General features: G+C 70.7%; 66 protein-coding genes and 1 pseudogene (2 of these 67 cut by a window edge). 51 read left to right on the top strand and 16 right to left on the bottom strand.

The features are described from left to right. Both RLT58_RS14400 and RLT58_RS14395 read right to left on the bottom strand, forming a co-directional pair. Positions 1-946 carry the start of a poly(A) polymerase gene (locus tag RLT58_RS14400; RefSeq protein WP_311310777.1) on the bottom strand. 1,328 nt of this gene lie to the left of the window's left edge, so 946 of the gene's 2,274 nt are visible here — the first part of the coding sequence; it begins with the start codon at positions 944-946; its stop codon lies off the left edge, out of view. Beyond that, the gene (locus RLT58_RS14395) at positions 946-2,616 is read right to left on the bottom strand and encodes an RNA ligase family protein (RefSeq protein WP_311310776.1); all 1,671 of its coding nucleotides are present in this window, start codon (positions 2,614-2,616) and stop codon (positions 946-948) included. The genes RLT58_RS14400 and RLT58_RS14395 overlap by 1 nt, the downstream gene beginning before the upstream one ends. Positions 2,617-3,125: 509 nt before the next feature. On the opposite strand from RLT58_RS14395, the gene rpsJ reads away from it, so the two are divergent. From rpsJ to truA, 31 genes are all read left to right on the top strand, one after another. Beyond that, on the top strand, positions 3,126-3,434 hold the full coding sequence (gene rpsJ, locus RLT58_RS14390; protein WP_003948644.1) for a 30S ribosomal protein S10: 309 nt from the start codon (positions 3,126-3,128) through the stop codon (positions 3,432-3,434). A gap of 14 nt (positions 3,435-3,448) precedes the next feature. Beyond that, entirely contained in the window at positions 3,449-4,093 is a 645-nt protein-coding gene (gene rplC, locus RLT58_RS14385) for a 50S ribosomal protein L3 (RefSeq protein ID WP_136328436.1), read from the top strand. A 4-nt stretch (positions 4,094-4,097) separates the two neighbouring features. Continuing rightward, positions 4,098-4,748, top strand: a complete 651-nt coding sequence (gene rplD / locus RLT58_RS14380; protein WP_018550621.1) for a 50S ribosomal protein L4 — start codon at positions 4,098-4,100, stop codon at positions 4,746-4,748. Beyond that, positions 4,748-5,071, top strand: coding sequence for a 50S ribosomal protein L23 (gene rplW, locus RLT58_RS14375; protein WP_014154589.1), 324 nt, complete (start codon positions 4,748-4,750; stop codon positions 5,069-5,071). Before rplD ends, rplW begins: the two co-directional genes overlap by 1 nt. Before the next feature lie 51 nt (positions 5,072-5,122). Continuing rightward, positions 5,123-5,959, top strand: a complete 837-nt coding sequence (rplB, locus tag RLT58_RS14370) for a 50S ribosomal protein L2 (protein WP_145765090.1) — start codon at positions 5,123-5,125, stop codon at positions 5,957-5,959. Positions 5,960-5,971: 12 nt separating this feature from the next. Then, on the top strand, positions 5,972-6,253 hold the full coding sequence (gene rpsS, locus RLT58_RS14365; protein ID WP_003966956.1) for a 30S ribosomal protein S19: 282 nt from the start codon (positions 5,972-5,974) through the stop codon (positions 6,251-6,253). A gap of 43 nt (positions 6,254-6,296) precedes the next feature. Continuing rightward, on the top strand, positions 6,297-6,644 hold the full coding sequence (gene rplV / locus RLT58_RS14360; protein WP_004571827.1) for a 50S ribosomal protein L22: 348 nt from the start codon (positions 6,297-6,299) through the stop codon (positions 6,642-6,644). Beyond that, positions 6,644-7,480 carry a 30S ribosomal protein S3 gene (gene rpsC / locus RLT58_RS14355; protein ID WP_266781663.1) on the top strand — a complete coding sequence of 279 codons (837 nt, stop codon included), beginning with the start codon at positions 6,644-6,646 and terminating at the stop codon, positions 7,478-7,480. The genes rplV and rpsC overlap by 1 nt, the downstream gene beginning before the upstream one ends. A 5-nt stretch (positions 7,481-7,485) precedes the next feature. After that, on the top strand, positions 7,486-7,905 hold the full coding sequence (rplP, locus tag RLT58_RS14350) for a 50S ribosomal protein L16 (protein WP_003966953.1): 420 nt from the start codon (positions 7,486-7,488) through the stop codon (positions 7,903-7,905). Continuing rightward, positions 7,905-8,129 carry a 50S ribosomal protein L29 gene (gene rpmC, locus RLT58_RS14345; RefSeq protein WP_015035581.1) on the top strand — a complete coding sequence of 75 codons (225 nt, stop codon included), beginning with the start codon at positions 7,905-7,907 and terminating at the stop codon, positions 8,127-8,129. Before rplP ends, rpmC begins: the two co-directional genes overlap by 1 nt. Continuing rightward, positions 8,129-8,413, top strand: a complete 285-nt coding sequence (gene rpsQ, locus RLT58_RS14340; protein WP_073786784.1) for a 30S ribosomal protein S17 — start codon at positions 8,129-8,131, stop codon at positions 8,411-8,413. Before rpmC ends, rpsQ begins: the two co-directional genes overlap by 1 nt. Positions 8,414-8,519: 106 nt before the next feature. Then, on the top strand, positions 8,520-8,888 hold the full coding sequence (rplN, locus tag RLT58_RS14335) for a 50S ribosomal protein L14 (protein ID WP_003966950.1): 369 nt from the start codon (positions 8,520-8,522) through the stop codon (positions 8,886-8,888). A gap of 2 nt (positions 8,889-8,890) precedes the next feature. Next, a complete protein-coding gene (rplX, locus tag RLT58_RS14330) occupies positions 8,891-9,214 on the top strand; it encodes a 50S ribosomal protein L24 (RefSeq protein ID WP_111337423.1) in 324 nt (107 codons plus the stop codon). Then, a complete protein-coding gene (gene rplE, locus RLT58_RS14325) occupies positions 9,214-9,771 on the top strand; it encodes a 50S ribosomal protein L5 (protein WP_018550615.1) in 558 nt (185 codons plus the stop codon). The genes rplX and rplE overlap by 1 nt, the downstream gene beginning before the upstream one ends. A gap of 2 nt (positions 9,772-9,773) precedes the next feature. Then, positions 9,774-9,959: a type Z 30S ribosomal protein S14 gene (locus RLT58_RS14320; protein ID WP_003948630.1), complete on the top strand. Its 186-nt coding sequence runs from the start codon at positions 9,774-9,776 to the stop codon at positions 9,957-9,959. Between the two features lie 224 nt (positions 9,960-10,183). Next, entirely contained in the window at positions 10,184-10,582 is a 399-nt protein-coding gene (rpsH, locus tag RLT58_RS14315) for a 30S ribosomal protein S8 (RefSeq protein WP_018519291.1), read from the top strand. A 21-nt stretch (positions 10,583-10,603) separates the two neighbouring features. Next, the gene (gene rplF / locus RLT58_RS14310; RefSeq protein WP_311310775.1) at positions 10,604-11,143 is read left to right on the top strand and encodes a 50S ribosomal protein L6; all 540 of its coding nucleotides are present in this window, start codon (positions 10,604-10,606) and stop codon (positions 11,141-11,143) included. Between the two features lie 2 nt (positions 11,144-11,145). After that, positions 11,146-11,529, top strand: coding sequence for a 50S ribosomal protein L18 (gene rplR / locus RLT58_RS14305; protein WP_018550612.1), 384 nt, complete (start codon positions 11,146-11,148; stop codon positions 11,527-11,529). 47 nt (positions 11,530-11,576) lie between these two features. Continuing rightward, the gene (gene rpsE / locus RLT58_RS14300) at positions 11,577-12,182 is read left to right on the top strand and encodes a 30S ribosomal protein S5 (protein ID WP_018101216.1); all 606 of its coding nucleotides are present in this window, start codon (positions 11,577-11,579) and stop codon (positions 12,180-12,182) included. Further along, positions 12,182-12,364, top strand: a complete 183-nt coding sequence (rpmD, locus tag RLT58_RS14295; protein ID WP_018550611.1) for a 50S ribosomal protein L30 — start codon at positions 12,182-12,184, stop codon at positions 12,362-12,364. Before rpsE ends, rpmD begins: the two co-directional genes overlap by 1 nt. A gap of 1 nt (position 12,365) precedes the next feature. Beyond that, positions 12,366-12,821 (top strand): 50S ribosomal protein L15, encoded by a 456-nt coding sequence (gene rplO, locus RLT58_RS14290; protein WP_018550610.1) that lies wholly within the window; start codon positions 12,366-12,368, stop codon positions 12,819-12,821. A gap of 224 nt (positions 12,822-13,045) precedes the next feature. Further along, positions 13,046-14,365 carry a preprotein translocase subunit SecY gene (gene secY, locus RLT58_RS14285; protein WP_311310774.1) on the top strand — a complete coding sequence of 440 codons (1,320 nt, stop codon included), beginning with the start codon at positions 13,046-13,048 and terminating at the stop codon, positions 14,363-14,365. Then, positions 14,365-15,021 (top strand): adenylate kinase, encoded by a 657-nt coding sequence (locus RLT58_RS14280; RefSeq protein ID WP_311310773.1) that lies wholly within the window; start codon positions 14,365-14,367, stop codon positions 15,019-15,021. The genes secY and RLT58_RS14280 overlap by 1 nt, the downstream gene beginning before the upstream one ends. A gap of 124 nt (positions 15,022-15,145) precedes the next feature. After that, positions 15,146-15,982, top strand: coding sequence for a type I methionyl aminopeptidase (gene map, locus RLT58_RS14275; RefSeq protein WP_311310772.1), 837 nt, complete (start codon positions 15,146-15,148; stop codon positions 15,980-15,982). A 164-nt stretch (positions 15,983-16,146) separates the two neighbouring features. Beyond that, a complete protein-coding gene (infA, locus tag RLT58_RS14270) occupies positions 16,147-16,368 on the top strand; it encodes a translation initiation factor IF-1 (RefSeq protein ID WP_003956442.1) in 222 nt (73 codons plus the stop codon). Positions 16,369-16,428: 60 nt separating this feature from the next. Then, entirely contained in the window at positions 16,429-16,542 is a 114-nt protein-coding gene (gene rpmJ / locus RLT58_RS14265) for a 50S ribosomal protein L36 (protein WP_003956441.1), read from the top strand. Positions 16,543-16,735: 193 nt separating this feature from the next. After that, positions 16,736-17,116: a 30S ribosomal protein S13 gene (gene rpsM, locus RLT58_RS14260; protein WP_018490826.1), complete on the top strand. Its 381-nt coding sequence runs from the start codon at positions 16,736-16,738 to the stop codon at positions 17,114-17,116. A 104-nt stretch (positions 17,117-17,220) separates the two neighbouring features. Beyond that, the gene (gene rpsK / locus RLT58_RS14255; protein ID WP_003956432.1) at positions 17,221-17,625 is read left to right on the top strand and encodes a 30S ribosomal protein S11; all 405 of its coding nucleotides are present in this window, start codon (positions 17,221-17,223) and stop codon (positions 17,623-17,625) included. A 137-nt stretch (positions 17,626-17,762) separates the two neighbouring features. After that, entirely contained in the window at positions 17,763-18,785 is a 1,023-nt protein-coding gene (locus RLT58_RS14250) for a DNA-directed RNA polymerase subunit alpha (protein WP_003966937.1), read from the top strand. A 201-nt stretch (positions 18,786-18,986) separates the two neighbouring features. Then, positions 18,987-19,490 (top strand): 50S ribosomal protein L17, encoded by a 504-nt coding sequence (gene rplQ / locus RLT58_RS14245; RefSeq protein WP_136328425.1) that lies wholly within the window; start codon positions 18,987-18,989, stop codon positions 19,488-19,490. Between the two features lie 89 nt (positions 19,491-19,579). Further along, on the top strand, positions 19,580-20,434 hold the full coding sequence (gene truA / locus RLT58_RS14240) for a tRNA pseudouridine(38-40) synthase TruA (RefSeq protein WP_311310771.1): 855 nt from the start codon (positions 19,580-19,582) through the stop codon (positions 20,432-20,434). Positions 20,435-20,441: 7 nt separating this feature from the next. Here truA and RLT58_RS14235 read toward each other — a convergent pair whose 3' ends face one another. Then, entirely contained in the window at positions 20,442-22,310 is a 1,869-nt protein-coding gene (locus tag RLT58_RS14235) for a hypothetical protein (RefSeq protein WP_311310770.1), read from the bottom strand. Between the two features lie 69 nt (positions 22,311-22,379). Beyond that, complete coding sequence (locus RLT58_RS14230) at positions 22,380-23,243, bottom strand: hypothetical protein (RefSeq protein ID WP_311310769.1); 864 nt, start codon at positions 23,241-23,243, stop codon at positions 22,380-22,382. 58 nt (positions 23,244-23,301) lie between these two features. On the opposite strand from RLT58_RS14230, the gene RLT58_RS14225 reads away from it, so the two are divergent. The 4 genes from RLT58_RS14225 (at position 23,302) to glmM (ending at position 27,696) form a co-directional block, all read left to right on the top strand. Further along, on the top strand, positions 23,302-24,930 hold the full coding sequence (locus tag RLT58_RS14225) for an ABC-F family ATP-binding cassette domain-containing protein (protein ID WP_311314520.1): 1,629 nt from the start codon (positions 23,302-23,304) through the stop codon (positions 24,928-24,930). 225 nt (positions 24,931-25,155) lie between these two features. Beyond that, the gene (rplM, locus tag RLT58_RS14220; RefSeq protein ID WP_018550601.1) at positions 25,156-25,599 is read left to right on the top strand and encodes a 50S ribosomal protein L13; all 444 of its coding nucleotides are present in this window, start codon (positions 25,156-25,158) and stop codon (positions 25,597-25,599) included. A gap of 45 nt (positions 25,600-25,644) precedes the next feature. Beyond that, complete coding sequence (gene rpsI / locus RLT58_RS14215; protein ID WP_311310768.1) at positions 25,645-26,172, top strand: 30S ribosomal protein S9; 528 nt, start codon at positions 25,645-25,647, stop codon at positions 26,170-26,172. Positions 26,173-26,337: 165 nt separating this feature from the next. After that, entirely contained in the window at positions 26,338-27,696 is a 1,359-nt protein-coding gene (glmM, locus tag RLT58_RS14210) for a phosphoglucosamine mutase (RefSeq protein WP_311310767.1), read from the top strand. Between the two features lie 74 nt (positions 27,697-27,770). On the opposite strand, the gene RLT58_RS14205 is transcribed toward glmM, so the two are convergent. From RLT58_RS14205 to RLT58_RS14195, 3 genes are all read right to left on the bottom strand, one after another. Continuing rightward, positions 27,771-28,736, bottom strand: a complete 966-nt coding sequence (locus RLT58_RS14205; RefSeq protein WP_311310766.1) for a DUF389 domain-containing protein — start codon at positions 28,734-28,736, stop codon at positions 27,771-27,773. Positions 28,737-28,763: 27 nt separating this feature from the next. Further along, positions 28,764-29,759 (bottom strand): type I pantothenate kinase, encoded by a 996-nt coding sequence (gene coaA, locus RLT58_RS14200; protein ID WP_311310765.1) that lies wholly within the window; start codon positions 29,757-29,759, stop codon positions 28,764-28,766. 102 nt (positions 29,760-29,861) lie between these two features. Then, a complete protein-coding gene (locus RLT58_RS14195; RefSeq protein WP_311310764.1) occupies positions 29,862-31,319 on the bottom strand; it encodes an MFS transporter in 1,458 nt (485 codons plus the stop codon). A gap of 176 nt (positions 31,320-31,495) precedes the next feature. Here RLT58_RS14195 and RLT58_RS14190 point away from each other — a divergent pair, with 176 nt between their 5' ends. Next, positions 31,496-32,143, top strand: coding sequence for a TetR/AcrR family transcriptional regulator (locus RLT58_RS14190; RefSeq protein WP_311314519.1), 648 nt, complete (start codon positions 31,496-31,498; stop codon positions 32,141-32,143). Positions 32,144-32,308: 165 nt separating this feature from the next. Here RLT58_RS14190 and argG read toward each other — a convergent pair whose 3' ends face one another. From argG to RLT58_RS14170, 4 genes are all read right to left on the bottom strand, one after another. After that, positions 32,309-33,754, bottom strand: a complete 1,446-nt coding sequence (gene argG, locus RLT58_RS14185; RefSeq protein ID WP_311310763.1) for an argininosuccinate synthase — start codon at positions 33,752-33,754, stop codon at positions 32,309-32,311. Between the two features lie 63 nt (positions 33,755-33,817). Further along, positions 33,818-34,462 (bottom strand): dihydrofolate reductase family protein, encoded by a 645-nt coding sequence (locus RLT58_RS14180; RefSeq protein ID WP_311310762.1) that lies wholly within the window; start codon positions 34,460-34,462, stop codon positions 33,818-33,820. 77 nt (positions 34,463-34,539) lie between these two features. Beyond that, on the bottom strand, positions 34,540-35,463 hold the full coding sequence (locus RLT58_RS14175; RefSeq protein WP_311310761.1) for a zinc-binding dehydrogenase: 924 nt from the start codon (positions 35,461-35,463) through the stop codon (positions 34,540-34,542). Between the two features lie 20 nt (positions 35,464-35,483). After that, positions 35,484-35,891, bottom strand: a complete 408-nt coding sequence (locus RLT58_RS14170; RefSeq protein WP_311310760.1) for a nuclear transport factor 2 family protein — start codon at positions 35,889-35,891, stop codon at positions 35,484-35,486. A 124-nt stretch (positions 35,892-36,015) separates the two neighbouring features. On the opposite strand from RLT58_RS14170, the pseudogene RLT58_RS14165 reads away from it, so the two are divergent. Further along, a pseudogene (locus RLT58_RS14165) lies at positions 36,016-36,747 on the top strand (LysR family transcriptional regulator); the annotation flags it as partial. Between the two features lie 137 nt (positions 36,748-36,884). Here the strand turns inward: RLT58_RS14165 and RLT58_RS14160 are convergent. Together RLT58_RS14160 and RLT58_RS14155 are read right to left on the bottom strand one after the other, a co-directional pair. Next, positions 36,885-37,697, bottom strand: a complete 813-nt coding sequence (locus tag RLT58_RS14160) for a helix-turn-helix domain-containing protein (RefSeq protein ID WP_311314518.1) — start codon at positions 37,695-37,697, stop codon at positions 36,885-36,887. 234 nt (positions 37,698-37,931) lie between these two features. After that, on the bottom strand, positions 37,932-38,408 hold the full coding sequence (locus RLT58_RS14155; protein WP_311310759.1) for an ATP-binding protein: 477 nt from the start codon (positions 38,406-38,408) through the stop codon (positions 37,932-37,934). Positions 38,409-38,544: 136 nt separating this feature from the next. Here RLT58_RS14155 and RLT58_RS14150 point away from each other — a divergent pair, with 136 nt between their 5' ends. Together RLT58_RS14150 and RLT58_RS14145 are read left to right on the top strand one after the other, a co-directional pair. Further along, positions 38,545-39,396, top strand: a complete 852-nt coding sequence (locus tag RLT58_RS14150) for a helix-turn-helix domain-containing protein (RefSeq protein WP_311310758.1) — start codon at positions 38,545-38,547, stop codon at positions 39,394-39,396. Next, positions 39,393-39,599, top strand: a complete 207-nt coding sequence (locus RLT58_RS14145) for a DUF397 domain-containing protein (protein WP_311310757.1) — start codon at positions 39,393-39,395, stop codon at positions 39,597-39,599. Before RLT58_RS14150 ends, RLT58_RS14145 begins: the two co-directional genes overlap by 4 nt. 14 nt (positions 39,600-39,613) lie before the next feature. Here RLT58_RS14145 and RLT58_RS14140 read toward each other — a convergent pair whose 3' ends face one another. Next, positions 39,614-40,603 (bottom strand): Lrp/AsnC family transcriptional regulator, encoded by a 990-nt coding sequence (locus RLT58_RS14140; protein WP_311310756.1) that lies wholly within the window; start codon positions 40,601-40,603, stop codon positions 39,614-39,616. A 132-nt stretch (positions 40,604-40,735) separates the two neighbouring features. Here RLT58_RS14140 and RLT58_RS14135 point away from each other — a divergent pair, with 132 nt between their 5' ends. The 8 genes from RLT58_RS14135 (at position 40,736) to tsaE (ending at position 49,766) form a co-directional block, all read left to right on the top strand. Next, positions 40,736-42,226 (top strand): MFS transporter, encoded by a 1,491-nt coding sequence (locus RLT58_RS14135; RefSeq protein WP_311310755.1) that lies wholly within the window; start codon positions 40,736-40,738, stop codon positions 42,224-42,226. Between the two features lie 242 nt (positions 42,227-42,468). Next, positions 42,469-44,316 carry a glutamine--fructose-6-phosphate transaminase (isomerizing) gene (gene glmS / locus RLT58_RS14130; protein ID WP_311310754.1) on the top strand — a complete coding sequence of 616 codons (1,848 nt, stop codon included), beginning with the start codon at positions 42,469-42,471 and terminating at the stop codon, positions 44,314-44,316. A gap of 28 nt (positions 44,317-44,344) precedes the next feature. After that, positions 44,345-44,713, top strand: a complete 369-nt coding sequence (locus RLT58_RS14125; RefSeq protein ID WP_311310753.1) for a holo-ACP synthase — start codon at positions 44,345-44,347, stop codon at positions 44,711-44,713. An 83-nt stretch (positions 44,714-44,796) separates the two neighbouring features. After that, a complete protein-coding gene (locus tag RLT58_RS14120; RefSeq protein WP_311310752.1) occupies positions 44,797-46,269 on the top strand; it encodes an NAD(P)H-hydrate dehydratase in 1,473 nt (490 codons plus the stop codon). A 32-nt stretch (positions 46,270-46,301) separates the two neighbouring features. Next, positions 46,302-46,688: a DUF488 domain-containing protein gene (locus RLT58_RS14115; protein WP_311310751.1), complete on the top strand. Its 387-nt coding sequence runs from the start codon at positions 46,302-46,304 to the stop codon at positions 46,686-46,688. Between the two features lie 50 nt (positions 46,689-46,738). After that, positions 46,739-47,908, top strand: a complete 1,170-nt coding sequence (gene alr / locus RLT58_RS14110; RefSeq protein ID WP_311310750.1) for an alanine racemase — start codon at positions 46,739-46,741, stop codon at positions 47,906-47,908. Positions 47,909-47,974: 66 nt separating this feature from the next. Beyond that, entirely contained in the window at positions 47,975-49,234 is a 1,260-nt protein-coding gene (locus RLT58_RS14105; protein WP_311310749.1) for an alpha/beta fold hydrolase, read from the top strand. After that, complete coding sequence (tsaE, locus tag RLT58_RS14100) at positions 49,203-49,766, top strand: tRNA (adenosine(37)-N6)-threonylcarbamoyltransferase complex ATPase subunit type 1 TsaE (RefSeq protein WP_311310748.1); 564 nt, start codon at positions 49,203-49,205, stop codon at positions 49,764-49,766. The genes RLT58_RS14105 and tsaE overlap by 32 nt, the downstream gene beginning before the upstream one ends. 392 nt (positions 49,767-50,158) lie before the next feature. On the opposite strand, the gene RLT58_RS14095 is transcribed toward tsaE, so the two are convergent. Next, positions 50,159-50,695 (bottom strand): hypothetical protein, encoded by a 537-nt coding sequence (locus RLT58_RS14095; protein WP_311314517.1) that lies wholly within the window; start codon positions 50,693-50,695, stop codon positions 50,159-50,161. A 219-nt stretch (positions 50,696-50,914) separates the two neighbouring features. Here RLT58_RS14095 and tsaB point away from each other — a divergent pair, with 219 nt between their 5' ends. Genes tsaB through RLT58_RS14075 form a run of 4 tightly spaced genes read left to right on the top strand, consistent with a single transcriptional unit; the run spans position 50,915 to position 53,455 of the window. After that, complete coding sequence (gene tsaB / locus RLT58_RS14090) at positions 50,915-51,562, top strand: tRNA (adenosine(37)-N6)-threonylcarbamoyltransferase complex dimerization subunit type 1 TsaB (RefSeq protein ID WP_311314516.1); 648 nt, start codon at positions 50,915-50,917, stop codon at positions 51,560-51,562. Next, the gene (gene rimI, locus RLT58_RS14085) at positions 51,559-52,086 is read left to right on the top strand and encodes a ribosomal protein S18-alanine N-acetyltransferase (RefSeq protein ID WP_311310747.1); all 528 of its coding nucleotides are present in this window, start codon (positions 51,559-51,561) and stop codon (positions 52,084-52,086) included. The genes tsaB and rimI overlap by 4 nt, the downstream gene beginning before the upstream one ends. Continuing rightward, the gene (gene tsaD / locus RLT58_RS14080; protein WP_311310746.1) at positions 52,086-53,180 is read left to right on the top strand and encodes a tRNA (adenosine(37)-N6)-threonylcarbamoyltransferase complex transferase subunit TsaD; all 1,095 of its coding nucleotides are present in this window, start codon (positions 52,086-52,088) and stop codon (positions 53,178-53,180) included. Before rimI ends, tsaD begins: the two co-directional genes overlap by 1 nt. Further along, positions 53,177-53,455, top strand: coding sequence for a hypothetical protein (locus RLT58_RS14075; RefSeq protein ID WP_311310745.1), 279 nt, complete (start codon positions 53,177-53,179; stop codon positions 53,453-53,455). Before tsaD ends, RLT58_RS14075 begins: the two co-directional genes overlap by 4 nt. Here RLT58_RS14075 and RLT58_RS14070 read toward each other — a convergent pair. Beyond that, a protein-coding gene (locus RLT58_RS14070; RefSeq protein WP_311310744.1) for a TetR/AcrR family transcriptional regulator crosses the window boundary here: on the bottom strand, positions 53,400-53,842 show its 3' portion. It continues 265 nt past the right edge of the window; only the last 443 of its 708 coding nucleotides appear in the window; its start codon lies off the right edge, out of view; its stop codon occupies positions 53,400-53,402. The genes RLT58_RS14075 and RLT58_RS14070 overlap by 56 nt on opposite strands.

The following is a 53,842-nucleotide window of genomic DNA, read 5'->3' as shown; positions in this document are numbered from 1 at the left end:
AGGAGACGGCGGCCAGGGGGTTCACGGACGGGTCGAAGGTGGGGGTGCGGTCGGCGGGGCCGTGCACCTCGCTCCAGGCGTCGGTCATCGCGAGCCGGGCCCCGGGCAGGCCGCCGCCGTCGTTGAAGTCGCCGACGAGCAGCAGTTCGCCCTCGACGGCCGCCAACCCCGCGGCCAGATCGGCGAGTTCGGTGTCGCGGCGGGTGGCGCCCTCGGGGGAGTGGTCGCTGCTGAGATGGGTCACGGCCACCGTGACGGGGCCCTCGGCGCTCTCCAGGACGGCCGCGGCCACCGCTTTGTGCGGGCCGAAGGCGTGCAGCCCCGCCTCCCGTACGGGCAGCCGGCTGAGCAGCAGCAGTCCGTGGTCCGGGATGTCGTGGCCGGAGGGCTCGGTGGCCAGGACGTATCCGTCGCGCACCCAGGCGCAGCCCAGCAGCAGGTCGAGCAGCGCGGGCTCGGCCTCCTGGAGCGCGATGACGTCCGCGTCGGCCGCGCGCAGGGCGTCGAGCAGCAGGGGCCTGCGCCGGGGGGTGTCGATGCGGTCGCTGTCGTACCGGTCCCAGAGGGTGTTCCAGGTGAGCACGGTCAGCGCGGCGGACGGGCCGGGCGGCCCGGCGGGCGCGGGTTCCCAGGCGCCGGTGGCCGGGGAGAAGGCGTGCGGGGCGCGGGAGGTGAAGTAGGGGGCGGGCAGATGCCGCGGGGTGCGGATGCGGCCCGCGTCCGTCGCGTCGATGCGGTCGGTGCCGGTGGCGCGGTCCCACACCACCTCGCCGTCCGCCTCGAAGAACAGCACGCGGTGCCAGGGGATGTCCCCGCCGGGGGTGAACCGGTCCAGCGGCACCCGCTTGGGGTCGCGGCCGCGCTGGGCGACGCCCAGCACGAAGCGCGCCGGGTCGAAGCGGGCGTCCCAGCGGACCCGGTGGTAGATCTCCTCGCTCGTCCGCATCAGGCCCGGTCCTCCACGGTTCCACTGGTGCCGATGTACCAGGTGCGGTGCGCCTGGCCGGGGTACGGCGGTACGAACCGGTGCAGCTGGGAGGCCAGCACCGGCGGGGGCACGGGGTGCTCGCGCCGGCCGTTGCGGGCGGTCAGCTCGTCCTCGCCGATCCACGCCACGGCGTGGGTGACCAGGGCGTCCCTGCGCCGGGCGACGGCGTGGACCAGGGAGCGCTGGTGCGGGTTGAGCGAGGTGGCGTCCCAGACGACGGTGGCGCCGGGCACGAGCGCGGCGTCCAGCCGGTCGAGCCCCTCGCGCAGGACGTCCCCGTTGGCGTGCTGGTCGGCGCGCGAGCCGCGGGCCAGCCGCAGTTCGTCGAGGGAGACGTACGTGGCGACGCCGGGCAGCCCGCGGGCGAAGGTGCTCTTCCCGCTGCCCGAGGGGCCGACCAGATGGACGAGGCGCGGGAAGGCGCCGGAGCGCCACCGCCAGGTCGCGGCGACGGCCTCCTCCGCCGTGCTGATGCCGCCTCGCGCGTACGCCTCGCGGGCCTGGGCCAGACAGCGGTCGGCGGCGTCCGGCTCCAGCCCGGCGAAGGCCGCGCACAGCCCGGCCGGCTCGCGCACCTCCTGGGCGTGCAGCGCCGACCACTCCACCTGTTCGCGGGCCTCGGGGGTGGCGGCCAGGGCGCCGGCCAGCGCGTGCAGAACGGTCAGATCGGCGGCGGGTGCCATGCCCGCGAGCCCGCTGTGCCGCTGCTCGTCCGGGTAGGGGCGGTGCAGCGCGGGGTACAGCCCGACGAGGTCCGCGATCCGCCGGGCGAGCGGCATGCCGAGCGGTCCGGCGAGCGCGGGGGCCAGGGCGGTCCGCCGGGTGCGGTGCAGCAGGGCGGCGAGCACTCCGGCCAGCCGGTCGTCGCCCGTACGGCCCAGTGCGTCCAGGGCGTCGCCGGCCGCGCGGGCGGCGGACGCGTCGCCCGGTCCGGCCGAGGCGGCGGCGGCGAGGGCCCCGGGGTCGACGGGGGCGCCGGAGCGCACGGCCCAGAGCGCGGCGGCCGGTCCGAGCCCGTTCTCCACCACGTCGGCGTGCATCCAGTGCGTGTCCGTCGTCACGTGTCCGGGCCGCACCCACTTCGCGACCCGCCGTCCGAACGCGGCGGCCGGGAAGCCCTCGACGGGCCGTACGACGTATCCCTCCTGCCGTCCCGTGTCCGGCCTCAGCGCGCGCAGGGCCTTCTCGGCGCGGGCGTCGAACACCCCGCGCCACAGCACGGGCGGGGTGGGGATGCCCAGGTCCCGCAGGAACGCCACGGTGCTGTCCCAGTCCAGGCAGTGGTCGCCGTCCCAGACGGAGAAGCCGTAGAAGTGGCTCGCGAGGTCCTCGTACGCGAGGGAGTGGCGGGCGAACATGTTCTCGCCGCAGATGCGCCGGCCCACCGGGATGCGGGGGCCGATGCGTGCCTGGAGGGCCTTGACCCAGGTGCGGGAGGGGTGGTGGGCGGAGTCCAGGGAGCGGGCGTGCAGCCCGTCGGCGTACAGCGTGGTGTTCTCGCCGTCCAGCTTCTCGGTGACGACGACCTGCGCGCCGGTCAGCCCGGCGAGGTCCGTCAGCCGTACGTCGTCCGAGGTGGCCCCGGGTGACCAGGGCAGATGCGGGGTCCGCGGATAGTGCGTACGCATGATCTGTGCCCCCGTGACGATGCCGTGCCCGGCCGGTCACTGTAGGGGTGGGAACACCTGTCCCTCGACCGAATATCGCGGTGGGAGCGGCCGCGGGGAGGGGGCCGGCGCGTGCCCGCGTTTGACCATCCACCCGCGGGGGGTAAGATCCTCCGCCCGATTGGCCAGGCTCGTGCCCCGTATGGCACACTGACCAGGTTGCTCGGTTGAGTGTCAATGCTGCGCGCCTCCCGCCGGGAGGACCGGAAGCGAGTCCCACAGTACTCGTCGGCCCCATGTGGGCCGGACGTACGGGAATCTTTCGGGAAGCGTAAGTGGGGCACCGGCCAGGCACCCGGTGGGGTTTCACCCCCGGCATCGCGGACCTCGGGCCCGCACCCCCTTGGTTGGGAAATCCTTCGGGAGATCTTCGTAGAGGGGATGCGACACGCCCGACCGCGTGGGTCGGAGGTGGAGTTACCGAACCCCCGGGTTCCAGAGCGTTACGAGAGACAGGACTACTAGTAGCCATGGCGGGACAGAAGATCCGCATCCGGCTCAAGGCCTACGACCACGAGGTCATCGACTCCTCGGCGAAGAAGATCGTCGAGACGGTGACCCGCACTGGTGCGTCGGTCGCGGGCCCGGTGCCGCTGCCCACTGAGAAGAACGTGTACTGCGTCATCAAGTCGCCGCACAAGTACAAGGACTCTCGCGAGCACTTCGAGATGCGCACGCACAAGCGCCTCATCGACATCCTCGACCCCACGCCGAAGACGGTTGACTCGCTGATGCGCCTCGACCTGCCGGCGGGCGTCGACATCGAGATCAAGCTCTGAGGGGACGGGCCGAGATGAGCAAGAACATCAAGGGCGTCCTGGGCGAGAAGCTCGGCATGACCCAGGTCTGGGACGAGAACAACCGGGTCGTCCCGGTGACCGTCGTCAAGGCCGGGCCGTGCGTCGTGACGCAGGTTCGTACGAACGACAGCGACGGCTACGAGTCGGTCCAGATCGCCTTCGGCGAGATCGACCCGCGCAAGGTGAACAAGCCTCTCAAGGGCCACTTCGCCAAGGCCGACGTGACCCCGCGCCGCCACCTGGTGGAGCTGCGCACCCCTGACGCCAGCGAGTACACGCTGGGCCAGGAGATCACCGCCCAGGTGTTCGAGTCCGGCGTCAAGGTTGACGTCACGGGCAAGAGCAAGGGCAAGGGCTTCGCCGGTGTCATGAAGCGTCACAACTTCAAGGGCCTCGGCGCCGGCCACGGCGTCCAGCGCAAGCACCGTTCCCCCGGTTCGATCGGTGGCTGCGCCACCCCTGGGCGTGTCTTCAAGGGCATGCGCATGGCCGGCCGGATGGGTAACGAGCGCGTCACCACCCAGAACCTGACCATCCACGCGGTTGACGCGGAGAAGGGTCTGCTCCTCATCAAGGGCGCAGTCCCCGGTCCGAATGGCGGCCTCGTCCTGGTCCGTACCGCGGCCAAGGGGGCTTGAGGTAATGAGCACCATTGACATCCTTTCGCCGGCAGGCGACAAGGCCGGTACCGTCGAGCTCCCCGCGGAGATCTTCGACGCGAAGACCAGCGTTCCGCTGATCCACCAGGTCGTTGTCGCACAGCTGGCAGCTGCCCGTCAGGGCACGCACAAGACCAAGACCCGCGGCGAGGTCCGTGGTGGTGGGCGCAAGCCGTACCGCCAGAAGGGCACCGGCCGCGCGCGCCAGGGTTCGACCCGCGCGCCGCAGTTCGTCGGCGGTGGCGTCGTCCACGGCCCGCAGCCGCGTGACTACTCGCAGCGCACCCCCAAGAAGATGAAGGCCGCCGCCCTGCGTGGTGCCCTCTCCGACCGGGCGCGTCACTCCCGCATCCACGTCGTCACCGGCGTGGTCGAGGGTGGAGTCTCCACGAAGGCCGCCAAGTCGCTGTTCGGCAAGATCTCGGAGCGCAAGAACGTGCTCCTGGTCGTCGACCGCAACGACGAGGCCGCGTGGCTCTCCGCACGCAACCTGCCCCAGGTGCACATCCTGGAGCCGGGCCAGCTGAACACGTACGACGTGATCGTCTCTGACGACGTGGTCTTCACCCAGGCCGCCTTCGAGTCCTTCGTGTCTGGCCCCCAGACCGCTGAGACCGAAGGGAGCGACGCCTGATGAGCGAGGCGACCGTTACCAGCAAGACCTACTCCGACCCGCGTGACGTTCTCGTCAAGCCGGTTGTTTCGGAGAAGAGCTACGCGCTGCTCGACGAGAACAAGTACACGTTCATCGTCGCGCCCGGCTCCAACAAGACCCAGATCAAGCAGGCCGTGGAAGCGGTCTTCTCGGTCAAGGTCACCGGGGTCAACACGATCAACCGTCAGGGTAAGCGCAAGCGCACCAAGACCGGTTTCGGCAAGCGCGCTGACACCAAGCGCGCCATCGTGACCCTCGCTGAGGGCGACCGTATCGACATCTTCGGCGGCCCGACCTCCTAACGGAGAGTCGAGACGTCCAGGATCCGGAAATCTTCCGAGGACTGAGAGATAATGGGTATCCGCAAGTACAAGCCGACGACCCCGGGCCGTCGTGGCTCCAGCGTCGCCGACTTTGTCGAGATCACGCGGTCCACGCCGGAGAAGTCGCTGGTCCGCCCCCTGCACAGCAAGGGCGGCCGTAACAACACCGGTCGTGTGACCGTTCGCCACCAGGGTGGTGGACACAAGCGCGCCTACCGCGTGATCGACTTCCGTCGTCACGACAAGGACGGCGTGCCGGCCAAGGTCGCGCACATCGAGTACGACCCGAACCGCACCGCGCGCATCGCGCTGCTGCACTACGCGGACGGCGAGAAGCGCTACATCATCGCGCCGCGTGGCCTGACGCAGGGCGACCGTGTCGAGAACGGCCCGGCCGCCGACATCAAGCCCGGCAACAACCTGGCGCTGCGCAACATCCCGGTCGGTACGACCATCCACGCCATCGAGCTGCGGCCCGGCGGCGGCGCGAAGTTCGCCCGTTCCGCGGGTGCCTCCGTGCAGCTGCTGGCGAAGGAGGGCACCATGGCCCACCTTCGTATGCCGTCGGGTGAGATCCGCCTGGTCGACGCGCGCTGCCGCGCGACGATCGGTGAGGTCGGCAACGCCGAGCAGTCGAACATCAACTGGGGCAAGGCCGGCCGCATGCGCTGGAAGGGCGTTCGCCCGTCCGTCCGCGGTGTCGCGATGAACCCGGTTGACCACCCGCACGGTGGTGGTGAGGGCAAGACCTCCGGTGGTCGCCACCCGGTCTCGCCGTGGGGTCAGAAGGAGGGTCGTACTCGCTCGCCGAAGAAGGCATCGAGCAAGTACATCGTCCGCCGCCGCAAGACGAACAAGAAGCGCTAGGAGCGGGTTTAGATGCCGCGCAGTCTCAAGAAGGGGCCCTTCGTCGACGGCCACCTCATCAAGAAGGTGGACGTACAGAACGAGGCAGGCACCAAGAACGTCATCAAGACCTGGTCCCGTCGCTCGATGATCGTCCCGGCCATGCTGGGTCACACCATCGCGGTGCACAACGGCAAGATCCACGTCCCGGTGTTCGTCACCGAGTCGATGGTCGGCCACAAGCTCGGCGAGTTCTCGCCGACTCGCACCTTCCGCGGCCACGTCAAGGACGACCGGAAGTCGAAGCGCCGCTAACCGCGGGGTGGAAACGACTATGACTTACACCGAAGGGACAACCATGGAAGCCAGGGCCCAGGCGCGGTACATCCGCGTCACGCCCATGAAGGCCCGCCGAGTGGTGGACCTCATCCGTGGCATGGATGCCACGGAGGCTCAGGCGGTCCTGCGTTTCGCCCCGCAGGCCGCGAGCGTGCCGGTTGGCAAGGTGCTGGACAGCGCCATCGCCAACGCTGCACACAACTACGACCACACCGACGCCTCTTCGCTGGTCATCAGCGAGGCGTATGTGGACGAGGGCCCGACCCTGAAGCGGTTCCGTCCGCGTGCTCAGGGCCGTGCCTACCGGATCCGTAAGCGGACCAGCCACATCACCGTGGTCGTCAGCAGCAAGGAAGGAACCCGGTAATGGGCCAGAAGGTAAACCCGCACGGGTTCCGGCTCGGCATCACCACGGACTTCAAGTCCCGTTGGTACGCCGACAAGCTGTACAAGGACTACGTCAAGGAAGACGTCGCCATTCGTCGCATGATGACGAAGGGCATGGAGCGGGCCGGCATCTCCAAGGTGGAGATCGAGCGCACCCGCGACCGCGTCCGCGTTGACATCCACACCGCCCGCCCGGGCATCGTCATCGGCCGCCGCGGCGCCGAGGCCGACCGAATCCGTGGCGAGCTGGAGAAGCTGACCGGCAAGCAGGTCCAGCTGAACATCCTCGAGGTCAAGAACCCCGAGGTGGACGCTCAGCTGGTGGCCCAGGCCGTCGCCGAGCAGCTCTCCTCCCGCGTCTCCTTCCGTCGTGCGATGCGCAAGAGCATGCAGAGCTCGATGAAGGCCGGCGCCAAGGGCATCAAGATCCAGTGCGGTGGCCGCCTCGGCGGCGCCGAGATGTCCCGCTCGGAGTTCTACCGCGAGGGCCGTGTGCCCCTGCACACCCTCCGTGCGAACGTCGACTACGGCTTCTTCGAGGCCAAGACGACCTTCGGCCGCATCGGCGTGAAGGTCTGGATCTACAAGGGCGACGTCAAGAACATCGCCGAGGTCCGCGCCGAGAACGCTGCTGCCCGTGCGGGCAACCGCCCGGCCCGTGGCGGCGCTGACCGTCCGGCCGGCCGCGGTGGCCGCGGTGGCGAGCGTGGCGGCCGCGGCCGCAAGCCGCAGCAGTCGGCTCCGGCCGCCGAGGCCCCCAAGGCCGAGGCGCCCGCCGCTGCTCCGGCTGCTGAGAGCACCGGAACGGAGGCCTGACCGAAATGCTGATCCCCCGTAGGGTCAAGCACCGCAAGCAGCACCACCCGAAGCGCAGCGGTATGTCCAAGGGTGGCACGCAGGTTGCGTTCGGCGAGTACGGCATCCAGGCGCTGACCCCGGCGTACGTGACGAACCGTCAGATCGAGTCCGCTCGTATCGCGATGACCCGTCACATCAAGCGTGGCGGCAAGGTCTGGATCAACATCTACCCGGACCGTCCCCTGACGAAGAAGCCGGCCGAGACCCGCATGGGTTCCGGTAAGGGTTCTCCCGAGTGGTGGATCGCGAACGTCAAGCCGGGTCGGGTGATGTTCGAGCTGTCCTACCCGAACGAGAAGATTGCTCGTGAGGCGCTCACCCGCGCTGCTCACAAGCTTCCGATGAAGTGCCGGATCGTTCGGCGCGAGGCAGGTGAGTCGTGATGTCGGCCGGTACCAAGGCGTCCGAGCTGCGCGAGCTGGGCAACGAGGAGCTCCTCAACAAGCTCCGCGAGGCCAAGGAAGAGCTGTTCAATCTCCGCTTCCAGGCGGCGACGGGCCAGCTCGAGAACCACGGCCGGCTCAAGTCCGTCCGTAAGGACATCGCCCGGATCTACACCCTGATGCGCGAGCGCGAGCTGGGCATCGAGACGGTGGAGAGCGCCTGATGAGCGAGAAGACTGTGACTGAGACGAACACCGACCGCGGATTCCGCAAGACCCGTGAGGGTCTGGTCGTCAGCGACAAGATGGACAAGACCGTCGTCGTCGCTGTCGAGGACCGTGTGAAGCACGCGCTGTACGGCAAGGTCATCCGCCGTACGAACAAGCTCAAGGCACACGACGAGCAGAACGCCGCCGGCGTCGGCGACCGCGTCCTCCTGATGGAGACCCGGCCGCTGTCCGCCACGAAGCGGTGGCGCATCGTCGAGATCCTCGAGAAGGCCAAGTAATTCCTGAGGGGCATTCCCCTCAGGCAGGTTCCGCCAGGCTCGGCGGGGTCCGCTCCGGAAACGGGGCGGCCCCCGCCGGGAACCGGCAGACGATCAGGAGATAGACGTGATCCAGCAGGAGTCGCGACTGCGTGTCGCCGACAACACGGGTGCGAAGGAAATTCTCACCATCCGTGTTCTCGGTGGCTCGGGTCGCCGCTACGCGGGCATCGGTGACGTCATCGTCGCCACCGTCAAGGACGCGATCCCCGGTGGCAACGTGAAGAAGGGTGACGTCGTCAAGGCCGTCATCGTTCGCACCGTCAAGGAGCGTCGTCGTCAGGATGGCTCGTACATCCGCTTCGACGAGAACGCCGCCGTCATTCTGAAGAACGACGGCGACCCCCGCGGCACCCGTATCTTCGGCCCGGTGGGCCGTGAGCTGCGCGAGAAGAAGTTCATGAAGATCATCTCGCTCGCGCCGGAGGTGCTGTAAGCATGAAGATCAAGAAGGGCGACCTGGTTCAGGTCATCACCGGTAAGGACAAGGGCAAGCAGGGCAAGGTCATCGTGGCCTACCCCGCTCAGGACCGCGTCCTCGTCGAGGGTGTCAACCGGGTCAAGAAGCACACGAAGGCCGGTCAGACCGCTCGCGGTTCGCAGACCGGTGGCATTGTGACGACCGAGGCGCCCGTCCACGTCAGCAACGTGCAGCTGGTTGTTGAGAAGGACGGCAAGAAGGTCGTTACTCGCGTCGGCTACCGCTTTGACGACGAGGGCAACAAGATCCGCGTTGCCAAGCGCACCGGTGAGGACATCTGATGACTACCACCACCGCGCCGCGTCTGAAGACGCGCTACCGCGAGGAAATCGCCGGCAAGCTGCGTGAGGAGTTCTCCTACGAGAACGTCATGCAGATCCCCGGTCTGGTCAAGATCGTGGTCAACATGGGTGTGGGCGACGCCGCCCGCGACTCCAAGCTGATCGATGGCGCCGTGCGCGACCTCACCACGATCACCGGTCAGAAGCCGGCCGTCACCAAGGCCCGCAAGTCGATCGCGCAGTTCAAGCTGCGCGAGGGGCAGCCGATCGGCTGCCACGTCACCCTCCGCGGTGACCGCATGTGGGAGTTCCTGGACCGTACGCTGTCGCTCGCGCTGCCGCGTATCCGTGACTTCCGTGGCCTGTCGCCCAAGCAGTTCGACGGCCGTGGCAACTACACCTTCGGTCTCACGGAGCAGGTCATGTTCCACGAGATCGACCAGGACAAGATCGACCGGGTCCGGGGCATGGACATCACCGTGGTCACCACGGCGACCAATGACGACGAGGGTCGTGCCCTCCTTCGTCACCTCGGCTTCCCGTTCAAGGAGAACTGACCGTGGCGAAGAAGGCTCTGATCGCTAAGGCCGCCCGTAAGCCGAAGTTCGGCGTTCGCGGGTACACCCGCTGCCAGCGCTGCGGCCGGCCCCACTCCGTCTACCGCAAGTTCGGCCTGTGCCGCGTGTGCCTTCGTGAGATGGCTCACCGTGGCGAGCTGCCGGGCGTGACCAAGAGCTCCTGGTAATTCCTCCTCGCCCTCTGGGCGTTGGGAATCACCGGAGACTCTCGGTAAGCATCTGGTCGGCAGGAGCCCGTCCCCGCATGCCGTAGGCTTGCAGGGTTGGGCGCCTGCCGCCCAAGACCGACTTACTACGCCGTAGGTCCCCGCACCGCACCCGTCCCACCTCTGAGTGGGGAGAGGGATGGCGCATACAGGAAACCCCGGCGAGAGAGGCCGAAGGCCAACTCATGACCATGACTGATCCCATCGCAGACATGCTCACGCGTCTGCGTAACGCGAACTCGGCGTATCACGACGACGTCACGATGCCGCACAGCAAGATCAAGTCGCACATCGCGGAGATCCTCCAGCAGGAGGGCTTCATCACCGGCTGGAAGGTCGAGGACGCCGAGGTCGGCAAGAACCTCGTCCTCGAGCTGAAGTTCGGCCCGAACCGCGAGCGCTCGATCGCCGGCATCAAGCGAATCTCGAAGCCGGGTCTGCGTGTATACGCAAAGTCCACCAACCTGCCGAAGGTCCTCGGCGGCCTGGGCGTGGCGATCATCTCCACGTCCCACGGTCTCCTGACCGGCCAGCAGGCCAGCAAGAAGGGCGTAGGTGGGGAAGTCCTCGCCTACGTCTGGTAGTCGGGAACGGAGGAATAGCTCATGTCGCGAATCGGCAAGCTCCCCATCCAGGTTCCCGCCGGTGTGGACGTCACCATCGATGGCCGTACGGTCGCGGTGAAGGGCCCCAAGGGCACCCTCTCGCACACCGTTGCCGCGCCGATCGAGGTCACCAAGGGTGAGGACGGCGTCCTGAACGTCGCCCGCCCGAACGACGAGCGTCAGAACAAGGCCCTTCACGGCCTGTCCCGCACGCTGGTGGCGAACATGATCACCGGCGTGACCACGGGATACATCAAGGCGCTCGAGATCAGTGGTGTCGGTTACCGCGTCCAGGCGAAGGGCTCCAACCTGGAGTTCGCCCTGGGCTACAGCCACCCGATCCTGATCGAGGCCCCGGAGGGCATCACCTTCAAGGTGGAGTCCCCCACGAAGTTCACCGTCGAGGGCATCGACAAGCAGAAGGTCGGCGAGACCGCGGCCAAGATCCGCAAGCTGCGGAAGCCTGACCCGTACAAGGCCAAGGGCGTCAAGTACGCCGGCGAGGTCATCCGCCGCAAGGTCGGAAAGGCTGGTAAGTAGCGATGGCATACGGCGTAAAGATCGCCAAGGGCGACGCGTACAAGCGTGCCGCTCTCAAGCGTCGCCACATCCGCGTCCGCAAGCACATCTCCGGTTCGCCGGAGCGTCCGCGCTTGGTTGTGACGCGTTCCAACCGCCACATGGTGGCTCAGGTCATCGACGACATCGCGGGCCACACGCTCGCGTCGGCGTCGACCCTGGACGTCTCCATCCGTGGTGGCGAGGGCGACAAGAGCAGCCAGGCCAAGCAGGTCGGCGCCCTGGTCGCCGAGCGTGCCAAGGCCGCAGGCGTCGAGGCCGTCGTGTTTGACCGCGGTGGTAACCAGTACGCCGGGCGGATTGCCGCTCTGGCTGACGCCGCCCGTGAAGCCGGGCTGAAGTTCTAAGCCCCGGTTCCTACGCACAGCGGACGTAACAGAGAGAGGTAAATCCAATGGCTGGACCCCAGCGCCGCGGAAGCGGTGCCGGTGGCGGCGAGCGGCGGGACCGGAAGGGCCGTGACGGCGGCGCAGCTGCCGCCGAGAAGACCGCGTACGTCGAGCGCGTCGTCGCGATCAACCGTGTCGCCAAGGTTGTGAAGGGTGGTCGTCGCTTCAGCTTCACCGCGCTGGTCGTGGTGGGCGATGGTGACGGCACCGTCGGTGTCGGATACGGCAAGGCCAAGGAAGTTCCCGCGGCCATCGCCAAGGGCGTTGAAGAGGCCAAGAAGAACTTCTTCAAGGTTCCGCGTATCCAGGGCACCATCCCTCACCCGATCCAGGGCGAGAAGGCTGCGGGCGTCGTTCTGCTCAAGCCCGCTTCCCCCGGTACCGGTGTGATCGCCGGTGGCCCGGTGCGCGCGGTTCTCGAGTGCGCCGGCGTCCACGACATCCTGTCGAAGTCGCTCGGTTCTTCGAACCCGATCAACATCGTGCACGCGACCGTGGCGGCCCTCCAGGGCCTGCAGCGTCCCGAGGAGATCGCGGCCCGCCGCGGTCTGCCCCTCGAGGACGTCGCCCCCGCGGCTCTGCTCCGTGCGCGTGCGGGAGCGGGTGCGTAATGGCCCGTCTCAAGATCACGCAGACGAAGTCGTACATCGGCAGCAAGCAGAACCACCGCGACACCCTTCGTTCGCTCGGGCTCAAGCGCCTGCACGACGTGGTTGTCAAGGAGGACCGCCCCGAGTTCCGCGGCATGGTGCACACCGTCCGCCACCTCGTGACGGTTGAGGAGGTCGACTGACATGGCGGAGAACAAGCCGCTGAAGGCGCATGACCTCCGGCCTGCCCCGGGTGCCAAGACCGCCAAGACCCGTGTGGGTCGTGGTGAGGCGTCCAAGGGTAAGACCGCTGGTCGTGGTACCAAGGGCACCAAGGCCCGTTACCAGGTTCCGGAGCGCTTCGAGGGTGGGCAGATGCCCCTCCACATGCGTCTCCCGAAGCTCAAGGGCTTCAAGAACCCGTTCCGCACCGAGTACCAGGTCGTGAACCTGGACAAGCTCGCGACGCTCTACCCCGAGGGTGGAGAGGTCACGGTGGCCGACCTGGTCGCCAAGGGCGCTGTGCGCAACAACCACCTCGTCAAGGTCCTCGGACAGGGCGAGATCTCCGTGGCGCTGCAGGTTTCGGTTGACGCCGTCTCCGGCTCCGCCAAGGAGAAGATTGCCGCCGCCGGCGGCACCGTCACTGAGCTCGTCTGAGACAACTCGGACAGTTCGGTGGACTGAACATCCGACCGGGGATGCCCTCTCATATGGGGCATCCCCGGTTGGTCGTTCCTAGGGGGGCATGTACGCCGGTAAGGTGGCGTCCGTTGCTGTGGTAACCCCTGGGCGCATGCGTCCGGGGACCTTTGACTGTTACGTATTCGTCGATCCTCAAGACCGTCACCTCTACGCATTGCGCGGGGGTCGCAGGAGGCACCGTGCTCACCGCGTTCGCCCGGGCGTTCAAGACGCCCGACCTGCGCAAGAAGCTGTTCTTCACGCTCGGCATCATCGTGCTCTACCGGCTCGGGGCGCACATCCCGGTTCCGGGAGTGAGCTACGAGAACGTCCAGACCTGTGTTGATCAGGCAAGCAAGGGCAACAACAGCCTCTTCGGCCTGGTGAACATGTTCAGCGGTGGTGCACTGCTGCAGATCACGATCTTCGCGCTCGGCATCATGCCGTACATCACGGCCAGCATCATTCTTCAGCTGCTGACCGTGGTGATTCCCCGACTAGAGGCGCTCAAGAAGGAGGGGCAGTCCGGCCAGGCCAAGATCACGCAGTACACGCGTTATCTGACCGTCGCACTCGCCATCCTGCAGGGCACCGGCCTGGTGGCCACGGCCACCAGCGGCGCGCTGTTCAGCGGCTGCCCCGTCGCCGACCAGATCGTTCCGAACCACTCGATCTTCACGACCATCGTGATGGTCACCACGATGACCGCCGGCACCGCCGCCGTCATGTGGCTCGGTGAGCTCATCACCGACCGCGGCATCGGCAACGGCATGTCGATCCTGATGTTCATCTCGATCGCGGCCAGCTTCCCCGGCGCCCTGTGGGCCATCAAGACCAGCGGCAAGCTGGCGGACGGCTGGATCGAGTTCGGCACGGTCATCCTGATCGGCTTCGTGATGGTGGCCCTCGTCGTCTTCGTCGAGCAGGCCCAGCGCCGCATCCCGGTGCAGTACGCGAAGCGCATGATCGGGCGCCGTTCGTACGGTGGTACGTCCACCTACATCCCGCTGAAGGTGAACCAGGCGGGTGTGATTCCCGTCATCTTCGCTTCTTCGCTGCTCTACATCCCGGCCCTGATCGTCCAGTTCTCCAACTCCACTGCGGGCTGGGCGACCTGGATCAAGGACCACTTCGTCAAGGGCGACCACCCGTACTACATCACCGCGTACTTCCTGTTGATCGTCTTCTTCGCCTTCTTCTATGTGGCGATTTCGTTCAACCCCGAGGAAGTCGCCGACAACATGAAGAAGTATGGTGGCTTCATCCCGGGTATCCGGGCAGGTCGACCTACTGCCGAGTACCTGAGCTACGTGCTCAACAGGATCACTTGGCCGGGCTCGCTGTACCTGGGTCTGATCGCTCTGGTGCCGACGATGGCGTTGGCAGGCTTCGGTGGCGCTAACCAGAACTTCCCGTTCGGCGGGACGAGCATCCTCATCATCGTGGGTGTGGGTCTGGAGACCGTGAAGCAGATCGAGAGTCAGCTCCAGCAGCGCAATTACGAAGGGTTCCTCCGCTGATGCGAATCGTCCTCGTCGGCCCGCCGGGTGCCGGCAAGGGAACGCAGGCTGCGTACCTTGCCAAGAACCTGTCGATTCCGCACATCTCCACGGGCGACCTCTTCCGCGCCAACATCAGTCAGGGCACCGACCTTGGCAAGCAGGCCCGCGCCTTCATGGACGCGGGGCAGTTGGTGCCGGACGAGGTCACGATCGGGATGGCCAAGGACCGCATGTCCCAGCCGGACGCGGTCAACGGCTTCCTGCTCGACGGCTTCCCGCGCAACGTGGGACAGGCCGAGGCCCTTGATGTGATGCTCAAGGACGAGGGCGTAAAGCTGGACGCGGTGCTCGACCTGGAGGTCCCCGAGGACGAGGTCGTGAAGCGGATCGCCGGTCGCCGGATCTGCCGCAACGAGAGCGCGCACGTCTTCCACGTGACGTACAACCCGCCGAAGACCGAGGGTGTCTGCGACACCTGCGGCGGCGAGCTGTACCAGCGCGACGACGACAGCGAAGAGACGGTCCGCACCCGGCTCGAGGTCTACCACACGCAGACCGAGCCGATCATCGACTACTACAGGGCACAGAACCTGGTGGTCACCATCTCCGCGCTCGGCAAGGTCACCGACGTGACCGAGCGGGCGATGGAGGCTCTGCGGTCCGACGAGGGCTGAGAGAGACACCCGTAGTACATGCAGTGCAGTCGGCCGCGGCGTCCATGGGCGCCGCGGCCGACTGTTTGCGGCCGTATCGTGGAGTAGGCCGCACCCGTCCCCGTACTCAGAAAGGCGCCGCGCAATGGTGCAGATCAAGACCCCCGAGCAGATCGCGAAGATGCGTGAGGCGGGGCTGGTGGTCGCTGCCATTCACGCGGCCACCCGTGAGGCGGCGGTGCCCGGCGCCACGACGCGGGACCTGGACCAGGTCGCCCGCAAGGTGATCGCCGACCACGGGGCGAAGTCGAACTTCCTGGGGTACGGCGGGTTCCCCGCGACGATCTGCACCTCGGTCAACGAGGTCGTCGTCCACGGCATCCCGGACGACAAGACGGTCCTCAAGGACGGGGACATCATCTCCATCGACGCCGGCGCCATCGTCGACGGCTGGCACGGCGACGCCGCGTACACCGCCTTCGTCGGCACCGGTCACGCTCCGGAGCTCGTCGAGCTGTCCCGGGTGACCGAGGAGTCGATGTGGGCCGGCATCGCCGCGATGAAGGTGAACAACCGGCTCCTCGACATCTCCAAGGCGATCGAGTCCTACATCCGCCGCCAGCCCCGCCCCGCGACCGGCAAGTACGGGATCATCGAGGACTACGGCGGGCACGGCATCGGCACCGAGATGCACATGGACCCGCATCTGCTGAACTACGTCTCCCGCAAGCGCGGCAAGGGCATCAAGCTGGTCCCGGGCGTGTGCCTGGCCATCGAGCCGATGGTGTCCCTCGGCACGGCCCGTACCGAGGTGCTCCAGGACGAGTGGACCGTCATCACCACCGACGGCACCTGGTCCTCGCACTGGGAGCACTCGATCGCCCTGACGGAGCAGGGGCCGCTGGTCCTCACCGCCCCGGACTGCGGCCGCGAGAAGCTGGCCCAGTACGGCGTGGAGGCGGCGCCCGACCCGCTGGGGTGATTGGACGCCGCCGCGAGGTCTAAGGATCTCCCGCGGTGGGCAAACTTGACGGATTCGTCTTTTGGAGTCCGCTGACGTAGACTGACTCGTCGGCTCTCGTGCATCCGTGTGTCCGCATACGGCGGACGAGAGTCGATCAAGGTAGCCGATTCGAAAGGCGAAGCGTGGCCAAGAAGCAAGGTGCCATCGAAATTGAGGGCACCGTGATCGAGTCCCTCCCGAACGCCATGTTCAAGGTGGAACTCCAGAACGGTCACAAGGTCCTCGCGCACATCTCCGGCAAGATGCGGATGCACTACATCCGAATCCTCCCGGACGACCGGGTCGTCGTGGAGCTCTCTCCGTACGACCTGACGCGTGGCCGGATCGTCTACCGCTACAAGTAGATCTTGCCCACATCCCGCTGCGGCGGGGTGCTGGCACTGACCCGGAGAACCTGACATCCCATGAAGGTCAAGCCGAGCGTCAAGAAGATCTGCGACAAGTGCAAGGTGATCCGCCGTCACGGTCGGGTCATGGTCATCTGCGACAACCTGCGCCACAAGCAGCGCCAGGGCTGACGCACGACCCCCTGCATCTCGCAGTACTTCGCGCGACGCACGTAAACGTACATACGCAGTGCCCGTCCAAGCCACGGCTGACGACACCTCCGGCGGGGGCCGGGGACCCGGGCGTACCACCTCTCCCAGCGAGAGGTCGGCGGTCGGGAGTGGTACTGCGGAAGACCCCCGAAATAACAACTGGAGCCATTGAATGGCACGCGTTTCAGGTGTTGACATCCCGCGCGAAAAGCGCGTGGAGGTTGCCCTCACCTACGTCTTCGGTATCGGGCGCACCCGGTCCAAGGAGATCCTCGCCACCACCGGCGTGAACCCGAACACCCGCGTTCGTGACCTGGCCGAAGAGGACCTGGTCAAGATCCGCGAGTACGTGGACGCCAACCTTCGCACCGAGGGTGACCTCCGCCGCGAGATCCAGGCCGACATCCGCCGCAAGGTCGAGATCGGCTGCTACCAGGGCATCCGCCACCGTCGCGGTCTGCCGGTCCACGGCCAGCGCACCAGCACCAACGCCCGTACCCGCAAGGGTCCGCGTCGCGCGATCGCCGGTAAGAAGAAGCCGGGCAAGAAGTAGTCCTCAGCGGACGCACTGCGAGCGTCCGGTTCCCGGACCTCCGCAGCATCCAGCGGTCTTCGCTGTAGGACCGATCACCTCCCCTCTCCATCTGGAGTCAAGACATGCCCCCCAAGGGTCGTCAGGGCGCAGCCAAGAAGGTGCGTCGCAAGGAAAAGAAGAACGTCGCTCACGGCCACGCGCACATCAAGAGCACGTTCAACAACACCATCGTCTCGATCACGGACCCCTCGGGCAACGTGATCTCCTGGGCCTCCGCCGGCCACGTCGGCTTCAAGGGCTCGCGCAAGTCCACCCCCTTCGCCGCGCAGATGGCCGCCGAGTCGGCCGCCCGCCGCGCGCAGGAGCACGGCATGCGCAAGGTCGACGTCTTCGTCAAGGGTCCGGGCTCCGGCCGCGAGACCGCGATCCGCTCCCTCCAGGCCACGGGCCTCGAGGTCGGTTCGATCCAGGACGTCACCCCGACGCCGCACAACGGCTGCCGTCCGCCGAAGCGCCGTCGCGTCTGACCCGCTACGGCCGGTGACGGCCGTGCGTCAGTAGCGCCGGGTCCGGGCGGTACACCTCTTCGGAGGCGTACCGCCCGTACCCTTGTTACATCTGTCGGGCATCAAATAGTGGGTGCCCACGACTGAAGGATCACAGCATGCTTATCGCTCAGCGTCCGTCGCTGACCGAAGAGGTCGTCGACGAGTTCCGCTCCCGGTTCGTCATCGAGCCGCTGGAGCCGGGCTTCGGCTACACCCTCGGCAACTCGCTCCGCCGCACGCTCCTCTCCTCGATCCCGGGTGCCGCTGTCACCAGCATCCGCATCGACGGTGTCCTGCACGAGTTCACCACCGTGCCGGGCGTCAAGGAGGACGTCACCGACCTCATCCTCAACATCAAGCAGCTGGTCGTCTCCTCGGAGCACGACGAGCCGGTCGTGATGTACCTGCGCAAGCAGGGTCCCGGCCTGGTCACCGCCGCCGACATCGCCCCGCCGGCCGGTGTCGAGGTGCACAACCCGGACCTCGTCCTGGCCACGCTGAACGGCAAGGGCAAGCTGGAGATGGAGCTGACCGTCGAGCGCGGTCGCGGCTACGTCTCCGCCGTCCAGAACAAGCAGGTGGGCCAGGAGATCGGCCGGATCCCGGTCGACTCCATCTACTCGCCGGTGCTCAAGGTCACGTACAAGGTCGAGGCGACCCGTGTCGAGCAGCGCACCGACTTCGACAAGCTGATCGTCGACGTCGAGACCAAGCAGGCCATGCGTCCCCGTGACGCCATGGCGTCGGCCGGCAAGACCCTGGTCGAGCTGTTCGGTCTGGCGCGCGAGCTCAACATCGACGCCGAGGGCATCGACATGGGCCCGTCCCCGACGGACGCCGCGCTCGCCGCCGATCTGGCGCTGCCGATCGAGGAGCTGGAGCTCACGGTCCGCTCGTACAACTGCCTCAAGCGCGAGGGCATCCACTCGGTGGGCGAGCTCGTGGCCCGCTCCGAGGCGGACCTGCTCGACATCCGCAACTTCGGTGCGAAGTCGATCGACGAGGTCAAGGCGAAGCTGGCCGGTATGGGCCTGGCGCTGAAGGACTCGCCTCCCGGCTTCGACCCGACCGCCGCAGCCGACGCGTTCGGTGCGGACGACGACGCGGACGCCGGTTTCGTGGAGACCGAGCAGTACTGAGTCGCCTCCGGCCGGGGTGCGTGTGTCTGATGCGTGCCCCGGACCGGGCAGAGGCTCTGTCCTCAATCGCAGGACGGGCTGGAATGTCGGGCCGAGGTCCGATGACAGCCGTCAGGCTCGTAAGACTTCCGTGTGGCGACCGCCGCGCGGGAACTGACACCGGTACCTGATACGGCCGGTGCAGCACACAAGGAGAAAACCATGCCTCAGCCCGCCAAGGGTGCCCGTCTGGGCGGCAGCGCTGCGCACGAGAAGCTTCTTCTCAACAACCTCGCGAAGTCGCTGTTCGAGCACGGCCGCATCACCACGACCGAGGCCAAGGCCCGTCGCCTGCGTCCGGTCGCCGAGCGTTTCATCACCAAGGCGAAGAAGGGCGACATCCACAACCGTCGCCTGGTGCTGCAGTCGATCACGGACAAGGGCATCGTGCACACGCTCTTCACCGAGATCGCCCCGCGGTACGAGAACCGCCCCGGTGGTTACACCCGCATCACCAAGATCGGCAACCGTCGTGGCGACAACGCCCCGATGGCCGTCATCGAGCTGGTCGAGGCCCTGACCGTGGCGCAGGCCGCCACCGGTGAGGCCGAGGCCGCCACGAAGCGTGCGGTCAAGGAAGACGCCCTCAAGAAGGACGAGACCCCGGTCGAGTCCGTCGAGGACGCCAAGCCGGCCGAGGCCGACGAGGAGTCCAAGGACGCCTGAGCGTTCTGAGACCTCTGGACGGGCCCGCATCACCCCTCGGGGCGGTGCGGGCCCGTTTCGCTGTGCAGGGATCTTGAGAGGATTCGCTGGTGAGTGACGTGGTGGAGCCCGGGTTCGTACGGCTGCGGCTGGACCTGGCGTACGACGGCAAGGACTTCTCGGGCTGGGCGAAGCAGACCGCCCGGCGGACGGTGCAGGGGGAGATCGAGGACGCGCTGCGGACCGTGACCCGCTCCGGCCGGACCTACGACCTGACCGTGGCCGGGCGCACCGACGCCGGGGTGCACGCGCGCGGCCAGGTCGCGCATGTGGATCTGCCGGCCGGGGTGTGGGCCGAGCACGCCGAGAAGCTGCTGCGGCGGATGGCCGGGCGGATGGCGCCGGACGTACGGGTGTGGCGGATCGCGGAGGCGCCCGCCGGGTTCAACGCCCGTTTCTCCGCGCTGTGGCGCCGGTACGCGTACCGGGTGGCGGACCGGCCGGGCGGGGTGGACCCGCTGGTGCGGGGTCATGTCCTGTGGCACGACCGGCCGTTGGACGTGGCGGCGATGAACGCGGCGGCGGCGCGCATGACGGGGGAGCACGACTTCGCCGCGTACTGCAAGAAGCGCGAGGGTGCCACGACCATCCGCACGCTGCAGAAGCTGAGCTGGGTACGGGACGAGGCGTCCGGGATCATCACCGGGACCGTCCAGGCCGACGCGTTCTGCCACAACATGGTGCGGGCGCTGGTGGGTTCGATGCTGTTCGTGGGCGACGGGCGGCGCCCGGACCCGTGGCCGGCCGAGGTGCTGGCGGCCGGGGTGCGGGACCCGGGGGTGCACGTGGTGCGCCCGCACGGGCTGACGCTGGAGGAAGTCGCCTACCCGGCCGACGCGTTGCTGGCCGCCCGTGCGGTGGAGGCCCGCAATGTGCGGACGCTGCCGGGCGCCGGCTGCTGCTGAGGGACGGTCAGGGCGCGGCGCGTGCGCGGCGGCGGAGCGCTGCCGCGAGGGCGCCCGCCGGGTACAGCGCGGCGACGCTCAGCAGCGTGGCGCGGAACCAGCCGATGTGCGGGCTCGACCAGGCGAGGACCGACGCCGTCGACAGGACCGCCAGCGTGGCCGCGCGGGTCAGCCACCAGCGGGCCGTGCGCGGGGCGTCGTCCTGCGGGGCGGGCGGGTGGCTGCCGGGGCTGGCCCGCATCGTGTCGCGCATCCCCGCCAGGATGGAGCGCCGGGCCATGACCCGTGCTCCGGGCAGCGCGTCGAGGATCTGGGTGTCCCCGCCGAAGCCCGGCGGGACCGGTGGCAGGCCGAGGGCGGTGACCAGGTCGCCCTGGTGCCGGGCCGGGTCGCCGGTGGCGCGCAGCAGATGGACCAGGGGGCGCGGGTCCGCCAGCCGGTAGAGGTACGCCAGCTCCCCGGCGACGGCCCGGGCCTCGGTGTGGCCGGGGACGGGGGCCTCGGTGTCCCAGGTGTGCGTCACGATCCGGCGGCCCTGGTGCAGCGCGGTGACGCTGCTGCGCTCCGGGGTGCGGTGCAGGACCAGGGCGGGCCAGCTCTCGCCGGTCGTGAAGGTCTCCGCCGCCGCCGTCAGGGGCTCCTCGGGGAGCAGCATCGAGCGCCGGCCGCGGGTGGCCTCGGGGACCACTTCCACATAGCTGTAGCCGTCGCCCGCCGGTGCCGTACGCAGGGAGAAGCCGCAGATCAGGGCGGCCTGGGCGACCTCGGCCGGGGGAGCGGGCACGATCGCGACCGCGCGCGGGACCAGCTCCGCCCAGTCCGGGGCGGCGGCGGGCTGCTCGGGCGGGCCGCCGAAGAACGGGACGCGTGAGGCGAGGTCGAGCCGGACGTCCGAGCGGGCTTCGAGGAACTCGGCGCGGGGGTCGCCGATCCGGTCCCACGGGGACTCGGTGGCGTGGACGCCGATGGCGCGGAACACCTCCAGCGCGTCGGCCGGCCGGTCCGCCATGATCAGCATCAGGGCCAGCTCGTTGCGGAAGCCGGCCGCCTCGCGGTCGCCCGGGCCGTAGGTCTCGGAGAGCGCCAGGGCGCGGGTGAGTGCCGCGGCGACCCGGGGGCCGTACGGGTCGGGGCCCTCGGGCTCGTCCTCCTCGGACAGCCGGTACTCCAGCGCGGCCCGCAGCGGCAGGGCGTGGAGCTGCGAGCCGGGCGGGGCGGACGCCGCGACCCGCTCCGCGTACGCGAACATCTCCTCGTGCGAGCCGTACCACTTGGCGCAGACGTACTGGAGGGCCTGCTCGTGGCAGCCGAAGTGGTGCGGGTCGCGGTCCTCGGCCTCGTCGAGATACAGGTCGAACACCTCGCGCGGCGCCTGGATGCCGCGGGCGTGGGTGAGGGCGATGCGCCAGGGGACGGGGTCGTCGGGGTTGAGCTCGGCGGCTCTCCCGATCACCGGCACGGCGTCCGTGAGGAGGGCGAAGAACGCCTGGAACTGGTCGCGCTCGACGTCCTTGGCGCGGGCGCCCGTCCGTATCTTCCACGCCTGGTGGAGCTGGAGGTCGGCCAGCACGAGGACGGCGTCCGGGTCGTCGGGCGCCTCGGTCAGCCAGGTGTCCAGCCAGCCGTCGTGATGGAGCGCGGTCCGGGCCAGCCGGCTCACGCAGGCGTCCCTGCGCTCCCACTGGGCGTGCGTCCGGGTCGCGGCCAGCAGCTCCCGGGCCGGGGCGTGGTCGCCCGCCGTCGCGGCCGTGAGCGCGGTGCGCAGCTGGGCGTCCGGCGGGTCCACGACCACGGCCTCGTCGGGCGCCAGGTCGGCGCCGATCGCGTCGCGGTGGCGCAGGATGCGCAGGAACGCGAGGGGGAAGGCGGGGCGCACAGCAGCAGGTCCTCCGTATCCGCGTCTCGGCGTCCGTGTGCCTCGGCGCCCGGGGCGCGAGGCGGCCGGTCAGCCGGTGGGGGCGGTGGCGGCCGCCGAGGCCTGGACCTCGCCGCGGTGGCGGATCTGCCGGAAGGTGAAGTTCGTCAGGTCGTCGCCGACGGCGTACACGTTCTTGTCGGCCTTGGTGACGTTCTTCCCGCTGGTGAAGCCGCTGATCGCGAAGTAGGCGTACCGGCCGTAGGAGTTGGCCGTGCGGCGGCAGACGGAACCGGCGCGGCAGAAGACCGGCACCCCGGAGCCGCTGAGCGACGCGATGCCGCCGCTGGCCTGCTGGGCGGCCTTCTTGGCCTGGGCCTCGGTCTCGAAGACCGCGAGGCCGACGGTGACGGCCACCCCGTCACGGCTGTACGTGGCCCGGATGACCTGGTCGCAGCCGTTGCCGACGAGGATCGAGCCGAGCGCGCCCTGCGTGGTCGTGGCGCACTTGGTGGTGGTGTGCGTGGCGCCCTTGGCGTAGACGCGGTCGCCGGAGGTGAGTTTGGTGCCGGGGAAGAAGGAGTCGACGCCGACGGGCAGCCGGTCCTTCTTCACGTCGGATATGTAGTCCTTCGGGTCCGGCGGGGGCGGCGGGGCCACCGAGGAGAAGGACGGCTCGGGCTCGGCCGTCTCGCTCGGCAGGTCGCTCACCGAGGGCAGCTCGCTCGCGCGCTTCCCGTCGGTGCCGTCGGAGCCGCTCTTGTTGGTCATGATGACCGCGGTCGCCACGATCGCGGCGACGGCCGCGGTGGCCAGCGCGCCTCCGCCGATCATCAGCCACTTCCTGCGCCGGGCGCGTGCCGCGGATGCCTCGGCCAGCGCCGCCCAGTCCGGAGTCTGGTTGTTCCCCGGCCCCACCGGCCCCCAGGAGGGCCCCCCTTGCCCAAAGCTCATGCCGCGAATCCTAGACGGAACACAAACCGGTTGGGCCAGGGCTTCGCGGGCCGTGACAATGCTGGGTATGGGACATCTTGAAGCAGGCCATCTGGAGTACTACCTACCGGACGGGCGGGTGCTGCTCGGCGATGCTTCGTTCCGCGTCGCGGACGGTGCCGTGGTCGCCCTCGTCGGGGCGAACGGCGCCGGGAAGACCACGCTGCTGCGGCTGCTCGCCGGGGAGCTCCAGCCGCACGGCGGCTCGGTCTCGGTGAGCGGCGGGCTCGGCGTGATGCGGCAGTTCGTGGGCTCGGTGCGCGACGAGCGTACGGTGCGCGACCTGCTGGTCTCCGTCGCGCAGCCCCGCATCCGGGAGGCCGCGCAGGCCGTCGACCGGGCCGAGGAGGCGATCCTCACCGTCGACGACGAGGCCGCGCAGATGGCGTACGCGCAGGCCCTGAGCGACTGGGCGGAGGTGCGCGGGTACGAGGCCGAGACGGTCTGGGACATGTGCACGACGGCGGCGCTCGGTGTCCCGTACGAGAAGGCGCAGTGGCGCGAGGTGCGCACGCTGTCCGGCGGTGAGCAGAAGCGGCTGGTGCTGGAGGCGCTGCTGCGCGGGCCCGACGAGGTGCTGCTGCTCGACGAGCCGGACAACTATCTGGACGTCCCCGGCAAGCGGTGGCTGGAGGAGAGGCTGAGGGAGACCCGTAAGACGGTCCTCTTCGTCTCCCACGACCGGGAGCTGCTCTCCCGCGCAGCGCAGAAGATCGTCAGCGTGGAGCCAGGCCCGGCCGGCAGCGATGTGTGGGTGCACGGCGGTGGCTTCGACACCTACCACGAGGCCCGCAAGGAGCGGTTCGCGCGCTTCGAGGAGCTGCTGCGCCGCTGGCAGGAGGAGCACGCCCGGCTGAAGGCGCTCGTGCTGCGGCTGCGGCAGCAGGCGGCGAACAGCCCCGACATGGCGAACCGCTACCACGCGATGCAGACCCGCTTCAAGAAGTTCGAGGAGGCGGGGGCGCCGCCGGAGCCGCCGCGCGAGCAGGACATCCGGATGCGGCTGCGCGGCGGGCGGACCGGGGTGCGGGCGGTGACCTGCACGAACCTGGAGCTGACCGGTCTGATGAAGCCGTTCGACCTGGAGATCTACTACGGGGAGCGGGTCGCCGTCCTCGGTTCCAACGGCTCGGGCAAGTCGCACTTCCTGCGGCTGCTGGCGGGCGAGCCGGTGGCGCACACCGGCGAGTGGAAGCTCGGCGCGCGCGTCGTGCCCGGCCACTTCGCGCAGACCCACGCCCACCCGGAGCTGCTCGGCAAGACCCTCGTCGAGATCCTGTGGACGGAGCACGCCAAGGACCGGGGCGGCGCGATGGGCGTGCTGCGGCGGTACGAGCTGGAGCGGCAGGGGGACCAGCCGTTCGAGAAGCTGTCCGGCGGCCAGCAGGCCCGCTTCCAGATCCTGCTGCTGGAGCTGTCGGGCACGACCGCGCTGCTGCTGGACGAGCCGACGGACAACCTGGACCTGGAGTCGGCTGAGGCCCTTCAGGACGGCCTGGAGGTGTACGACGGGACCGTGATGGCCGTCACGCACGACCGCTGGTTTGCGAAGTCCTTCGACCGGTATCTGGTCTTCGGCTCGGACGGCGTGGTGCGGGAGACCACGGAGCCGGTCTGGGACGAGCGGCGGGTCGAGCGGGCGCGGTAGGCGGCGCGTTTTGACCCGCCCGGGGCGGGGCGGGTAGTCTCGTCGATTGTTATACGTATTGGCTGCGTCGTTCTCACGCGAAGGGCCCTTACGTAGGTTCCCTGGAGCAGTTACCAGTGGCTCGCATACGGGCAGCGTCCCCGGCGATTGTGAGCCCCAGCTGCATATCGCTTCAGAGGTGCCGTGTGTCTGGACCCCATCCACTGAAGAAGCGAAGGCTACGAAGTGCGTACGTACAGCCCCAAGCCCGGCGATGTCACTCGCCAGTGGCACATCATCGACGCCCAGGACATCGTCCTCGGCCGTCTGGCCACCACGGCTGCGAACCTCCTCCGAGGCAAGCACAAGGCGATCTACGCCCCCCACATGGACATGGGCGACTTCGTCATCATCATCAACGCCGACAAGGTTCACCTGTCCGGCAACAAGAAGACCCAGAAGATGGCGTACCGCCACTCCGGGTTCCCGGGTGGTCTCCGCTCGGTTCGTTACGACGAGCTGCTCGCGAAGAACCCCGAGAAGGCCGTCGAGAAGGCCATCAAGGGCATGATCCCCAAGAACACCCTGGGCCGTCAGATGATCTCGAAGCTGAAGGTCTACGCGGGCGACCAGCACCCGCACGCTGCGCAGCAGCCGGTCCCGTACGAGATCACCCAGGTCGCGCAGTAGTTCCGGCCTCCCCCCAAAGACGTAAAGAAAGATCTGAGGAGCATCGTGGCCGAGACCACTGTTGAGACCCCCGTCGAGGGCACCGAGGGCGAGGAGACCTTCGCCGAGGTGACCACCTTCGAGTCGGAGGTCCCCGTCGAGGGTGAGTACACCTCCGAGTCGCTCGCGGGCCGCTTCGGCGACCCGCAGCCCGCGGCCGGCCTGGGCCGTCGCAAGAACGCCATCGCCCGCGTCCGGATCGTTCCGGGCACCGGCAAGTGGAAGATCAACGGTCGCACCCTTGAGGACTACTTCCCCAACAAGGTGCACCAGCAGGAAGTCAACGAGCCCTTCAAGGTGCTCGAGCTCGACAACCGCTACGACGTCATCGCCCGCATCTCGGGTGGCGGCGTCTCGGGTCAGGCCGGCGCCCTGCGCCTCGGTGTGGCCCGTGCGCTGAACGAGGCGGACGTGGACAACAACCGCGCCACGCTGAAGAAGGCCGGCTTCCTCTCCCGCGACGACCGTGCGGTCGAGCGCAAGAAGGCCGGTCTCAAGAAGGCCCGTAAGGCCCCGCAGTACAGCAAGCGCTAAACCGCCTGCTCATCCGCGTTACACGTTCGCCCCGGCGGCACACCTCGTGCTGCCGGGGCGTTCGTTTATCGACACCCTCGGGCATATAACGGCATAAGACGTTCATAGGCTTGTTGGTTACTTGCACTGACTTTTTGCGTTTCGGAGCACTCTCGGAGGACACCAGTGGGACGACTCTTCGGCACGGACGGCGTGCGCGGTGTCGCCAATGCGGACCTGACGGCCGAGCTCGCGCTCGGTCTGTCGGTCGCTGCGGCGCACGTACTGGCCGAGGCGGGCACCTTCGAGGGCCATCGGCCGACGGCCGTGGTCGGCCGTGACCCGCGCGCCTCCGGAGAGTTCCTGGAGGCCGCCGTGGTCGCCGGCCTCGCCAGCGCGGGCGTCGACGTCCTGCGCGTCGGCGTGCTGCCGACCCCCGCCGTCGCCTACCTCACGGGCGCGCTGGGGGCCGACATCGGGGTGATGCTCTCCGCCAGCCACAACGCCATGCCGGACAACGGTGTCAAGTTCTTCGCCCGCGGCGGCCACAAGCTCGCCGACGAGCTGGAGGACCGCATCGAGACGGTCTACGAGCAGCACCGCACCGGTGAGCCGTGGGCCCGTCCCACCGGCGCCGGCGTCGGCCGCGTCAACGACTACGCCGAGGGCTTCGACCGCTACGTCGCTCACCTCATCGGCGTACTGCCCAACCGGCTGGACGGGCTGAAGGTCGTCCTCGACGAGGCGCACGGCGCGGCCTCCCACGTCTCGCCCGAGGCGTTCGCGCGGGCCGGGGCCGAGGTCGTCACGATCGGCGCCGAGCCCGACGGGCTGAACATCAACGACGGCTGCGGCTCCACGCACCTGGCGCTGCTGCGCGCCGCCGTCGTCGAGCACGGCGCCGACCTGGGCATCGCGCACGACGGCGACGCCGACCGCTGCCTGGCCGTGGACGCGGCGGGCGAGGAGATCGACGGCGACCAGATCCTGGCGGTGCTCGCCCTCGCCATGCGCGAGGCCGGGCAGCTGCGCAAGGACACCGTGGTCGGCACCGTGATGTCGAACCTCGGCTTCAAGATCGCCATGGAGCGCGAGGGCATCCAGCTCGTCCAGACCGCCGTCGGCGACCGCTACGTCCTGGAGTCGATGAAGGCCGAGGGCTTCGCGCTGGGCGGCGAGCAGTCCGGGCACGTCATCGTGCTGGACCACGCCACGACCGGCGACGGCACGCTGACCGGCCTGATGCTGGCGGCCCGGGTCGCCGCGACCGGCCGCTCCCTCGCGGACCTCGCCGGGGTCATGGAGCGCCTTCCGCAGGTGCTCGTCAACGTCCCGGACGTCGACAAGTCCCGCGTGTCCACCTCCCCGGAGCTGGCCGTGGCCGTCGCCGAGGCCGAGCGCGAGCTGGGCGCCACCGGCCGCGTGCTGCTGCGCCAGTCGGGTACGGAGCCGCTGGTACGGGTCATGGTCGAGGCGGCCGACATCGAGCAGGCCCGCGCGGTGGCCGGCCGGCTGGCCGACGTGGTGAAGTCGGCGCTGGGCTGAGCGGGGCGGACCGGACCGGTCCGGGCGGCGGGTGCGGGTACGTGGACGCGCCCCCGCCGCCCGGACCGCCCGCGTCAGGCGTCCGTCGCCACGGACGGTTCCTGCCTGTCCCGCCGGCGGCGCTGGGCGGTGCGCCACAGCGCCTTCTGGAGCAGCAGGGTCAGCGTTCCCGCCAGCACGATCCCGCCGAGGTTCGCCGTCAGCTGTTTGGCTGAGCCGGACATCTGCGCGTAGTCGCTGTAGCTGAAGGCCACCGCCGCGTTGGCGGCGGCCGGCACGGTCGTCACCGAGATCGCGACCCCGATCAGCGCGCCCGACTTCGCCGAGGTGAGCGAGAGCGTCCCGGCGATGCCCGCGAGGAACGCCACCACGAACGACATCCAGTCCGGCTGCCAGACGAACGCCGTGTTGGGCCGGTCGGCCTCGATCATGGCCTCGTCGAACAGCCCGAGGGCGTCGAGCAGCCAGGCGAACCCGGCCGTCACCACCATGGCCACGGCGAACCCGCCGACCAGCGCCACCAGCGAGCGCCCCACCAGGCGCGGGGCGCGCTGCACCAGGGCCGTGGAGATCCCGGCCAGCGGCCCGAACTCCGGGCCCACCGCCATCGCGCCCACGATGAGGATCGCGTTGTCGAGCATCACCCCGCAGGCGGCGAGCATCGTCGCGACCGCGAGGAACGACACATAGGTGACGCTGAACGTCGAGTCCTCGTGGGTGGCCTCCGTCAGCTCCTCCCACAGCACCGCGTCCGCGCCCTCGCCGGGGGCGGCCTTCTCGGCCCGGTCGGCGCTGGCGGAGAGCGTCAGGTCCATGTCCTCGACGGCGATCGACCCGTAGGTGTCGACGCCGAGCCGCCGCAGCTCCCCGATGAGCTCGTCGCCCGCCTCGCGCGCCACGTCGCACATGACCACGTCACCCACCGGATCGCGCGCCACCCCCGGCAGCACCACCAGATGGGCGGTGCCGACGGTCCGCTCCAGCAGCTCCGTCACCTCGTCCGTACGGCCGGCGGGCACGATCAGGCGCAGATGCAGCACAACGCTCCTCGTAGGGGCTCGGGCGGCTCAGAGCTTGCGCAGGGACAGCCGCTGGACCTTGTGGTCGGGGCCCTTGCGCAGCACCAGCGTGGCCCGGCCCCGGGTCGGCGCGACATTCTCCACCAGATTGGGCTTGTTGATGGTCCGCCACATCGTGGCGGCGTACTCCATCGCCTCCGCCTCGGAGACCTGTGTGTACTTGCGGAAGTACGAGGACGGGTCCTGGAAGGCCGTGGCCCGCAGCTTGCGGAAGCGGTTCAGGTACCAGGTCTCGATGTCCTCGGGCCGCGCGTCCACGTACACACTGAAGTCGAAGTAGTCGGCGAGCCCGACCCGGGTGCGGCCGTCCTTGCCGGGCAGGGCCGGCTGGAGCACGTTGAGCCCCTCGACGATCAGGATGTCCGGACGCCGTACGGTGAGCCGCTCGCCCGGCACGATGTCGTAGATCAGGTGCGAGTAGACGGGGGCCGTCACCTCGTCCTTGCCGGCCTTGATGTCGGCGACGAAACGGGTCAGGGCCCGCCGGTCGTACGACTCCGGGAAGCCCTTGCGCGACATCAGGCCGCGCGCACGGAGCTCCTTCATCGGCAGCAGGAAGCCGTCCGTGGTCACCAGCTCGACGCGCGGGTGCTCCGGCCAGCGAGCCAGCAGCGCCTGGAGGATACGGGCGCTGGTGGACTTGCCCACGGCGACACTGCCCGCGACCCCTATGACGAACGGGGTTCCGCGCTGCGCCCCGTGCCCGTTGCCCGCGTCCCCGAGGAACGTGTTCAGCGCGCCGCGCAGCCCGGAGGTGGCCTGCACGTACAGATTCAGGAGCCGGGAGAGCGGCAGATAGACATCGCGCACCTCGTCGAGGTCGATGACGTCCCCGAGCCCGCGCAGCCGCTCCACCTCGTCGGCGGTCAGCGGCAGCGGCGTCTTGTCGCGCAGCGCGCTCCACTCCGCCCGGGAGAGGTCGACGTACGGCGTAGCGGCGGGCTCGGCGCGTCGGTTCGTGCTCCGTGTCGGCGAAGTGATCACAGGTTTATTGTTGCGGGAGTTTTAACGGAGTGGGGGGTGGGGTCGGTCACGTGGGGCCTGGGGCCGCACGGAGAAGGCCGGTTCCGCCACCCCCGACACGCCCTAGCCGTGCTCCTCGGTGGCGTGGGAGTCGGTCAGGGTGAGCGCGCCGCCCGCCGCGACCAGACCGACGACGACCGCCAGCAGGGCGTAGGTGATCCGCTCCCCGTGGAAGAACGACGCCACCAGCGCGTCGCTCCAGGTGCCCGCGGGCAGCCGGGTGGTGACCAGCGCGGCGATCAGGGTGCCGACCACCGCGGTGCCGACGCTGCTTCCGACCTCCTGCGCGGTGTCGTTGAGCGCGGTGCCCATCGATGTGCGGTTGCCCGGCATCGCGTCGACCAGCGCGATGGCGCAGATCGTCATGACGGTGCGCAGTCCGACGGTCATCAGGACCATGCAGGCCGCGATGGCGCCGTACCCGTGGCCGACGCCCCAGGACAGGCCCGCCAGCGAGCCGGCCAGGCAGGCCGCGCCGACCAGGCAGGCGATGCGGTGGCCGAACCTCTTCGCGAGCCATTCGGACAGGGGGGTGGCGACGATCATGGTCACGATGAGGGGCAGGTTCGCCAGTCCGGCCCGAACCGGGCTCCACCCGTAGGCGTACTGGAAGTGCAGGATCAGCCCGAACATCACGGCGGCCATCGCGATGGCCGTGCCGATCTGGGCGATGGCGGCGCCGCGGACGGTGCCGTTGGAGAAGAGCCGGAGGTCCAGCATGGGGGAGGGGCTGCGCCGCTCGTGCCACACGAAGGCGAGGCCCGCGGCGACGGCTCCCAGGAGCGATCCGACGGTGGGCGCGGAGAGCCAGCCGTGCTCGACACCGCTGGTCAGCGCGTAGCAGGCGAGGCCGATGGTGGCGACGCTCAGTGCGGCGCCCGGCAGGTCGAGCTTGTCGCGGGTCAGGGTCTGCGGCCGGTCGGCGGGGACGCCGAGGCGGACGCCGATGGCCGCGATCAGGGCGATCGGGGCGTTGACGATCAGGAGCCACTGCCACCGGACGTGGGCCAGGGCGGTGCCGCCCAGCAGGGGGCCGAGGACGAAACCGGACATGCCGACGACGATCATCAGGGTCATCGCGCGCATGCGCAGCGCCTTGTCGTCGAACAGCCGGAAGACCAGCGAGTTGGTGATGGGGGCCATCGCCGCTGCGGCTATGCCGAGTCCGGCCCGCAGGGTGATGAGCTCGCCCGAGGTGGTGACCGCGACGACGGCCAGGCTCAGCAGGCCGAACACGGCCAGGCCGACCAGCAGCACACGGCGGCGCCCCAGCCGGTCGGCCATCGATCCGGCTGTCAGCAGCAGGCCGCCGAACGTCAGTGAGTACGCGCCGGTGACCCATTGCAGCGAGGTCGTGCTGCTGTCGAGGTCGCGGCCGATCGTGGGCAGCGCGATGGAGAGCAGTGTGTTGTCGACCATCTCGACGAAGAAGGCCAGGCAGAGCGCGGCCAGGGGGATCCATGCCGCGCGCAGCGACGGATAGGTGCGCGATGCGGCGGGCTCGGTGGCGGTCGTGGTCATGGCGGGCCTCCTCTCGGGATGCCGAACATCGAACGAGGTTCGACAATGGAACGTCGTTCGACCATAGAACATGGTTCGATGAAGAGGCAAGCTGTGATTGGATGAAGGACATGACAGGCCCGCGACCACGACCCGCCGACCGCCCCGCCCGGGGGCGCCGGCGCGCTTCGCACTCCATCGAGGCCGTTCTCACCGCGGCCGTGGCCCTGCTCGACGAGGCGGGCGCGCCCGCGCTGACCCTCCGCGCGCTCGCCGCCCGGCTCGGCACGGGCGTCGGCAGCATCTACTGGTACGTCTCGGGCAAGGACGAGCTGCTCGACCGAGCCATCGACCATGTGCTCGGCGGGGTGCTCACCGCCGTCGAGGGCCAGAGCCGCAGCAGCGACCCGATCGACGACCTGCGCACGATGGCCGTCACGCTCTTCGACGCGATCGTGGACCGGCCCTGGCTGGGCGGGCACTTCATGCGCAACATCGCCGACCGGGGCAACTCGCTGCGGCTCTACGAGGAGCTGGGGCGCCAGACGCTCCGGCTCGACCTCACCCCGAAGCAGCGGTTCCACGCCGTGTCGGCGGTCGTGGGCGTGGTGGTCGGCAGCGCCGTCGACATGGGGCAGGAGCCGCCGGAGGAGGTGCTCGACGGCGCTGTGGACCGCGTCGAGTTCCTAGGCCGCTACGCGCGTACGTGGCGGGAGTTCGACGCCGAGGAGTTCCCGTTCCTGCACGACATCGTCGACGAGTTCGACGGGCACGACGACAAGGAGCAGTTCCTGGCCGCGCTGGAGCTGACGCTGGCGGGCCTGCGCCTCCAGGCCGGGGCCTGACGCCGGCGCGGCGGACAAGCGGACAAGCGGCCCGGCGGGCAACGAAAAGGCCGGCCCGGCGCGTGATGCGCCGGGCCGGCCCGCGTTCTCGCCGGGGTCCTGGGGCGTGTCGTCGAACTGGCGTCTGCCGGGCTGCGGGCAACGACACCAGTTCGACGACACGCCCTAGTCCGTGCCGGACTCCATCGCGGCGCGGTCCAGCATCTCGTCCGCCTCGGAGACCTCGCCGCGCGAGGCGATCGCCTCGGCGCCGCCCTCCGGGAGCGAGCCGATCAGGCCGGTGGCGGCGGCCTGGGCCGCGCCGATGGCCGGGTTGGCGGTGCCGATCAGGCCGAGGCCCGCGTACTGCTCCAGCTTGGCCCGGGAGTCGGCGATGTCGAGGTTGCGCATGGTCAGCTGGCCGATCCGGTCGACCGGGCCGAACGCGGAGTCTTCGGTGCGCTCCATGGACAGCTTGTCCGGGTGGTAGCTGAACGCCGGGCCCGTGGTGTCGAGGATCGAGTAGTCCTCGCCGCGCCGCAGCCGCAGGGTGACCTCGCCGGTGACGGCCGTACCGACCCAGCGCTGGATCGACTCGCGGACCATCAGCGCCTGCGGGTCCAGCCAGCGGCCCTCGTACATCAGCCGGCCGAGGCGGCGGCCCTCGTTGTGGTACTGCGCGAGGGTGTCCTCGTTGTGGATCGCGTTGACCAGGCGCTCGTACGCGGCGTGCAGCAGGGCCATGCCCGGGGCCTCGTAGATGCCCCGGCTCTTGGCCTCGATGATCCGGTTCTCGATCTGGTCGGACATGCCCATGCCGTGCCGGCCGCCGATGGCGTTCGCCTTCATCACCAGGTCGACGGCGGAGCCGAACTTCTCGCCGTTGATGGTGACCGGGCGGCCCTGGTCGAAGCCGATCGTGACGTCCTCGGTCTCGATCTCGACCGAGGGGTCCCAGAACTTCACGCCCATGATCGGGTCGACGGTCTCCACGCCGGTGTTCAGGTGCTCCAGGGTCTTCGCCTCGTGCGTGGCGCCCCAGATGTTGGCGTCGGTGGAGTACGCCTTCTCCGTGCTGTCGCGGTAGGGCAGGTCATGGGCGACCAGCCACTCCGACATCTCCTTGCGGCCGCCGAGCTCGGTGACGAAGTGCGCGTCGAGCCAGGGCTTGTAGATCCGCAGGTGCGGGTTGGCCAGCAGGCCGTAGCGGTAGAACCGCTCGATGTCGTTGCCCTTGTACGTGGAGCCGTCGCCCCAGATCTGGACGTTGTCCTCCAGCATCGCCCGGACCAGCAGTGTGCCGGTCACGGCGCGGCCGAGCGGCGTGGTGTTGAAGTACGCGCGCCCGCCCGAGCGGATGTGGAAGGCCCCGCACGTCAGCGCGGCGAGCCCCTCCTCGACGAGCGCCGCACGGCAGTCGACGAGCCGCGCCAGCTCGGCGCCGTACGCCTTGGCGCGGCCGGGCACGGAGGCGATGTCGGGCTCGTCGTACTGGCCGATGTCGGCGGTGTACGTGCAGGGGACGGCGCCCTTGTCGCGCATCCACGCGACCGCGACCGAGGTGTCGAGGCCGCCCGAGAAGGCGATGCCGACGCGCTCGCCGGTGGGCAGGGAGGTGAGGACCTTAGACATAGGAAGATTATGCATCATCTCGCATGATCATGCAAAGTCTGGTTCCCCCCTCCCCGCCCGGGCTCACTTCCGCCAGAACAGGTGGTGTGTCACCCCGCTCGGGCTGGGCACGACGTCCAGGTGGAAGCGGTCGAGCAGCTCGTCGGGCGACTCCCACAGCCGTACCCCGGTCCCGAACTTCTTCGGCGAGACCGCCACGTGCAGGGTGTCGACGAGGTCCGCGTCGAGGAACTCCCTGATGGTGGTGGCCCCGCCGCCGAGCCGGACGTCCTTGCCCCCGGCCGCCTCCTTGGCCTGCTCCAGGATCGCGGCGGGCTCCCCGGACACGAAGTGGAAGGTGGTGTCGGAGAGCGTGATCGAGGGGCGCTTGTGGTGGGTCAGGACGAACACCGGCGTATGGAACGGCGGCTCGTCGCCCCACCAGCCCTGCCAGTCGAGGTTCTCCCAGGGACCCCGGTAGGGGCTGAACTTGTTGCGGCCCATGATCTCGGCGCCGATGTTGTGCGGATAGTCCCGGGTCAGATAGTCGTCCAGCCCCCGGCTCCCGCCCGGCTCGGTCCGCATCGGCCAGCTCGCCGTGTCCCCGGCCCAGGAGAACAGCCGCTCCGGATCGACATGCCCGAACGGCCTCTCCAGCGTCTGGTCCTCACCGGCGCCGATGCCGTCGCTCGACACGTTGAAGTTCTGGACCCTCAGCAGTTGTGGCATGCGTTCCTCCATTGGTGGGTGCCTTCAGTGTGAGACTCCCCGCGCCCGGCGAACTCATCGCTGCCGCGCCCGGGACCTCACCCCACTGTCAGCACCGCGTTCCCCCGCACCCGCCTTCCCCGGATGTCCCCGATGACGTCCGCCGTACGGGACCAGTCCCGGACCGAGCCGATCTCCGGGTGCAGGCGGCCGCCCGCCACGAGACGGACCAGCGTGGCGAGGTCGGTGGCGTACGCCGTGTCCGCGCGGGTGTAGTCGAAGTGCGCGATACGGGCCTGGCCCGGGCCCTTGAAGAAGTCGAAGAAGTCCAGCGTCACCGGGGTCCTGCTCGCCTGGCCGAACCAGACCAGCAGCCCGCCCGGGGCGAGCCGGGCCAGGGCGGCCGGCAGGGAGGCGCCGCCCACCGACTCCAGCACGATGTCGTACGGGCCCCCGGCGGCGTCCGGCGAGGTGACCACGTCCACCGCGCCCCGCTCCAGCAGCCCGGCCCCCCGCTCCGGCGTCGCGCTGACCGCCGTGACCGCCGCGCCCGAGGACGCCGCCAGCTCCGTGACGTAGTGGCCGACGCCCCCGCTCGCCCCGGTGAGCAGCAGCCGCCGGGCCGCCACCGGGCCCGCCGCCCGGAGTAGGCGCAGTGCGGTGATGCCCGCCAGGGGGAGCGCCGCAGCGGTCACCGCGTCGACGCTGTCCGGGAGGGCCGCGACGCTGTGGACCGGGACCGCGACGCGCTCGGCCCAGCCGTACGCGGGCGGATGGGCGACGACCCGGGTGCCCGCCGCCGGCCCCGTGCCGTCGGCCGCCGCCCGTATCACCGTGCCCGCGACGTCCTTGCCGGGCCGCCAGCCGGGCCACCGCCGGCCGAGCTGCCCGTCCAGCTGGAAGGTCTCGCCCCGGTTGACCGAGTACGCCTCGACCGAGACCAGGGCCTCGTCGGCGGCGGGCTCGGGCTCGGGTGCCTCGCCGAGCAGGACCGATGTTCCGGTGGGGACCAGCGCTCTCATCGGATGCTCCCTCCTCTTTCTCAGGCGAAGACGACGGTGTGGGCGTGCAAGGTGTCGAAGTGCTCGCGCACGGAGGCGATCCGGCCGTCGCGCACCGTGAACACGGCCAGGCAGTGCTGGTCGTACCGGGCGCCCTTCCGCGTCAGCCCCCGGGTGTTCCACTCCGCCAGGACGCGCTCGCCCTCCGCGATCACACCCTCGAACTCGATCTCCACCGACTCGGGTACCAGCCGGGCGACCATCTGGCCCACGAAGTCGTCGAAGATCTCGTCCGGCCCCGTCCAGGTCCCCGACACCGGCAGATCCCCGGCGAGCGTCCAGGTGACGTCGGGACCGAAGAACGCCCGCAGCCGGTCCATGTCCCCCTCGACGAGCGTGTTCATGTAGTCGAGGACGACGTCCTTGGGGCTGGGGTGAGTGCTGTTCATGGCCTGCTCCGTTGCTCGTATCCGCTGACTCCCGAACGCTAGGAGCGCGGGGGCCGCGCAGGGAAAGACCTGTTCTCGATCGCTCCAGAACCGGCCGGCATCACCGCTGGTCAGCGCGGCTCGTATGCTGCTGCGCATGTCCGAACTCCGGCGTCTGCGCTACTTCCTGGCCGTGGCCGAGGAGCGCAACTTCACGCGCGCCGCCGAGCGGCTGCACATCGCCCAGCCCGCTCTCAGCCGGCAGATACGCGAGCTGGAGAAGGAGTTGGGCGTCCAGCTCCTGGACCGCACCACCCACTCCGTCGAACCGACCGAGGCCGGGCGGGTGTTGATGGAGCGCGGAGCCGCCCTCTGCGAGGACGCCGACCGGCTCTGGCGCGATGTACGCGGCTTCGCCGGCGGCGAGCATGGGACGCTGGCGCTCGGGTACAGCATGAGCACGAGTTACGAGACGGCCCCGGCCCTCCTCGCCGCCCTGGCCGAGCGGCTGCCGGGCCTCACCGCCACCACCCGGCTGCTCCCCACCGCCGAGATCCTCGCCGGGGTCGCCGACGGCACGCTCGACGCGGGCCTGGTCCGCTGCCCGCCGCCCACGCCGGAACTGGTGCGCACGCTCGTACGGCTGGAGCCGCAGGGCGTCCTGCTGGCCGCCGGACACCGGCTCGCCGCCCTGCCCGCCGTCGACCCCGCGGCCCTGGCCGGTGAGACCCTGCTCATCCACCCGCGCGAGGCCAACCCCGGCCACTACGACGCGATCATCGCCGTCCTCGACCGTGTCGGCGTCAGCCCGGACCTGATGCTGCGCCCGCTGTCGTTCGACGCCGGCCACACCCCGGTGGTACGCGGCGACGCCGTCTCCGTGGTCGGTGCCTCGGCCGCGTCCAGCCTGCCCGCGGGCCTGCTCTGGCGCCCGCCCCGCCGTCGCCCAACTCCTGCGCACGGCAACCGAGACGGCCCGCTCGGGCGGCTGGCTGCGGTCGCCGGACGGGGCCGCTACGCCGTAGCGGGCCGCTCCCACCGGCACTCGGTGCAGTGCCCCGGCTCGGGGGCTCTGAACGCGCGGTCGCAGCCGTCGCAGTTCTGCAGCGGGTCGTGCGGGACGACCGGGACGGCGGGCGGCAGCGGTGCCGGGAGGCGGGTGGTCAGCCGGTGTTCCAGGAATCTCGCCGGGTGCTTCAGTGGAGCGGGGAGGCCCGTCGTCAGGGCCCGTGTGACGGCCTCGGGGGTGACGCCGCGCTCCAGCCAGGCGGCGACGGCGGGGGCCAGCGTCCGTACCTCCACCGAGGAGAGCGGCAGGGCGTCGGAGACGAGGCGCAGGCGGGCCAGGACTTCGGAGGCGGTGGGGAGCAGATCCGCAGGACCGGTGACCATCGGTTTCGCGGGCGCGGCCGGGCGCGGTGCGGGCTCTTCCCGTACGACGGGTGGCGGCCCGGCAGGCGCTGGGCAGGGCGGGCGCGAGGGCGCGATGCCCGGCTTGTTGAACGACGTGGTGCGCGTGACGACCCGGCCGCTGGGAAGGCGCTCGCGGGTGCGTTTCAGATAGCCGTAGGTCTCCAGCTCGCGCAGGGCCCCGGCGATGCGGGTCTCGCTCTCCGGGAAGCGCTCGGCCAGGCACTTGATGCCGATCTTGGCTCCGGCGGGCAGCGACTGGATGTGCGTGGCGAGGCCGATCGCGGTGAGCGAGAGGCCGGGGTGCTGGGCGAGGTGGTTGCCGACGACGGTGAAGTGGCTGGTGTGACGCACATTCATGTGTACGACGCCGCCGGACGGGGCGCGCGGGGGCGCGATAATCTGCGGGGTATCCATCGGGAAGTTGTTGCCTTCCTCGGTGGTCAGGCCCTCGCTCGGGATTTGGTGTCCCGGCGGGGGCCGTCTCAGTTCTGAAGTTTGGTTTCGTGAGCATATGCCAGGCAACCGGGGCGAAATCCAGCCCAGTTGGGCAAGCTCACCCGTGCGGGTGATGGGCGCTCGCGGGCGCGCGGGGCCCGCTGAGGCCCACCCGGGTGGGCCGGGTCTGGTTGGTTTCTTCTTCCCAGGGACTTAAAAGCTTTTTGCGTCGTGGGGGACCGGGTCGCGGCGGACCGGGTCGCGGTGGGCACGATCCGGTGCGAGGGCGAGTTCCGCCCACACGGTCTTGCGGGGGAACGGCCCGCGCTCGACGCCCCATCGGGCGGCGAGCGCCTCGACGAGCAGCAGCCCGCGCCCGCCGTCGGCGATGTCGTTCCGCTCCTGGAGGCGGGGGAGTTCCTCGCCGCGTACGTCCGTCACTTCGACACGCAGCGTGTCCTCGTCGACGAGCAGCAGGACGCGGAAGTCCCGTCCCGGTACGTGTCCGTGCAGCGTGGCGTTCGCCGCGAGTTCGGCGACGACGAGAGCCGCGTCGTCGAGGGGCAGGCCCCAGGAGCGGAGCTGCTCCGTCGCCAGCAGCCGGGCGAGCCGGGCGCCCCGGCGGGTGGCGGAGAGCTGGACGGCGAACTGGCCGCTGCGGATGCGGGGGTGGGTGATTTCTCGGTTCACATCACTCAGCGTGGCCGTTGGTGTCTACCCTGAACAGGAGTGACGCGTGTACGGACGGTGACTGTCCAGCGGTTGTACGGACCTGTCCATCGCGTACAGCGCTCGGGTGCGGGATGCGGGTGGAGGCGGGTGGCGTATGGGTGTCAACGGCGTTGTGGACGAGCCGGGATGGGACATCGAACCCGAGGACGATTCGGGTGCGGTGATCGCGGCGGTCGGCCGGCAGATCAGGCTCTGGCGCGAGGCGGCGGGGTTACGTCCGGCGGAACTCGGCGAGCTGATCGGCTACAGCGAGAACCTGGTCTACAAGGTGGAGGCCGGGACACGGATCCCCAAGCCGGAGTTCCTGGACAAGTCGGACAAGGCCCTCGGCGCGGGCGGCAAGATCTCCGCGATGAAGCAGGACGTGGCGGAGGCGCGGTACCCGAAGAAGATCCGGGATCTGACCAAGCTGGAGGCCGATGCCGTGGAGCTCGGGTCGTACGCCAGCGGCGTCATCGACGGCCTGCTCCAGACCGAGGCGTATGCGCGCGCCCTGTATCAGGAGCGGCGCCCCGCGTACGCGGAGGAGCAGATCGACCGGCTTGTCGCGGCGCGTATGGCCCGTCAGTCCATCTTCGAGCGCAGGCCTTCTCCCCTCCTGACCTTTGTGCAGGAGGAGGCGACGCTGAGGCGGCCGACGGGTGGGAAAAACGTGTTGCGTGGACAGCTCCAACACCTGCTAGAAATGGCCTCGTTGAGACACGTCGAGATCCAGGTGATGCCGACGGAAACCGAGGAGCACGCGGGTTTGGGTGGCTCGCACGAGGTGCTTAAGCTGAGAGACGGCACGGCTGTGGGGCACAACGAGGTCCAACTCACCAGTCGGCTGATCAGTGATCCCAAGGAAGTACAGATCCTTGAGATGCGGTACGGCATGATCAGGGCACAAGCGCTCACGCCTCGGCTGTCGCGGACCTTTATCGAAAAACTGCTGGGAGAGACATGAGTGCCAAGCCCTCGGCCGGAAGCTCTGCGGACCTGAGCTGGGTCAAGAGCAGCTACAGCACGAACGACGGGCCTCAGTGCGTCGAGGTGGCCGCTGCCCTCACCGCCGTTCACGTCCGCGACTCCAAGAACATCCCCGGCCCCGAACTCGGCTTCGCCCCGGCGGCCTGGGCCGACTTCGTGGCGTACGCGTCGACGCACTGACCGCAGGCCCCCGCCTACCCCCGGAACGGCCGGTACGTCAGCTGCTTCACCTGACGCAGGAACGGCATCGACTCCACGTGTTCGACCCCGTCCAGCCGGCCCAGGCGTTCGCTGAGGTAGCGGTAGAGGTGGGCCGTGTCGCGGGTGATCACCACGGCCATCAGGTTGGACGGGCCCGTGGTGGCCGTCGCGTAGGCGACCTCGCGGTCCGTGGCGAGCGCTTCGCCCACCGACTGGAGGGCGCGGGGCGCGGCCGTGATGCAGAGCATGGTCGCCTTGCGGAAGCCGACGTGCTCGGAGTCGAACTCGACGTCCACATAGAGCGCGCCCGAGGCCGTCAGCTGGGCCATGCGGCGCTTGACCGCTGATTCGGAGCGGCCCGTCGCCTTCTGGAGTTCCGGGTACGTGGCCCGGCCGTCCCGTTCCAGCGCGGCGACCAGGGGCTCGTCCTCGGCGGTGATGACGGCCGGGCCCGGGTGCTCCGGGGGCGGGGGCGGGGTCAGGGCGGCGGCCTCCTCGGGGGAGAGCGCGCCGCTCTTGTGGAGCCAGCCCGAGGGGCCGCCGTAGAAGCGGTGCAGAAGCTGGTGCGCGCGGATGTCGACGATGTGCGGGGTGCGCGGGAGCTTGCCGAGGAGCAGGTCGTCGGCGTCGCCCCGGCCGCGCACATTGGCCGTGCACGTCACCTCCGTACCGCCCGAGGTGAGGCCGATCCAGGAGGTGTCCGGGCGTTTCGCCAGGGCCTGGGCGATGGCCAGCGCGCCCTCGGGCGCGCACCGCACCCGCAGCAGCCAGTGGTCGAGCGAGTCCTCGGCGGTCGCGCAGCGCACCCCGACGATCCGCAGTCCGCCCTCGGTCCGCAACCGGCGGAAGCGGCGCGCCACCGTCTGGTCCGAGACACCGAGCACCCCGGCGATCCGGCTGAAGGAGGCCCGCGCGTCCAGCTCCAGCGCGTGCAGGATCCGCAGGTCGAGGGCGTCGCTCGGTGCGTTGGATTCCACTGCCATGGGCCTCTTCTGTGTCGGATTCCGGCGTTCGGTGACTTCTGGCTGGGGTTTTCGGTCGCGGTCATTCGATCGTACGGGAGCGGCCGGGCGATCACGCCGGAGCCGTATCCGTAGCCGTACAGGGAGAAAGACATGCGTAAGTGGGGGCCGCTCACAGCGGTCTGTCTGGGGACGTTCATGCTGCTGCTCGACGTCACGATCGTCATCGTGGCGCTGCCGGACATGGCACGGGCGCTGGACGCGTCGCTCTCCGATCTGCAATGGGTCATCGACGGATACGCGCTCGCGCTCGCCGCGCTGCTCCTCGGCATCGGGGCGGCGGCCGACCGGCTCGGGCGGCGCCGGGTGCACATCGCGGGTGTCGTGCTGTTCGCCGTCGCCTCGCTGGCCTGCGGCCTCGCCTCGTCGCCGACGGCGCTGGTGGCCGCGCGCGGGGTCCAGGGGGTCGGCGCGGCCGCGATGTTCGCGACCACACTGCCGCTGCTCGCCTCGGTGTACCGGGGCAAGGACCGGTCCGTCGCGCTCGGGCTGTGGGGCGCGGTGAGCGGGGGCGCCGCCGCGATCGGTCCGGTGGTCGGCGGGCTGCTGACCGAGGGGCCCGGCTGGCGCTGGATCTTCTTCGTGAACCTGCCGGTCAGCGTCGCCGCCGTCTGGCTGACCGCCCGGACCGTGCCGGAGTCGCACGGGGCGCGGGACCGGCGCATCGACTGGGCGGGGACCGTCACGTTCGCGCTGTTCGCGGGCGCGGCGACGTACGCCGTCGTCCGGGCGGGAAGCCTGGGATGGACGTCGGGGCGCACGCTCGCCACACTCGGCGTCGCCGTGCTCGCCCTGCTGGCCTTCGTGCTCGTGGAGCGGCGCGTCGCGCACCCGCTGCTGGACCTGTCGCTCTTCCGCACCTCCGCGTTCACCGGCGTGATGGCCGGGGCGCTCGCGTACAACATGGCGGCCTTCGCCGTGCTGCCGTACACCTCGATCTGGCTGCAGACCGTGCTCGGCCTCAGCCCGGTGCAGGGCGGGCTCGCGGTGCTGCCGCTGGCCGCGACGGCGTTCGTCGTGGCCGCCGTCGGCGGGCGGCTGCTGCACGGGGCGCAGCCGAGGCTGACCATCGGTGTCGGCCTCGCGCTGATCGGCCTCGGCACGCTCGGCCAGGCCGTACTGGGCGCGGGCTCCTCGTGGCCCGCGCTGCTGCCGGGGCTGATCGTCGCCGGCGTCGGTACGGGGCTGGTCTCGCCGGCCCTCGCGGGCGCGGCCCTTGCCGCCGTACCGCCGGAGCGCGCGGGTATGGCGGGCGGCGCGGTCAACACCTTCCGCCAGCTCGGATACGCCTTCGGGGTGGCCGTGTGCGGGACGGTGCTGACCTCCCGGATGGGGGAGACGCTCGGCGAGGGCCAATCCCACGCTCTCGCGGGCGGGGGCGCGCCGGGGCTGCGGGCGGCCGGGGTGCCGGAGCACGCGCTGCGGGCCGCCTTCGCGTCGGGGCTGAACACGGCGGCCGTGGTGGCCGGTGCGGTGGGGGTCGTCGCGGGGGTCGCGGTGCTGGTGCTCGTGCGGGGCGGCGAGCGGAAGGCCCCGGCGGTGGCGGAGAGCGGTGCGGGGGTGGAGGCCGTGCGGGTGGGATGAGGATGCGGCGCGCCGCCTCCGGTGGCGCGCCGTCCTCAAGCGCCGGACGGGCTTGATTCCGACCGGTGCGGTCGGTGATGCGCGGCGGGCTCGGTGGTGGCCGCGTTGTCCTCGGTCGCCGGACGGGCTTGATGCGCCCGGTGTGTGTTCCGATGCGCCAGGTGGGCTTGATTTGGCGGGAAATAGGGCGGTTTTCTGCGACTATGCGATGAACGGGGGGCGGCGACCAGGAGAGGGACGTTATGTGCGGGATCGTGGGTTACGTCGGTGGGCAGTCGGCGCAGGACGTCGTCGTCGCGGGCCTCAAGCGGCTGGAGTACCGGGGGTACGACTCCGCCGGCATCGCGGTCCTCGCCGACGGCGGGCTGGCCTCGGCCAAGAAGGCCGGGAAGCTCGTCAACCTGGAGAAGGCCCTGAGCGAGCGGCCGCTGCCCGCCGGCGGCGCCGGGATCGGGCACACCCGGTGGGCCACCCACGGCGGGCCCACCGACGTCAACGCCCACCCGCACCTCGACAACGCCGGCCGCGTCGCCGTCGTCCACAACGGGATCATCGAGAACTTCGCCGCCCTGCGCGCCGAACTCGGCGAGCGCGGCCACGACCTGGTCTCCGAGACCGACACCGAGGCCGTCGCCCACCTCCTCGCCGAGGCGTACTCGCAGAGCGGGGACCCGGCCGAGGCCATGCGGCAGGTGTGCCGGCGGCTCGAAGGGGCGTTCACGCTCGTCGCGGTGTTCGCCGACGCGCCCGACGTCGTGGTCGGCGCCCGGCGCAACTCGCCGCTCGTCGTCGGGGTGGGGGAGGACGAGGCCTTCCTCGCCTCCGACGTCGCCGCGTTCATCGCGCACACCCGGTCCGCGGTCGAGCTCGGCCAGGACCAGGTGGTGGAGCTGCGGCGGGAGGGCGTCGTGGTCACCGGGTTCGACGGGGAGCCCGCCGAGGTGCGCGCGTACCACGTGGACTGGGACGCGTCCGCCGCGGAAAAGGGCGGCTACGCCTCGTTCATGCTCAAGGAGATCGCCGAGCAGCCCAAGGCCGTCACCGACACCCTCCTCGGCCGGATCGACCCGGAGGGCACGCTCCACCTCGACGAGGTGCGGATCTCGCCGGGGGAGCTGCGCGAGGTCGACAAGGTGGTCATCGTCGCCTGCGGGACCGCGTTCCACGCCGGGATGATCGCCAAGTACGCCATCGAGCACTGGACCCGGCTGCCCTGCGAGACCGAACTCGCCAGCGAGTTCCGCTACCGGGACCCGATCCTGGACCCGCACACCCTCGTCGTCGCCATCTCGCAGTCCGGCGAGACGATGGACACCCTGATGGCGCTGCGGCACGCCCGCGAGCAGGGCGCGAAGGTCCTCGCCATCTGCAACACCAACGGCTCGACGATCCCGCGCGAGTCCGACGCGGTGCTCTACACGCACGCCGGGCCCGAGGTCGCCGTCGCCTCCACCAAGGCATTCCTGACCCAGCTCGTGGCCTGCTACCTCGTCGCGCTCTACCTCGGCCAGATCCGGGGGACCAAGTGGGGCGACGAGATCCGTACCGTCATCCGCCAGCTCTCCGAGATCTCCGGCTCGGTCGGCCGGGTCCTGGAGACCATGGAGCCGGTACGGGAGCTGGCCCGGTCGCTCGCCGGGCACGACACCGTGCTCTTCCTCGGCCGGCACGTCGGCTACCCGGTCGCGCTGGAAGGCGCGTTGAAGCTCAAGGAACTCGCGTACATGCACGCCGAGGGGTTCGCCGCAGGCGAGCTCAAGCACGGGCCGATCGCGCTGATCGAGGACGGGATGCCGGTCGTCGTGGTGGTGCCGTCCCCGGCCGGGCGCTCGGTGCTGCACGGCAAGATCGTGTCGAACATCCAGGAGATCCGGGCCCGCGGCGCCCTCACCGTCGTCATCGCAGAGGAGGGCGACGAGGAGGTCGTCCCGTACGCCGACCACCTCATCCGGATCCCCGCAACGCCTACGCTGCTTCAGCCGCTGGTCGCCACCGTGCCGTTGCAGGTCTTCGCCTGCGAACTGGCGACGGCCCGGGGCAACGAGGTGGACCAGCCGCGCAACCTGGCGAAGTCCGTCACCGTGGAGTGAGCCGTGAGCGAGCAGTGAGGGTGGGTACGTGATCATCGGGGTCGGGATCGATGTGGCGGAGATCGAACGGTTCGACGCGGCGCTGAAGCGGACACCGCAGATGGCCGCGCGCCTGTTCCTGGAGCAGGAGCTGCTGCTGCCCGGCGGCGAGCGGCGCGGCATCGCCTCGCTGGCGGCCAGGTTCGCCGCCAAGGAGGCCCTGGCCAAGGCGCTCGGCGCGCCCGGCGGGCTGCTGTGGACGGACGCCGAGGTGTACGTCGAGGAGTCCGGGCAGCCCCGGCTGCGGGTGAGCGGCACGGTCGCCGCACGCGCCGCAGCCCTGGGCGTCCGGCAGTGGCACGTCTCGCTCAGCCATGACGCGGGCGTCGCCTCGGCGGTCGTGATCGCCGAGGGCTGAGCCGGGGATCGGCCCCCGCTCCCGCGCGGGCCGGCGGGCGCCGAGCCGGGGCGCGGGCCGCCGTTCCCGCATACGTTGGACCCATGCGTACCGCTTACAGCGTCTCGACCGTACGGGCCGCCGAACAGGCCCTGATGTCACGGCTTCCGGAGGGTGCGCTGATGCAGCGCGCCGCCGCCGGGCTCGCCGCCGCCTGCGCCGATCTGCTGCGGCGCGGCGGCCGGGTCTACGGCTCCCGGGTCGTCCTCCTCGTCGGCAGCGGCGACAACGGGGGCGACGCCCTGTACGCGGGCGCCCGGCTCGCCCGGCGCGGCGCGGGCGTGGTGGCCGTACGGGTCTCGCCCGGCCGGGCCCACGAGGGCGGCAGCGCGGCGCTGCGCGCGGCGGGCGGGCGGGTCGTGGACGCCGGTGACGTCACCCCGGACACGCACCGCGACTGGGGCGGGCACATCGACCTCGTCGTCGACGCCGTCACGGGCATCGGCGGGCGCGGCGGGCTGCGGCCGGAGGCGGCCGCGCTCGTGGAGCGGTACACGGCCCACCCCGTGCCCGTCGTCGCCGTCGACCTGCCGAGCGGCGTCGAGGCCGACACCGGCGAGGTGCGGGGGGACGCGGTGCGCGCGGACGCGACGGTCACCTTCGGCGCGTACAAGCCGGCGCTGCTCGTCGACCCCGCCGCCGAACGGGCCGGCGCGCTGCACCTCGTCGACATCGGGCTCGGTGCCGAACTCCCGGACGTGCCCGAGCTGGAGGCGCTCCAGTACGCGGACGTCGCAGCCCTGCTGCCCGTCCCCTCCGCCGAGAGCGACAAGTACCGGCGCGGGGTCGTCGGCATCGTCGCCGGCTCCGCGCGCTACCCGGGCGCGGCGGTGCTGGCCGTCTCCGGGGCGCTGCGCGGCGGCGCGGGGGCCGTGCGGTACGTCGGGCCCGGCGGCGACGCCGTCATCGCGAGCCATCCGGAGACCCTGGTCCACGCGGGCCCGCCGTCGAGGGCCGGGCGGGTACAGGCGTGGGTCGTCGGGCCAGGGCTCGGCGACGGCACGGACGCCGTGGACGCGGTCTCCGACGTGCTGGCCGCCGAGGTGCCGGTGCTGGTCGACGCGGACGGGCTGCGGCTGCTGGACGCGGACGCCGTCCAGGCCCGCACCGCCCCGACCGTCCTCACCCCGCACGCCGGGGAGGCCGCCGCGCTGCTCGGCGTCGCGCGCGAGGAGGTCGAGGCGGGGCGGCTCGCCGCTGTACGCGAACTGGCCTCCCGCTTCCGGGCCACGGTCCTGCTCAAGGGCTCGACGACCCTGGTCGCCGCGGACACCCCGCGCACACCGGTGCGGGTCAACCCCACCGGCACCTCCTGGCTGGCCACCGCCGGCAGCGGTGACGTGCTCTCCGGGCTGACGGGCTCGCTGCTGGCCGCGGGCCTCGCCCCGCGCGACGCCGCCTCGGTCGGCGCCTATCTGCACGGGCTGGCGGCCCGGCACGCCTCGGACGGCTCCGCGGTCGCCGCACAGGACGTGGCCGGGGCCATCGCGGCGGCGTGGCGGGACGTACGGGCCTGAGCGATCCTGGAGGCGGCGAGAGGGGACGGCCCGTGAGCGGCACCGACGGCCTGCGCGTCCGCAGGGTGTACGACCCCCGGGAGAACGGCGACGGCACCCGCGTCCTGGTGGACCGGCTGTGGCCGCGCGGGGTGTCCAGGGAGCGGGCCGCGATCGACCGCTGGCTCAAGGACATCACCCCCTCGGACGAGCTGCGCTCCTGGTACCACGGGGACCGTTCGGAGACCCGGTACGACAGCTTCGTGGACCGCTACCGCGCCGAGCTGGCCGACCCGGCGCACACGGCGGCCGTGGACGAGCTGGTGCGGCTGGTGCGCGACGGCGGGCCGGTGACGCTGGTCACGGCGGTCAAGGACGTCCCGCACAGCCATGTCCCGGTCCTCGTCGACCAGGTGGAACACGTCCTCAACCACGGCTGACGCGCCCCGCCGGACGGGTCCGCGCGCACGGCTCTGAGACACTGGGCGCGATGAACGAGACAGCGTCCTTGAGAGCCCGTGCCGAGATCGACCTCGCCGCACTCCGCGCCAACGTGCGCGTTCTGCGTGCCCGGGCCGCCGGCGCGCAACTCATGGCCGTGGTCAAATCCGACGCCTACGGGCACGGCGCGGTGCCCTGCGCGCACGCCGCGCTCGAAGCCGGCGCCACCTGGCTGGGCACCGCCACCCCGCAGGAGGCGCTCGCCCTGCGCGCGGCCGGGCTCGGTGGCCGGGTGATGTGCTGGCTGTGGACGCCCGGCGGGCCGTGGCGCGAGGCGATCGAGGCCGACATCGACGTGTCGGTCAGCGGCCTGTGGGCGCTCACCGAGGCCACTGCGGCGGCGGCGGATGCGGGCCGGCCCGCCCGTATCCAGCTCAAGGCCGACACGGGCCTGGGGCGCAACGGCTGCCAGCCCGCCGACTGGCCCGAACTGGTCGCCGCCGCCCGGGCCGCCGAGCAGGCGGGCACCGCCCGGATCACCGGCCTGTGGTCCCATTTCGCCTGCGCCGACGAGCCCGGCCACCCCTCGATCACCGCCCAGCTGAACACCTTCCGCGACATGGTGGCGTACGCGGAGAAGGCCGGCGTCGAGCCCGAGGTGCGGCACATCGCCAACTCCCCGGCGACACTGACGGTCCCCGAGTCGCACTTCGACCTCGTACGGACCGGGATCGCCATGTACGGCATCTCGCCCAGCCCCGAGCTGGGCACCTCCGCCGACTTCGGGCTGCGGCCGGTGATGACGCTGTCCGCGTCCGTCGCCCTGGTCAAGCACGTCCCGGCCGGGCACGGCATCAGCTACGGGCACCACTACACGACGTCCAAGGAGACCACCCTCGGCCTGGTGCCCCTGGGGTACGCGGACGGCGTCCCGCGCCACGCGTCCGGCACCGGCCCGGTGCTGGTCGGCGGGGTCCGGCGGACGGTCGCGGGCCGGGTGGCCATGGACCAGTTCGTCGTCGATCTCGACGGGGACGAGCTGCCGGTCGGCAGCGAGGCGGTGCTGTTCGGACCCGGCGACCGGGGCGAGCCGACCGCCGAGGACTGGGCGCGGGCGGCGGGCACGATCGCGTACGAGATCGTCACCCGGATCAGCGGCCGGGTGCCGCGCGTCCACCGGGACGGCACGACACCGGACGGCGCCTCGGCCGGGTCGTGACCGGGAAGCGCCCCTGACCAGGCACGATCTGACGGACATGAGACGACCGACGAGGAGCGCGGCACGGTGAGCGAGATCAGCGCAGGTGAGTCGGTGGCGGCGGCCGCTTCGGCGGCCGGCTGGCGCCGGGCGGGCATCGCCGGCGCCGCCATAGGCGTGATCGCCGCGGGCGCGGCCGCCGGGGTCGCGGTGGAGCGGCTGACGGTCGGCCGGGGCATGCGCAAGCGGGCCCGGCTGGCGCTGGACGCCACCGGACCGTACGGCTCGCTGCGCGGGCTGCCCGGCCGGGCCACCGCCGACGACGGCACCGAGCTGTACTACGAGGTCGACGAGGTCGATCCCGGCAGCGGCACCGGGACGGGCGGTACGGCCGCCGGCGCCGCCTCCGGTCCCCGCCGGCGCCGGCTCTTCGGGCGCAAGGCCCCGGCCCCGGTGACCGTCGTCTTCAGCCATGGCTACTGCCTCAGCCAGGACTCCTGGCACTTCCAGCGGGCCGCCCTGCGCGGCATCGTGCGCACCGTCCACTGGGACCAGCGCAGCCACGGCCGCTCCGAGCGCGGCCGGGCCCAGGCGCGCGCCGGGGGCGGGGTGCCGGTCGGCATCGACCAGCTGGGCCGCGACCTCAAGGCCGTGATCGACGCGGCGGCGCCCGAGGGCCCGCTCGTGCTGGTCGGGCACTCCATGGGCGGCATGACGATCATGGCGCTCGCCGACCGCTACCCCGAGCTGATCCGCGACCGGGTCGCCGCGGTCGCGCTCGTCGGCACGTCGAGCGGGAAGCTCAACGAGGTCAGCTTCGGGCTGCCGGTGGCCGGGGTGAACGCGGTGCGCCGGGTGCTGCCCGGGGTGCTGAAGGCGCTCGGCTCGCAGGCGGAGCTGGTGGAGCGGGGCAGGCGGGCGACCGCGGACCTCTTCGCCGGGCTGATCAAGCGGTACTCGTTCGGCTCGCGGGACGTGGACCCGGCGGTCGAGCGGTTCGCGGAGCGGCTCATCGAGTCCACACCGATCGATGTGGTCGCGGAGTTCTACCCGGCCTTCGCCGAGCACGACAAGAGCGCGGCCCTGCCCCTGTTCCGCGATGTCCCGGTGCTGATCCTGGCCGGTGACAAGGACCTGGTGACCCCCAGCTCGCACAGCGAGGCCATCGCGGACCAGCTGCCGGACGCGGAACTGGTCATCGTCCCGGACGCCGGCCATCTGGTGATGCTGGAGCACCCGGAGACCGTGACCGACCGGCTCGCGGACCTGCTGGTGCGGGCCGGAGCCGTACCGGAGTCCTCTAACGTTGGCGGGCATGGAAGCACCGCACAACAGCCCGGCGGCTGAGCCCGCCGCGTACGAGGCCGCGCCCGGCACCGTCACCGTCGCCCTGGCCGTCGAGTCCCCCGAACAGATGCAGGCCCTGGGCCGCCGGATCGCCTCCGTGCTGCGCCCCGGGGACCTCGTGATGCTCACCGGCGAGCTGGGGGCCGGGAAGACGACCCTGACCCGGGGCCTCGGCGAGGGCCTCGGGGTCCGGGGCGCGGTCACCTCGCCCACGTTCGTGATCGCCCGCGTCCACCCCTCGCTCTCCGGCGGACCGGCGCTGGTCCATGTCGACGCCTACCGACTGGGCGGCGGGCTCGACGAGATGGAGGACCTGGACCTCGATGTGTCGCTGCCGGAGTCGGTGGTCGTCGTCGAGTGGGGCGACGGCAAGGTCGAGGAGCTGTCGGACGACCGGCTCCAGGTGCTGATCGACCGTGCGGTCGGCGACACGGACGACGAGCGGCGCACGGTGACGCTGGTGGGCGTGGGCGCCCGCTGGGCGGGGCTGCGGTCGGACTCGTGGGCGCCCTGGGACGCGACGGGGGTCTGAGGGAGCCTGTTTCCGACGCGGTGTCGGCAAAATGTTGCGCGGGGCGGGGCAAGCGTGGTGACATGGAGGACGAGAGCCGGTTAGGTCTACCTAACTATGCCTTCCACCGGAGCCTCAGGAGGCGTCCATGCCGACATCCGAGCGAGAAGTGCGGCCGTCGCCGGCGGCCGTGACGATGCGGGAGCTGCTGGCCGCGGGGGCGGCGGCGAGTGCGGTCTCCACCCCGCCCCGGCGCGTTGCGGCGCCTGCGCCGCGTGAGGGGTCGGCGCAGAAGCGGGGTTGATGCCCGGGGGCGAGTGCGGGCCGTTGCCGGCGCCGTCAAAGATGTCCTCAATCGCCGGACGGGCTTGATTTTCGCGGGCTCGACGGGCTGATTCTGCGGGCTCGAACCGCTACGGGACCACGACGACCTTGACGCCCACCGTGGCGAACGTCCAGATCGCGTTGCCGTCCTCGCGGCTCATGCGGACGCCGCCCGCCTTCAGGGTCGGGTCCGGGCTCTCCAGTGAGCCGTCCTGGGCCGCGCTGAAGCCGATCGCCACGTCGTTCGTCGTCGCGAACCGCACCACGTGCTCGATCGGCACCCCGTCCGAGCCCGTCACCTTTCCGGAGCGCGAGGTCACCTGATAGGTGCCCGGCAGGGCGTGGACCGCGCTCGGCATGACCTTGAAGGTCCGGGTGGACTTGCCCTTGGCGTCGACCAGCCACACCCGGCGGTCGCCCAGCGCGTACACGACGCGCATGCCGTGGCCGGACGCGGCGGGGACGGCGAGAGGGTCCTTCTTCGGCTTCGGCTTGGCGTGGCCGCCCGTCGCGGGCGCGCTGCTGGACGCCTTCGGCTTGGCGCCGAGGCGGTCAGGGGCGTTCGCCGACGCCTGGTAGGCCAGGAAGCCGACCGCGGCGAGGGCCGCCGCGGTGAGCGCGGCCACGATTCCCGAGCTGCCCCTTGCCACCGTGCGTGCCTCTTTCGCCGTCGTGTGCCGTCATGGCGCGGAACGTGCCGCGCGCCGTATGTCGTACAAGCGTTTACACGTACTCCGCGTATACCCGGTGACGGTAGCAGCCGCGGCCCCCCGTCCCGGGACGCCGGACGGGGCGCCGTTTCCGCCGCGCCGGAGCCGTAGGCTGTTTGCGTGCTCTTGCTCGCTATGGATACCGCCACCCCCGCCGTCACCGTCGCCCTGCACGACGGGACCCGCGTCGTCGCCGAGTCCGGTCAGGTCGACGCCCGCCGGCACGGGGAGCTGCTGCTGCCCGCCGTCGACCGTGTGCTCGCCGAGGCCGGGGTGAAGCTCGACGCCGTGACGGGCGTGGTCGTGGGCGTCGGCCCCGGCCCGTACACCGGGCTGCGCGTCGGACTGGTGACGGCCGCGACATTCGGCTCGGTGCTCTCCGTGCCCGTGCACGGGCTGTGCACCCTGGACGGTCTCGCGTACGCCGCCGGGCAGGCGGGCGTCGAGGGCCCGTTCGCCGTCGCGACGGACGCCCGCCGCAAGGAGGTGTACTGGGCGCGCTACGAGGACGCCCGCACCCATACCGGTGAACCCTCCGTCGACCGGCCCGCCGACATCGCCGCACAGCTCGAAGGGCTCCCCGTCGTCGGGGCGGGCGCGGTGCTCTACCCCGACGCCTTCCCGGACGCGCGCGGGCCCGAGCACGTCGCCGCCGGTGCGCTCGCCGCGCTGGCCGCCGAACGCCTCGCGGCGGGCGGCGAGCTGCTGCCGCCGCAGCCGCTCTACCTCCGCAGGCCCGACGCGCAGGTCCCGAAGAACTACAAGGTGGTCACGCCGAAGTGACCGCCACGACCGCAGTGCTGCGCGAGATGCGCTGGTGGGACATCGACGCGGTGCTCGACCTGGAGCACGAGCTGTTCCCGGACGACGCCTGGTCGGCCGGGATGTTCTGGTCCGAGCTGGCGCACGCCCGCGGCCCGCAGGCGACCCGCCGCTATGTGGTCGCCGAGGACCCGGTCAGCGGGCGGATCGTCGGGTACGCGGGCCTCGCGGCGGCCGGTGACCTCGCCGACGTCCAGACGATCGGGGTCACCCGCGACCACTGGGGCGGCGGGCTCGGCTCGGAGCTGCTGACCGATCTGCTCAAGCACGCCACGGCCTTCGAGTGCGCCGAGGTGCTGCTGGAGGTCCGGGTCGACAACACCCGGGCGCAGAAGCTGTACGAACGCTTCGGCTTCGAACCGATCGGCTTCCGGCGCGGCTACTACCAGCCGGGCAACATCGACGCACTCGTCATGCGCCTCCATGTACACGAAGACGTACACGAAGACGTACAAGGGCACGTACAGGAAACAGAGACTGACTGATGGCTGACGAACCGCTCGTACTCGGCATCGAGACCTCCTGCGACGAAACCGGCGTCGGCATCGTCCGGGGGACGACGCTGCTCGCCGACGCCGTCGCGTCCAGCGTCGACACGCACGCCCGCTTCGGCGGGGTCGTCCCGGAGATCGCCTCGCGCGCGCATCTGGAGGCGATGGTCCCCACCATCGAGCGCGCGCTGAAGGAGGCCGGGGTCAGCGGCCGGGACCTCGACGGCATCGCCGTCACGGCGGGCCCCGGGCTCGCCGGCGCCCTGCTCGTCGGCGTCTCGGCGGCCAAGGCGTACGCCTACGTGCTGAACAAGCCGCTCTACGGGGTCAACCACCTCGCCTCGCACATCTGCGTCGACCAGCTGGAGCACGGCCCGCTGCCCGAGCCGACGATGGCACTGCTGGTCAGCGGCGGACACTCCTCGCTGCTGCTCGCGCCCGACATCACCGCCGACGTACGGCCGCTGGGCGCGACCATCGACGACGCGGCCGGCGAGGCCTTCGACAAGATCGCCCGGGTGCTGGACCTGGGCTTCCCCGGCGGCCCGGTCATCGACCGGCTCGCCAAGGAGGGCGATCCGAAGGCCATCGCGTTCCCGCGCGGTCTGAGCGGCTCGCGCGACCCGGCCTACGACTTCTCCTTCTCCGGCCTGAAGACCTCGGTGGCCCGCTGGATCGAGGCGAAGCGCGCGGCGGGCGAGGAGGTGCCGGTACGGGATGTGGCGGCGTCCTTCCAGGAGGCCGTGGTGGACGTGCTCACCCGCAAGGCCGTGCGCGCCTGCAAGGACGAGGGCGTCGACCACCTGATGATCGGCGGCGGTGTCGCGGCCAACTCCCGGCTGCGGGCGCTGGCCCAGGAGCGCTGCGAGAAGGCCGGCATCCGGCTGCGCGTGCCGCGTCCGGGCCTGTGCACCGACAACGGGGCGATGGTCGCCGCGCTGGGCGCCGAGATGGTGGCCAGGAACCGCGCCGCCTCCGACCTGGAGCTGTCGGCGGACTCCTCGCTGCCGGTGACCGAGCCCCATGTCCCCGGCGCCCACGACCACGACCATGTGCACGAGGTCAGCAAGGACAACCTGTACTCATGAGCGGGACGACCGTCGCCCTGATGTGGGAGGCCCGCGCCACCGAGGGCCGGGGCGCCGAGCTGCTGGAGTGGGCCCGCGCCCGCGCCGGCGAGCTGGCCCGGCCGCCGCTGCGCAGCGAGCTGCTGCGCGCCCCGCAGGACCGGGTCCTGGTCATCACCTGGTGGCAGGGGGCGTACGGCGACGAGCTGCCGGAGCTGCCCGAGCCGGACGCGGGGATCGTCACCCGGCCGGTGCACCGCTGGCGTTTCGAGTCCCTCGGGCCAGCAGACCGGTGATGATCGCGTCGAGTTCGTCCGCCACCTCGTAGTCGGCGGCGTACGCCCGCCAGTCGTCCTTGATCGCGGTGAGGCGGGGCAGCTGTGCCGCGTCCTGCTCCGTGACCATCTCCGGGAAGTACCGCGCGGACGGCGGGTGCTCGGCGCGGCGCTCGGCCGCCCGGCGGAAGACCAGGTCGCCGTAGACGTAGCTCCAGATCGTCCGGTAGGCGCGTACCGCCTGGGCGGGGGAGAGGCCGCAGGCCATCGCGCAGTCGATGATCTCCTCGACCATCCACAGCGCCTCCTTGTCGGTGAGCTCGCCCAGCGCCAGGACGTCGAGCACCCAGGGGAGCCGGGCGAGGATCCCGTGCATGTGCGCCGCCACGGCGAGCAGCCGCGCGCGCG

Origin of the sequence: Streptomyces sp. ITFR-16, assembly GCF_031844705.1 — a bacterium.
In the GTDB taxonomy this organism is placed as follows: domain Bacteria; phylum Actinomycetota; class Actinomycetes; order Streptomycetales; family Streptomycetaceae; genus Streptomyces.
The sequence above is the reverse complement of the archived record's forward strand: the minus strand, read 5'-3'. Positions and strand labels throughout refer to the sequence as shown.

Excerpts from the sequence above, each read along its gene's own strand:
- rpsH (WP_018519291.1), top strand. The coding sequence starts at position 10,184 with ATGACCATGACTGATCCCATCGCAGACATGCTCACGCGTCTGCGTAAC.
- rpsS (WP_003966956.1), top strand. The coding sequence starts at position 5,972 with ATGCCGCGCAGTCTCAAGAAGGGGCCCTTCGTCGACGGCCACCTCATC.
- rplO (WP_018550610.1), top strand. The coding sequence starts at position 12,366 with ATGGCGGAGAACAAGCCGCTGAAGGCGCATGACCTCCGGCCTGCCCCG.
- tsaE (WP_311310748.1), top strand. The coding sequence starts at position 49,203 with ATGGAAGCACCGCACAACAGCCCGGCGGCTGAGCCCGCCGCGTACGAG.
- rplR (WP_018550612.1), top strand. The coding sequence starts at position 11,146 with ATGGCATACGGCGTAAAGATCGCCAAGGGCGACGCGTACAAGCGTGCC.
- RLT58_RS14135 (WP_311310755.1), top strand. The coding sequence starts at position 40,736 with ATGCGTAAGTGGGGGCCGCTCACAGCGGTCTGTCTGGGGACGTTCATG.
- glmS (WP_311310754.1), top strand. The coding sequence starts at position 42,469 with ATGTGCGGGATCGTGGGTTACGTCGGTGGGCAGTCGGCGCAGGACGTC.
- rplQ (WP_136328425.1), top strand. The coding sequence starts at position 18,987 with ATGCCTCAGCCCGCCAAGGGTGCCCGTCTGGGCGGCAGCGCTGCGCAC.
- RLT58_RS14280 (WP_311310773.1), top strand. The coding sequence starts at position 14,365 with ATGCGAATCGTCCTCGTCGGCCCGCCGGGTGCCGGCAAGGGAACGCAG.
- RLT58_RS14225 (WP_311314520.1), top strand. The coding sequence starts at position 23,302 with ATGCTGGGTATGGGACATCTTGAAGCAGGCCATCTGGAGTACTACCTA.
- rpsE (WP_018101216.1), top strand. The coding sequence starts at position 11,577 with ATGGCTGGACCCCAGCGCCGCGGAAGCGGTGCCGGTGGCGGCGAGCGG.
- rpmC (WP_015035581.1), top strand. The coding sequence starts at position 7,905 with ATGTCGGCCGGTACCAAGGCGTCCGAGCTGCGCGAGCTGGGCAACGAG.
- RLT58_RS14170 (WP_311310760.1), bottom strand. The coding sequence starts at position 35,891 with ATGAACAGCACTCACCCCAGCCCCAAGGACGTCGTCCTCGACTACATG.
- RLT58_RS14160 (WP_311314518.1), bottom strand. The coding sequence starts at position 37,697 with ATGGATACCCCGCAGATTATCGCGCCCCCGCGCGCCCCGTCCGGCGGC.
- RLT58_RS14195 (WP_311310764.1), bottom strand. The coding sequence starts at position 31,319 with ATGACCACGACCGCCACCGAGCCCGCCGCATCGCGCACCTATCCGTCG.
- rplE (WP_018550615.1), top strand. The coding sequence starts at position 9,214 with ATGACTACCACCACCGCGCCGCGTCTGAAGACGCGCTACCGCGAGGAA.
- rplP (WP_003966953.1), top strand. The coding sequence starts at position 7,486 with ATGCTGATCCCCCGTAGGGTCAAGCACCGCAAGCAGCACCACCCGAAG.
- rpsC (WP_266781663.1), top strand. The coding sequence starts at position 6,644 with ATGGGCCAGAAGGTAAACCCGCACGGGTTCCGGCTCGGCATCACCACG.
- RLT58_RS14140 (WP_311310756.1), bottom strand. The coding sequence starts at position 40,603 with ATGGCAGTGGAATCCAACGCACCGAGCGACGCCCTCGACCTGCGGATC.
- rpmD (WP_018550611.1), top strand. The coding sequence starts at position 12,182 with ATGGCCCGTCTCAAGATCACGCAGACGAAGTCGTACATCGGCAGCAAG.
- rpmJ (WP_003956441.1), top strand. The coding sequence starts at position 16,429 with ATGAAGGTCAAGCCGAGCGTCAAGAAGATCTGCGACAAGTGCAAGGTG.
- rplD (WP_018550621.1), top strand. The coding sequence starts at position 4,098 with ATGAGCACCATTGACATCCTTTCGCCGGCAGGCGACAAGGCCGGTACC.
- rplX (WP_111337423.1), top strand. The coding sequence starts at position 8,891 with ATGAAGATCAAGAAGGGCGACCTGGTTCAGGTCATCACCGGTAAGGAC.
- rplW (WP_014154589.1), top strand. The coding sequence starts at position 4,748 with ATGAGCGAGGCGACCGTTACCAGCAAGACCTACTCCGACCCGCGTGAC.
- rpsK (WP_003956432.1), top strand. The coding sequence starts at position 17,221 with ATGCCCCCCAAGGGTCGTCAGGGCGCAGCCAAGAAGGTGCGTCGCAAG.
- RLT58_RS14075 (WP_311310745.1), top strand. The coding sequence starts at position 53,177 with ATGAGCGGGACGACCGTCGCCCTGATGTGGGAGGCCCGCGCCACCGAG.
- RLT58_RS14250 (WP_003966937.1), top strand. The coding sequence starts at position 17,763 with ATGCTTATCGCTCAGCGTCCGTCGCTGACCGAAGAGGTCGTCGACGAG.
- rplV (WP_004571827.1), top strand. The coding sequence starts at position 6,297 with ATGGAAGCCAGGGCCCAGGCGCGGTACATCCGCGTCACGCCCATGAAG.
- rplB (WP_145765090.1), top strand. The coding sequence starts at position 5,123 with ATGGGTATCCGCAAGTACAAGCCGACGACCCCGGGCCGTCGTGGCTCC.
- RLT58_RS14120 (WP_311310752.1), top strand. The coding sequence starts at position 44,797 with ATGCGTACCGCTTACAGCGTCTCGACCGTACGGGCCGCCGAACAGGCC.
- map (WP_311310772.1), top strand. The coding sequence starts at position 15,146 with ATGGTGCAGATCAAGACCCCCGAGCAGATCGCGAAGATGCGTGAGGCG.
- rplF (WP_311310775.1), top strand. The coding sequence starts at position 10,604 with ATGTCGCGAATCGGCAAGCTCCCCATCCAGGTTCCCGCCGGTGTGGAC.
- rpsQ (WP_073786784.1), top strand. The coding sequence starts at position 8,129 with ATGAGCGAGAAGACTGTGACTGAGACGAACACCGACCGCGGATTCCGC.
- RLT58_RS14150 (WP_311310758.1), top strand. The coding sequence starts at position 38,545 with ATGGGTGTCAACGGCGTTGTGGACGAGCCGGGATGGGACATCGAACCC.
- RLT58_RS14230 (WP_311310769.1), bottom strand. The coding sequence starts at position 23,243 with ATGAGCTTTGGGCAAGGGGGGCCCTCCTGGGGGCCGGTGGGGCCGGGG.
- tsaD (WP_311310746.1), top strand. The coding sequence starts at position 52,086 with ATGGCTGACGAACCGCTCGTACTCGGCATCGAGACCTCCTGCGACGAA.
- RLT58_RS14395 (WP_311310776.1), bottom strand. The coding sequence starts at position 2,616 with ATGCGTACGCACTATCCGCGGACCCCGCATCTGCCCTGGTCACCCGGG.
- rpsM (WP_018490826.1), top strand. The coding sequence starts at position 16,736 with ATGGCACGCGTTTCAGGTGTTGACATCCCGCGCGAAAAGCGCGTGGAG.
- RLT58_RS14145 (WP_311310757.1), top strand. The coding sequence starts at position 39,393 with ATGAGTGCCAAGCCCTCGGCCGGAAGCTCTGCGGACCTGAGCTGGGTC.
- RLT58_RS14175 (WP_311310761.1), bottom strand. The coding sequence starts at position 35,463 with ATGAGAGCGCTGGTCCCCACCGGAACATCGGTCCTGCTCGGCGAGGCA.
- rplC (WP_136328436.1), top strand. The coding sequence starts at position 3,449 with ATGAGCAAGAACATCAAGGGCGTCCTGGGCGAGAAGCTCGGCATGACC.
- RLT58_RS14180 (WP_311310762.1), bottom strand. The coding sequence starts at position 34,462 with ATGCCACAACTGCTGAGGGTCCAGAACTTCAACGTGTCGAGCGACGGC.
- alr (WP_311310750.1), top strand. The coding sequence starts at position 46,739 with ATGAACGAGACAGCGTCCTTGAGAGCCCGTGCCGAGATCGACCTCGCC.
- rpsJ (WP_003948644.1), top strand. The coding sequence starts at position 3,126 with ATGGCGGGACAGAAGATCCGCATCCGGCTCAAGGCCTACGACCACGAG.
- tsaB (WP_311314516.1), top strand. The coding sequence starts at position 50,915 with ATGGATACCGCCACCCCCGCCGTCACCGTCGCCCTGCACGACGGGACC.
- argG (WP_311310763.1), bottom strand. The coding sequence starts at position 33,754 with ATGTCTAAGGTCCTCACCTCCCTGCCCACCGGCGAGCGCGTCGGCATC.